The 57,005-nt window shown below is 61.4% G+C and carries 53 protein-coding genes, 1 tRNA gene and 2 pseudogenes (2 of these 56 cut by a window edge); 28 read left to right on the top strand and 28 right to left on the bottom strand.

The window, feature by feature from the left end:
• A protein-coding gene (atpD, locus tag EMQ25_RS11835; RefSeq protein ID WP_127188797.1) for a F0F1 ATP synthase subunit beta crosses the window boundary here: on the top strand, positions 1-1,132 show its 3' portion. The gene continues 335 nt to the left of window position 1, outside the view; the window shows 1,132 of its 1,467 coding nt (coding positions 336-1,467); the start codon falls outside the window, past its left edge; it ends in the stop codon at positions 1,130-1,132.
• Between the two features lie 9 nt (positions 1,133-1,141).
• Positions 1,142-1,567: a F0F1 ATP synthase subunit epsilon gene (locus tag EMQ25_RS11830; protein ID WP_127188796.1), complete on the top strand. Its 426-nt coding sequence runs from the start codon at positions 1,142-1,144 to the stop codon at positions 1,565-1,567.
• A 160-nt stretch (positions 1,568-1,727) separates the two neighbouring features.
• Here the strand turns inward: EMQ25_RS11830 and EMQ25_RS11825 are convergent, their stop codons facing one another.
• From EMQ25_RS11825 to EMQ25_RS11750, 16 genes are all read right to left on the bottom strand, one after another.
• Positions 1,728-2,414, bottom strand: coding sequence for an aspartate/glutamate racemase family protein (locus tag EMQ25_RS11825; RefSeq protein WP_127188795.1), 687 nt, complete (start codon positions 2,412-2,414; stop codon positions 1,728-1,730).
• A complete protein-coding gene (locus EMQ25_RS11820) occupies positions 2,411-2,950 on the bottom strand; it encodes an RNA pyrophosphohydrolase (RefSeq protein WP_127188794.1) in 540 nt (179 codons plus the stop codon). Before EMQ25_RS11820 ends, EMQ25_RS11825 begins: the two co-directional genes overlap by 4 nt.
• Positions 2,951-2,981: 31 nt before the next feature.
• Entirely contained in the window at positions 2,982-4,148 is a 1,167-nt protein-coding gene (locus EMQ25_RS11815) for a divergent polysaccharide deacetylase family protein (protein ID WP_158626071.1), read from the bottom strand.
• A gap of 128 nt (positions 4,149-4,276) precedes the next feature.
• Positions 4,277-5,662: a S41 family peptidase gene (locus EMQ25_RS11810; RefSeq protein ID WP_211199051.1), complete on the bottom strand. Its 1,386-nt coding sequence runs from the start codon at positions 5,660-5,662 to the stop codon at positions 4,277-4,279.
• 5 nt (positions 5,663-5,667) lie between these two features.
• Positions 5,668-7,164, bottom strand: a complete 1,497-nt coding sequence (locus EMQ25_RS11805; protein WP_127188792.1) for a murein hydrolase activator EnvC family protein — start codon at positions 7,162-7,164, stop codon at positions 5,668-5,670.
• Between the two features lie 91 nt (positions 7,165-7,255).
• Positions 7,256-7,738: a 23S rRNA (pseudouridine(1915)-N(3))-methyltransferase RlmH gene (gene rlmH / locus EMQ25_RS11800; RefSeq protein WP_127188791.1), complete on the bottom strand. Its 483-nt coding sequence runs from the start codon at positions 7,736-7,738 to the stop codon at positions 7,256-7,258.
• A gap of 2 nt (positions 7,739-7,740) precedes the next feature.
• Complete coding sequence (rsfS, locus tag EMQ25_RS11795) at positions 7,741-8,127, bottom strand: ribosome silencing factor (protein WP_127188790.1); 387 nt, start codon at positions 8,125-8,127, stop codon at positions 7,741-7,743.
• 188 nt (positions 8,128-8,315) lie between these two features.
• On the bottom strand, positions 8,316-8,966 hold the full coding sequence (locus EMQ25_RS11790) for a nicotinate-nucleotide adenylyltransferase (protein WP_127188789.1): 651 nt from the start codon (positions 8,964-8,966) through the stop codon (positions 8,316-8,318).
• Positions 8,966-10,252: a glutamate-5-semialdehyde dehydrogenase gene (locus EMQ25_RS11785; RefSeq protein WP_127188788.1), complete on the bottom strand. Its 1,287-nt coding sequence runs from the start codon at positions 10,250-10,252 to the stop codon at positions 8,966-8,968. Before EMQ25_RS11785 ends, EMQ25_RS11790 begins: the two co-directional genes overlap by 1 nt.
• A gap of 14 nt (positions 10,253-10,266) precedes the next feature.
• Positions 10,267-11,403 (bottom strand): glutamate 5-kinase, encoded by a 1,137-nt coding sequence (proB, locus tag EMQ25_RS11780; RefSeq protein ID WP_127188787.1) that lies wholly within the window; start codon positions 11,401-11,403, stop codon positions 10,267-10,269.
• Positions 11,403-12,446 (bottom strand): GTPase ObgE, encoded by a 1,044-nt coding sequence (gene obgE, locus EMQ25_RS11775; protein ID WP_127188786.1) that lies wholly within the window; start codon positions 12,444-12,446, stop codon positions 11,403-11,405. The genes proB and obgE overlap by 1 nt, the downstream gene beginning before the upstream one ends.
• A complete protein-coding gene (locus tag EMQ25_RS11770; protein ID WP_127188785.1) occupies positions 12,443-13,000 on the bottom strand; it encodes a GNAT family N-acetyltransferase in 558 nt (185 codons plus the stop codon). The genes obgE and EMQ25_RS11770 overlap by 4 nt, the downstream gene beginning before the upstream one ends.
• Entirely contained in the window at positions 12,997-13,533 is a 537-nt protein-coding gene (locus EMQ25_RS11765; protein ID WP_127188784.1) for a GNAT family N-acetyltransferase, read from the bottom strand. The genes EMQ25_RS11770 and EMQ25_RS11765 overlap by 4 nt, the downstream gene beginning before the upstream one ends.
• 116 nt (positions 13,534-13,649) lie before the next feature.
• Positions 13,650-13,916, bottom strand: a complete 267-nt coding sequence (gene rpmA / locus EMQ25_RS11760) for a 50S ribosomal protein L27 (protein WP_127188783.1) — start codon at positions 13,914-13,916, stop codon at positions 13,650-13,652.
• 12 nt (positions 13,917-13,928) lie between these two features.
• The gene (locus EMQ25_RS11755; RefSeq protein WP_127188782.1) at positions 13,929-14,624 is read right to left on the bottom strand and encodes a 50S ribosomal protein L21; all 696 of its coding nucleotides are present in this window, start codon (positions 14,622-14,624) and stop codon (positions 13,929-13,931) included.
• A gap of 229 nt (positions 14,625-14,853) precedes the next feature.
• Positions 14,854-15,738 carry an MBL fold metallo-hydrolase gene (locus tag EMQ25_RS11750; RefSeq protein WP_204570012.1) on the bottom strand — a complete coding sequence of 295 codons (885 nt, stop codon included), beginning with the start codon at positions 15,736-15,738 and terminating at the stop codon, positions 14,854-14,856.
• Positions 15,739-15,978: 240 nt separating this feature from the next.
• Between EMQ25_RS11750 and EMQ25_RS11745 the strand changes: the two genes are divergently transcribed.
• A tRNA-Ser gene (locus EMQ25_RS11745) sits at positions 15,979-16,068 on the top strand.
• Positions 16,069-16,153: 85 nt separating this feature from the next.
• Positions 16,154-17,662 carry a site-specific integrase gene (locus tag EMQ25_RS11740; RefSeq protein WP_127188781.1) on the top strand — a complete coding sequence of 503 codons (1,509 nt, stop codon included), beginning with the start codon at positions 16,154-16,156 and terminating at the stop codon, positions 17,660-17,662.
• Between the two features lie 172 nt (positions 17,663-17,834).
• Here EMQ25_RS11740 and EMQ25_RS11735 read toward each other — a convergent pair whose 3' ends face one another.
• Both EMQ25_RS11735 and EMQ25_RS11730 read right to left on the bottom strand, forming a co-directional pair.
• Entirely contained in the window at positions 17,835-18,596 is a 762-nt protein-coding gene (locus EMQ25_RS11735) for a hypothetical protein (RefSeq protein ID WP_127188780.1), read from the bottom strand.
• 306 nt (positions 18,597-18,902) lie between these two features.
• On the bottom strand, positions 18,903-19,394 hold the full coding sequence (locus EMQ25_RS11730; RefSeq protein WP_127188779.1) for a hypothetical protein: 492 nt from the start codon (positions 19,392-19,394) through the stop codon (positions 18,903-18,905).
• A gap of 5 nt (positions 19,395-19,399) precedes the next feature.
• Here EMQ25_RS11730 and EMQ25_RS11725 point away from each other — a divergent pair, with 5 nt between their 5' ends.
• Positions 19,400-19,741, top strand: a complete 342-nt coding sequence (locus EMQ25_RS11725; protein ID WP_425290234.1) for a helix-turn-helix domain-containing protein — start codon at positions 19,400-19,402, stop codon at positions 19,739-19,741.
• A gap of 595 nt (positions 19,742-20,336) precedes the next feature.
• On the opposite strand, the gene EMQ25_RS11720 is transcribed toward EMQ25_RS11725, so the two are convergent.
• The 4 genes from EMQ25_RS11720 to EMQ25_RS11705 all read right to left on the bottom strand — a co-directional run bounded on the left by EMQ25_RS11720 (position 20,337) and on the right by EMQ25_RS11705 (position 24,637).
• Positions 20,337-20,861, bottom strand: a complete 525-nt coding sequence (locus EMQ25_RS11720) for a hypothetical protein (protein WP_127188778.1) — start codon at positions 20,859-20,861, stop codon at positions 20,337-20,339.
• A 281-nt stretch (positions 20,862-21,142) separates the two neighbouring features.
• Positions 21,143-22,267 carry a PGN_0703 family putative restriction endonuclease gene (locus EMQ25_RS11715; protein ID WP_127188777.1) on the bottom strand — a complete coding sequence of 375 codons (1,125 nt, stop codon included), beginning with the start codon at positions 22,265-22,267 and terminating at the stop codon, positions 21,143-21,145.
• A 280-nt stretch (positions 22,268-22,547) separates the two neighbouring features.
• Positions 22,548-23,930, bottom strand: coding sequence for a tetratricopeptide repeat protein (locus EMQ25_RS11710; RefSeq protein ID WP_158626070.1), 1,383 nt, complete (start codon positions 23,928-23,930; stop codon positions 22,548-22,550).
• An 89-nt stretch (positions 23,931-24,019) separates the two neighbouring features.
• Positions 24,020-24,637 carry a TetR/AcrR family transcriptional regulator gene (locus EMQ25_RS11705; protein WP_127188775.1) on the bottom strand — a complete coding sequence of 206 codons (618 nt, stop codon included), beginning with the start codon at positions 24,635-24,637 and terminating at the stop codon, positions 24,020-24,022.
• A gap of 513 nt (positions 24,638-25,150) precedes the next feature.
• On the opposite strand from EMQ25_RS11705, the gene EMQ25_RS18095 reads away from it, so the two are divergent.
• The 4 genes from EMQ25_RS18095 to EMQ25_RS18090 are packed head-to-tail and all read left to right on the top strand — an operon-like array spanning position 25,151 to position 30,459.
• Complete coding sequence (locus tag EMQ25_RS18095; protein WP_158626069.1) at positions 25,151-25,315, top strand: hypothetical protein; 165 nt, start codon at positions 25,151-25,153, stop codon at positions 25,313-25,315.
• The gene (locus tag EMQ25_RS11695) at positions 25,315-29,655 is read left to right on the top strand and encodes an autotransporter outer membrane beta-barrel domain-containing protein (protein ID WP_127188773.1); all 4,341 of its coding nucleotides are present in this window, start codon (positions 25,315-25,317) and stop codon (positions 29,653-29,655) included. The genes EMQ25_RS18095 and EMQ25_RS11695 overlap by 1 nt, the downstream gene beginning before the upstream one ends.
• Before the next feature lie 25 nt (positions 29,656-29,680).
• The gene (locus EMQ25_RS11690) at positions 29,681-30,259 is read left to right on the top strand and encodes a hypothetical protein (protein WP_127188772.1); all 579 of its coding nucleotides are present in this window, start codon (positions 29,681-29,683) and stop codon (positions 30,257-30,259) included.
• Positions 30,260-30,285: 26 nt separating this feature from the next.
• Positions 30,286-30,459, top strand: coding sequence for a hypothetical protein (locus tag EMQ25_RS18090; RefSeq protein ID WP_158626068.1), 174 nt, complete (start codon positions 30,286-30,288; stop codon positions 30,457-30,459).
• On the opposite strand, the gene EMQ25_RS11685 is transcribed toward EMQ25_RS18090, so the two are convergent.
• Positions 30,460-30,753 (bottom strand): hypothetical protein, encoded by a 294-nt coding sequence (locus tag EMQ25_RS11685; RefSeq protein ID WP_127188771.1) that lies wholly within the window; start codon positions 30,751-30,753, stop codon positions 30,460-30,462. It abuts the gene before it with no gap.
• Positions 30,754-30,867: 114 nt separating this feature from the next.
• On the opposite strand from EMQ25_RS11685, the gene EMQ25_RS18500 reads away from it, so the two are divergent.
• Together EMQ25_RS18500 and EMQ25_RS18385 are read left to right on the top strand one after the other, a co-directional pair.
• The gene (locus EMQ25_RS18500) at positions 30,868-30,990 is read left to right on the top strand and encodes an invasion associated locus B family protein (RefSeq protein ID WP_280177637.1); all 123 of its coding nucleotides are present in this window, start codon (positions 30,868-30,870) and stop codon (positions 30,988-30,990) included.
• A gap of 3 nt (positions 30,991-30,993) precedes the next feature.
• Complete coding sequence (locus EMQ25_RS18385) at positions 30,994-31,320, top strand: invasion associated locus B family protein (protein ID WP_244606572.1); 327 nt, start codon at positions 30,994-30,996, stop codon at positions 31,318-31,320.
• Between the two features lie 547 nt (positions 31,321-31,867).
• On the opposite strand, the pseudogene EMQ25_RS11675 reads toward EMQ25_RS18385, so the two are convergent.
• The 5 genes and pseudogenes from EMQ25_RS11675 to EMQ25_RS11655 form a co-directional block, all read right to left on the bottom strand.
• A pseudogene (locus tag EMQ25_RS11675) lies at positions 31,868-32,609 on the bottom strand (IS5 family transposase).
• Between the two features lie 491 nt (positions 32,610-33,100).
• Positions 33,101-33,283: pseudogene (locus EMQ25_RS11670) on the bottom strand (integrase core domain-containing protein); the annotation flags it as partial.
• Between the two features lie 288 nt (positions 33,284-33,571).
• Positions 33,572-34,390, bottom strand: coding sequence for a hypothetical protein (locus EMQ25_RS11665; RefSeq protein WP_127188770.1), 819 nt, complete (start codon positions 34,388-34,390; stop codon positions 33,572-33,574).
• A gap of 487 nt (positions 34,391-34,877) precedes the next feature.
• Complete coding sequence (gene ligD / locus EMQ25_RS11660) at positions 34,878-35,795, bottom strand: non-homologous end-joining DNA ligase (protein ID WP_127188769.1); 918 nt, start codon at positions 35,793-35,795, stop codon at positions 34,878-34,880.
• A 284-nt stretch (positions 35,796-36,079) separates the two neighbouring features.
• Positions 36,080-36,436, bottom strand: a complete 357-nt coding sequence (locus EMQ25_RS11655) for an H-NS family nucleoid-associated regulatory protein (RefSeq protein WP_127188768.1) — start codon at positions 36,434-36,436, stop codon at positions 36,080-36,082.
• A gap of 72 nt (positions 36,437-36,508) precedes the next feature.
• Between EMQ25_RS11655 and EMQ25_RS11650 the strand changes: the two genes are divergently transcribed.
• The 17 genes from EMQ25_RS11650 to EMQ25_RS11565 form a co-directional block, all read left to right on the top strand.
• Positions 36,509-37,849, top strand: coding sequence for a hypothetical protein (locus EMQ25_RS11650; protein WP_127188767.1), 1,341 nt, complete (start codon positions 36,509-36,511; stop codon positions 37,847-37,849).
• On the top strand, positions 37,846-39,702 hold the full coding sequence (locus EMQ25_RS11645; protein ID WP_127188766.1) for a hypothetical protein: 1,857 nt from the start codon (positions 37,846-37,848) through the stop codon (positions 39,700-39,702). The genes EMQ25_RS11650 and EMQ25_RS11645 overlap by 4 nt, the downstream gene beginning before the upstream one ends.
• Before the next feature lies 1 nt (position 39,703).
• The gene (locus EMQ25_RS11640; RefSeq protein ID WP_127188765.1) at positions 39,704-41,056 is read left to right on the top strand and encodes a hypothetical protein; all 1,353 of its coding nucleotides are present in this window, start codon (positions 39,704-39,706) and stop codon (positions 41,054-41,056) included.
• A gap of 408 nt (positions 41,057-41,464) precedes the next feature.
• Entirely contained in the window at positions 41,465-42,028 is a 564-nt protein-coding gene (locus tag EMQ25_RS11635) for a hypothetical protein (protein ID WP_127188764.1), read from the top strand.
• 779 nt (positions 42,029-42,807) lie between these two features.
• Entirely contained in the window at positions 42,808-43,302 is a 495-nt protein-coding gene (locus tag EMQ25_RS11625) for a FecR family protein (protein ID WP_127188762.1), read from the top strand.
• Positions 43,303-43,404: 102 nt separating this feature from the next.
• Positions 43,405-44,214, top strand: coding sequence for a tyrosine-protein phosphatase (locus EMQ25_RS11620; RefSeq protein ID WP_192895662.1), 810 nt, complete (start codon positions 43,405-43,407; stop codon positions 44,212-44,214).
• An 8-nt stretch (positions 44,215-44,222) separates the two neighbouring features.
• Positions 44,223-44,954, top strand: a complete 732-nt coding sequence (locus tag EMQ25_RS11615; protein WP_127188761.1) for a polysaccharide biosynthesis/export family protein — start codon at positions 44,223-44,225, stop codon at positions 44,952-44,954.
• A gap of 24 nt (positions 44,955-44,978) precedes the next feature.
• Positions 44,979-47,336 carry a GumC family protein gene (locus EMQ25_RS11610; protein WP_127188760.1) on the top strand — a complete coding sequence of 786 codons (2,358 nt, stop codon included), beginning with the start codon at positions 44,979-44,981 and terminating at the stop codon, positions 47,334-47,336.
• A 4-nt stretch (positions 47,337-47,340) separates the two neighbouring features.
• On the top strand, positions 47,341-48,465 hold the full coding sequence (locus tag EMQ25_RS11605; RefSeq protein ID WP_127188759.1) for a tetratricopeptide repeat protein: 1,125 nt from the start codon (positions 47,341-47,343) through the stop codon (positions 48,463-48,465).
• 50 nt (positions 48,466-48,515) lie between these two features.
• The gene (locus EMQ25_RS11600) at positions 48,516-49,739 is read left to right on the top strand and encodes an O-antigen ligase family protein (protein ID WP_127188758.1); all 1,224 of its coding nucleotides are present in this window, start codon (positions 48,516-48,518) and stop codon (positions 49,737-49,739) included.
• A gap of 171 nt (positions 49,740-49,910) precedes the next feature.
• Positions 49,911-51,227, top strand: a complete 1,317-nt coding sequence (locus tag EMQ25_RS11595) for a sugar transferase (protein WP_244606571.1) — start codon at positions 49,911-49,913, stop codon at positions 51,225-51,227.
• Complete coding sequence (locus tag EMQ25_RS11590; RefSeq protein WP_127188757.1) at positions 51,228-51,611, top strand: VanZ family protein; 384 nt, start codon at positions 51,228-51,230, stop codon at positions 51,609-51,611.
• Entirely contained in the window at positions 51,608-52,192 is a 585-nt protein-coding gene (gene nusG, locus EMQ25_RS11585; RefSeq protein WP_127188756.1) for a transcription termination/antitermination protein NusG, read from the top strand. The genes EMQ25_RS11590 and nusG overlap by 4 nt, the downstream gene beginning before the upstream one ends.
• A gap of 532 nt (positions 52,193-52,724) precedes the next feature.
• Positions 52,725-54,026 (top strand): oligosaccharide flippase family protein, encoded by a 1,302-nt coding sequence (locus EMQ25_RS11580; protein ID WP_127188755.1) that lies wholly within the window; start codon positions 52,725-52,727, stop codon positions 54,024-54,026.
• A gap of 84 nt (positions 54,027-54,110) precedes the next feature.
• Positions 54,111-55,073 (top strand): glycosyltransferase, encoded by a 963-nt coding sequence (locus tag EMQ25_RS11575; protein WP_158626067.1) that lies wholly within the window; start codon positions 54,111-54,113, stop codon positions 55,071-55,073.
• A gap of 238 nt (positions 55,074-55,311) precedes the next feature.
• Positions 55,312-56,241, top strand: coding sequence for a glycosyltransferase family 2 protein (locus EMQ25_RS11570; RefSeq protein ID WP_127188753.1), 930 nt, complete (start codon positions 55,312-55,314; stop codon positions 56,239-56,241).
• A 107-nt stretch (positions 56,242-56,348) separates the two neighbouring features.
• Positions 56,349-57,005: the beginning of a hypothetical protein gene (locus tag EMQ25_RS11565; RefSeq protein ID WP_127188752.1), read on the top strand. The gene runs 1,095 nt beyond the window's last position; 657 of the gene's 1,752 nt are visible here — the first part of the coding sequence; it begins with the start codon at positions 56,349-56,351; its stop codon lies off the right edge, out of view.

The raw sequence follows: 57,005 nt of genomic DNA, 5'->3' as shown, positions 1-57,005 counted from the left end.
GATCACCGCCGAAGCGACCCGCGAAATCCACCAGGATGCGCCGACCTTCGTCGAGCAGAATCCGGAGAGCCAGGTTCTCGTCACCGGGATCAAGGTCGTCGATCTGATCGCGCCTTATGCCCGCGGCGGCAAGATCGGCCTCTTCGGCGGCGCCGGCGTCGGCAAGACCGTGCTGATCCAGGAGCTGATCAACAACATCGCAAAGGCCCATGGCGGGTATTCGGTGTTCGCCGGCGTCGGCGAGCGGACGCGCGAGGGCAACGATCTCTATCACGAGATGATCGAATCGGGCGTGAACAAGGACCCGCACGCTTCGGGTGGCTCGACGGCCGGCTCCAAGTGCTCGCTTGTCTTCGGCCAGATGAACGAGCCCCCGGGGGCGCGTGCCCGCGTGGCGCTGACCGGTCTGACCGTCGCCGAACATTTCCGCGACCAGGGCCAGGACGTGCTGTTCTTCGTGGACAACATCTTCCGCTTCACCCAGGCCGGTGCCGAGATGTCGGCACTGCTTGGCCGCATCCCCTCCGCCGTGGGCTATCAGCCGACGCTGGCGACCGACATGGGCGCCATGCAGGAGCGCATCACCTCGACGACCAAGGGTTCGATCACCTCGGTGCAGGCCGTTTACGTGCCGGCCGACGACATGACCGACCCCGCGCCGGCATCGACCTTCGCGCACCTTGATGCGACGACCGTGCTCGACCGCTCGATTTCCGAGAAGGGCATCTATCCGGCCGTGGATCCGCTGGGCTCCACCTCGCGCATCCTCGATCCGCAGGTCGTCGGTGAAGAGCACTATGCAGTCGCCCGTTCGGTGCAGGAAGTGCTGCAGCGCTACAAGGCTCTCCAGGACATCATCGCGATCCTGGGCATGGACGAGCTTTCCGAAGAGGACAAGCTCACCGTGGCCCGCGCCCGCAAGATCGAGCGCTTCATGAGCCAGCCCTTCGACGTGGCCGAAGTCTTCACCGGTGCACCCGGTATCTTCGTGCAGCTCGAAGACACCATCAAGGGCTTCAAGGGTCTGGTGGCCGGTGAGTACGATCACCTGCCCGAGGCGGCCTTCTACATGGTCGGCACCATCGAGGATGCGGTCAAGAAGGCCCAGAAGCTCGCTGCTCAGGCAGCGTAAGGAGCGGTTATGGCCGAAGGCATTAAACTCGAGATCGTATCGCCCGAGAAGCTCGTCCTCTCCGAGGACGTGCGCTCGGTGACGGTGCCGGGCGCAGAGGGCTATTTCACGGTGCTGGGCGACCATGCACCGATGATGAGCACGCTGCGGCCGGGCTTCGTCACCATTGTGGGCCTCGATGGGCGTAGCGATCATTTCTACGTGCGCTCCGGCTTTGCGGATGTCTCCAACGCGGGGATCACCATTCTGGCTGAAGCGGCCTCGAGCCTTGCCGATTTCGATCGTGCCGGCATCGTGGCCGAACTGGAGAAGGCGCGTGCGGACCTCGCGGGCATCGAAGATCACGAGCAGCGCAATTTCGTGCAGGACGTGATCAACGGTCTCTCGAACCTCATGGTCGAGGCGGAAAACCTCAATCAGAGCCACGTGCACTAGGCATCCGGCCGGTTTTGAGAATTCCGGGGCGCCCTTGGGGCGCCCCTTTTTGTTTTCCGGCAACTGATCTTCGGCGTCAGTGCGGAAGGAAGCTCGCGGGGAGCAGACCCGACAGCGCACCCTCGGGCCTCGGGCCTTGGCCCTGGGGGACGGGAAATCCTCACGCCAGAGCGGCGGCGACGAGAGCCTTGGCGTGGAGGTCTGTCGTATCGTAGACGGGGAGCGGGCTGGTCTCGTCGTCGATCAGCATCCCGATCTCGGTGCAGCCGAGGATCACCGCCTCGGCGCCCTCCGCCGCGAGCCGCGCAATGGCGTCCTGGTAGGTCCGGCGGGAGGCATCGATTACGATCCCACGGCATAGCTCTTCATAGATGATGGCGTTGAGATCGGTGATCCCGACCTCGGGAACGAGCACCTCAAGGCCCCCCGCACTCAGGCGGTCCCGGTAGAACGGCATCTCGAGCGTGAACCGCGTCCCGAGGAGGCCGACCCGTCGGAAGCCGTCCGCGAGCAGCGCCGCGCGTGTTGGATCGGCGATGTGCAGGAAAGGCAGGCGCGTCGAGCCAGATATCGCGTCGGCAACGATATGCATGGTGTTGGTGGCAAGGCCGAGAAGCTCCGCACCTGCCCGCTCCAGCCCCAAGGCTGCTTCGCCGAGGATCCGGCCGGCCCCATCCCAGTCCCCGGTGCGTTGCAGGGCTTCGATCGGCGCGAAATCCAGCGAATGAATGATGAGCGGAGCCGAGTGCAAGCCACCGCGCAGCCGTGCGGTCTCGCGGTTTATCGCGGGATAATAGTGGGCGGTGGATTCCCAGCTCATCCCGCCGATAAGGCCGATGGTCTTCACGGCGTGTCCGTCAGTTGCTGCGGGATATGCGCAAAGGCCTCGACGATCTGCAGATAGGCATCGCGCTTGAAGGGGACAATGAGGTCAGGCAGGGCCTCGAGGCGGTCCCACCGCCAGTCTTCGAACTCCGCCGGGTGCTCACCACCGCCAGGGCGGAGCACGTCGATCTCGGCGTCCGGTCCGGTCATAAGATAAGCGAACCAGCGCTGCCGCTGACCGCGATAGCGGCCTTTCCAAGCAATCCCGACGAGTTCGTCGGGCAGGTCGTAGTGGATCCAGTCCGGGGCTTCCATGATGAGGCTGACGCTGCGGACTGAGGTCTCCTCGTAAAGCTCGCGTAAGGCGGCCTCACGGGGCGTTTCGCCCGCGTCGATGCCGCCTTGCGGCATCTGCCAGGGCGCTCCCATTTCGGAGCTGTCCTCGGGATCGCCGTCGTGTTTGCGCCTGCCTATGAAGACCGCGCCCTTGGCATTGAAGAGGGCGACGCCGACGCAGTCGCGATAGGGTAGCGCTTCACGCGCGGAAGACGTCGTCATGAATAATCCGGGCAGCCGCCCGCTCCTGCTCTCATTGCATCACCGCGCTCACCGGCACGAGCAGAACGTCGCGCTCGGCGAGCCCACGGGCCCACTCGGCGATCGTACGCACCGAGACCGGCAGCGCCGTCGCCATGCCTACCGCATGACCGTCCTCGCGAGCGCGCCGCTCCAGCGCGCCCAGAGCGGCAAGGATAGGCTCGCGCGCAGGGTTGGCGTCGAGCATCTCCTGAACGCGTGCGAAGGGAACGGCATTGGAGCCTGCCAGTTGCTGGGCTAGCGACCGGTTCGAAGACCCGTCATCGACAAAACCTAGGCCACGGGTGGCAATTTCCTCCATGACCGGCGAAAAATCTCCGCCCGATGCGGTGAACCGGGCGCCCATATAGTTGATGACGCCGGCATAGCCGCCGAACTTGGCCATCAGGGCAAAGAGCCGGTCGATGTTGGCGCGTGCCGGCTCGCCTGTCAGCAAAGTTTCCGGACCGGGATCGTTTTGCGGATAGTCGAAAGGCTCGAGCGGCAGTTCGAGCAGCAACTCATGGCCTTCTGCTCGGGCCGCCGGCACCGTTTCCTCTAGCGTACGGCCATAGGGTGCAAACGCGAGTGTAACCGCATCGGGCAAGGCCGATATGGCTTCGAGCGTACCGGCATGGTTGATACCGAGACCGCTGACGATGATCGCGATCCGGGGGCGGCCAGCCGCAGCCTCAGCGCTGACCGAGGGGCGCGCGTAGGCCGCAAAGGGCGTGAGCCCGTCAGAGCCGCGCCGCGGGATCGGGCCATAGCTCGTAGGCTCGGAGAGCGCAGGGATGATGCCTCTATCGTCGGGCTCGAGCGCGAGCAGTTCCGGAGCCAGCCCGTCAAACGCTCCATCGCCAATGGTCTGGATCGACGGACCACCAGCATTGGCAGGAAACGCCTCGCCCTCTGCTGTGATCGTCGCGGGTGTGTCCTCACGGCTCACGGCGCCCGCTACGGCATTGCCCTGCGGTCCTCCGTTGAGGGCGAGATCGGCGGTAGGGCGGCCGCCCTCGGGGTCCTGGACGAAGGTCAGCTGGGCCCAGAGGCCCACGAGCACAAGCACGATCAGCAGAAAGGTGAGCCTCGCGATCGGCAGGTGCCTGCGGCGCCGGGCCTTGGCGGCCTCGCGCCGGGCTTTCCTGCCGCCGAGCGGTGCGCTCAGATCCTGGGCCACGCTGTGCCTCGAATGAGGGTTGGAAGACTCAATGCTCGGGGCGGGACGGCGAATCACGCCTTCCCGCCCCGACAAACGCTAGTGACTTCGGCGGACCGTGGGAATCCCGGGCCTGCCCAAGCGTGCAATTACCGCGTTGCGGCCTCGGCAACGAACTCGGCGCGCGGTGGGAAGGCCGGGTTGGTTTCATCGCCGTTGATCAGGCGTATCGCATACTGCAGCTGCGCGTCGTCCGCAGCCTCTGCCGGTACATAGACCGAAGACCCGACGGTTGCCTGCTCCTCGCTGCCGCCACCGATCTGGTTTGGCAGTGCAGCTTCGCCGATGATCTCGTCGCGACCGCGGAACTCCTCAGGCACCACCTGGGTCACCACGATATCGGGATGAATGCCGGCAGCCTGGATGGAGCGGTTGTTCGGCGTGTAGTAGCGGGCCGTCGTCAGCCGCATGGCGCCATTGCCGCCCAGCGAGATGATCGACTGCACCGAACCCTTGCCGAACGACCGCGTGCCGATGACGGTGGCGCGCTTGTGGTCCTGCAGGGCTCCAGCCACGATTTCGGAGGCCGAGGCCGAGCCGCCATTGATGAGGACGACGAGGGGCACGTCGGCAATGAGTTCGTCGAGCTCGTCAGGCCGTGCGTCATAGCGCGCGCTTTCCTGCGGGCCACGACCGCGGGTCAGTACCACTGCGCCCTGACGCAGGAAGGCGTCGGTGACATAGACCGACTGGTCAACGAGACCGCCGGGATTGTTGCGCAGGTCGAGGATGAGACCTGACGGAGCTGCCCCTTCGCGTTCCTCGAAGATTTCCTGGATAGCGGTCCGGAGGCCCGTATAGGCCTGTTCCGAGAAGCGCGACAGCCGCAGGATGCCGACGTCGCCATCCATGCTCCAGCGCACGGCGCGCATGGCGATGATGTCCCGGGCGAGCTCGAATTCGAGCGGATCGGTCATGCCCTCGCGCACCACGGTCAGGGTGATGCTGGAGCCCACCGGGCCGCGCATCAGCTTGACTGCGTCATCCAGCGTCATGCCCATGACCTGCTGACCGTCGAGCTCGACGATAAGATCGTTGGGCAGGATGCCGGCGCGGGCGGCGGGCGTGTCGTCGATTGGTGCCACGACCTTGACGACCCCATCCTCCATCATGACTTCGATGCCGAGACCGCCGAACTCGCCGGAGGTGTCTTCCTGAACGTCATCATAGCTCTGGGGGGTCAGATAACCCGAATGCGGGTCGAGCGAGCTCAGCATGCCCTGGATCGCAGCACGGATCAGTTCGCGCTCGTCGGGCGCTTCGACATATTCGGAGCGGATCCTGTCGAAGACCTCTCCGAAGAGATTGAGGTCGGCATAGATCTCATCGGGACTGCGCTGCACGATCTCCTCGATCGTGGTTTCCTCGGCCGACTGTTCCGTGGCCGGATCGTCCTGCGCAGTCAGTGCCGGCGCCCCGACAAGCATCAGGGCGAGCGCAAGCGCGGCGGCGGCGTGGAGGCGGGAGAAAGGCATCTAGGCTATCCACTCTGTGTCAGGTTTCGCGGGCTCGCCCACCAGCCCGTCGGATCGACCGGCTCGTTGTTTCGGCGCATTTCAATATAAAGGGTCGGGCGATCCGCGCCAGCGCTGGTGGTCACCGTCCGACCAATTGTCTGTGATCCCATGCTGCCCACCGGTTCGCCCATCAGTACGAACTGCCCGATGTCCACTGTGACCTCAGCGAGCCCGGCCAGCAGCATGGTGTAGTCCTGGCCTGTATTGAGGATGATGATTTGGCCGTAATTGAGGTAGGGGCCGCGATAAAGCACCCAGCCATCGGCCGGCGCCACCACCTGCGCTTCCGCAGGCGTCAAGATCGAAAGGCCGCGGGAGATGCCGCCAAAGCCATCGCCGGCGCCATAGTCGATCACATTCTGCCCGGTAGCCGGCATCACCAGATGCCCTCGCGCCGACGAGAAGGGCACGGCGGGCTCAACCCTTGCCGTATTGGCCAGCGCAAGGCGCACCGTGTCGCTGTCGAGGCTCGGTGTCGGAGCGCCGGCATTGGCGGCAGCCGTTGCGCTTGCAGCGGTCGCGACCGCGGTGATCCGCGCGGACAACCCCTCGATCAGCTCCTGCAGATCGGCGGCCGTTTCGGCGAGAGCGATCGCCTCGCGCTCGGTTTCCTCGAGTTCGGCCGTAGCGCGCGTCTCGCCCTGGCGTCGGGCCGCGATCAGTGTCGCAATGCGCAATTGCTCTTCTTCGAGGATGGCGAAATTGGCGCGCAGGAGTTGCTCTTCCTCGAGGGCGGCAGCCTTGATCTGCTGGAGCTCGGCCAGATCGGCCGAAACCGCGTCCGCCTGTGCGCGCAGCTGCGGCAGGATCGCTGAGATCAGCATGGCGCTGCGCGCCGAGCCAAGCGCATCGGAGGGATCGACGATGAGGGCTGGCGGCGGGTTGCGCGAGATCCGCTCGAGCGCTGCGAGCACGTTGGCAATGCTGCCATCGGCGCCATCAAGCCGTCCGCGCACCTCGAGCTCGGAGGCGATCAACTCGCCAAGGCGCTCTTCCATGTCCCCGATCTCGATCTCAGCGAGCTTCACCCGTTGTCCCGCAGCGATCAGTGCAGCGTTCTGCCGCGCGCGATCCCCTTGCAGATCCTCGATCTCGGCACGCAGTTCGGCCGCGCGCTCGGTGGTGAGGGTGATGGAATTCTCGATCTCCGACAGTCGGGCCCGGTTGGCTTCGATCGCGTCGAGATCTGGATTGATCGGCGGCATATCGGCGGCCGCTGGGGGCGCCTCTCCACTGCCTTCATCGGGCAGGGCGTCTATGCCCGGTCGCAGCGGCAGGGCCTCCGCGTCCGCGCCCGGCGCCTCGGGGGACTGATCGGCGTCTACAGGATCAGCGACACCGGATGGCGCGGGCGCTTCGGGCAGGGTTTCGGGTGTAATCTGGGCGAGCACGGGAAATGCGAGCCCGACAAGGAGCCCTGCCAGCGACAATCCTCCCACAAGGCGGGTGCGCTCGCTCATGGCGCGCAAATCTCCCAGATCATGATCCAACCGATATCAGCGACATGGTTAAGAGAGTGTTTTTGTGTCGAGCAGATGGCCAGTGCTCTTCCTATTCGCGATGATAGGGATGGCCCGAGAGGATTGTCGTCGTGCGATAGAGCTGCTCGGCAAGCAGGATGCGCACGATCTGGTGGGGCCAGGTGAGGGCCGAAAGCCCCAGTACGAGGTCGGCACGACCCACAAGGTCGGGGGAAAGGCCGTCCGCACCCCCGATGACGAAGCCGAGCATGCGCGCACCGTCATCGCGCCAGGTGCCGATCTTGTGCGCGAACGCTTCCGAACCGATGGAGCGTCCGCGCTCATCGAGGGCGACCACCACCGTCGCGTCCGACAGCGCATTGGCAAGAAGTCTCGCCTCATCGGCTTTGCGCGCCGGGGCGGTCGAAGCGCGGGATTCAGGGCTCTCGAGGACATCGAAGCCCGTGAGACCAAGCGCCCTGCCGCCGGCCGCCGCACGGTCGAGGTAGCGCGATACGAGTTCGCGCTCCGGCCCGGCCTTCATCCGGCCAATGGCCGCAATGGCGATCCGCAAGCCTAGTGTGCGTCGGCGGCGAAATCGGCCGCCCACATCTTCTCGATGTTGTAGAACTCGCGAACTTCGGGCCGGAAGATGTGTACGATCACGTCGCCGCCATCCACCAGCACCCAATCGCAATGGGGCAGGCCTTCGACGCGCGGCTTGTCGAAGCCGGCTTCCCTGAGGGCGCGTGCAAGCTGGTCGGCGACGGCGCCGACATGGCGGTGCGAACGGCCCGACGTCACGACCATATGGTCCGACAGGGCAGACTTTCCGGTGATGTCGATGGCGATCGTGTCTTCGGCCTTGGCATCGTCGAGGCTCTGCAGCACAACGTCGATCATCTGGGGCTGGCGCGCAGCTTGCGCCGGTGCGGGGTTGGTCTTGGTGGGCGATGGCGTCATCACGATACGCCTTCAGCCCCGGCTCTCAAGGCGCGGGTCATGCGTGTGGGTTCAGTCCTTGGCTGTTGGGTTTCAGGGCTCGCGCGTCGCAAAAGATGGCGGTCAATCCCGATCCTGTGACAAATGTCACGACCCCCATAATATGCGTGCGCACAATCATTGTGCAAGTCCTGCCGGTCAAATCGGCGTCAACGCGTCTTTCGGGTGCGCAATTGCGTCGAGGAAAGAGGGGATGTGATGCCGTTGAGATAGACCCAGGCGGGGGGATCATGATCGACGAGGGCCGGCGCATCGGCTTCGGGCAGGCGATACCGGGCGAGAGACACTGCGGCGGGCGCGCGCTCGGGGCTGTCCTCGGCACCCGGCCGGGCGTAGACGGCGATCGGGAGGAGGCGTGCGATCTCCTCCCAGCGTTCCCACCGGGTGAAGCTTGCGAGGTTGTCGGCGCCCATGATCCAGACGAAGCGCTGGTCGGGCCGCTCCGCAACGAGCCAGGCGAGCGTATCGTAGGTGTAGGCAAACCCATGCAGCGCCTCGAACCCGGTGACGGCGATGCCGGGTTCGGTGAAGGCATCGCGCGCCGCCCGCACGCGCTCGGCGAGCGGGGCCAGGTCGCTATGGTCTTTGAGCGGATTGCCCGGCGAAACGAGCAGCCAGACGGCATCGAGGCCGAGCCGCTCGAGGCACTGCAGCGCAACGAGCCGATGGCCCTCGTGGAAGGGGTTGAAGCTGCCCCCGAAAAGACCGATCCGTGCTCCCGCAGCCGCTTCGGGTAGGGCCGTGACGTCCGGTTCAAACGTGCCTTGCCGGCCGTCGGCCTTGGACGGGGGTTTCGTCATCAAGGGCGGGTCTGGCCGGTGCCGCGCACCAGATATTTGAAGCTCGTCAGTTGCTCGACGCCTACGGGCCCGCGCGCATGCATCTTGCCGGTCGCGATGCCGATCTCGCCGCCGAACCCGAACTCGCCGCCATCGGCGAATTGTGTCGAGGCATTGTGCATGAGGATGGCGCTGTCGACCTCATTGAAGAAGCGTGCGACGACCTCCGGGTCCTCGGAGATCACTGCCTCGGTATGGTGTGAGGAATAGGTGCGGATGTGCTCGATCGCCTCGCCGACATCGGCGACCGCCTTCACCGAAATGATGGCGTCTTCATATTCGGTGCGCCAGTCCTGTTCGCTGGCGGCCTTCGCCTCGGGGATCAGGGCGCCCGTCTCGGCATCGCACCGGATCTCGCAGCCACGCGCCACCAACGCGTCGATGATGGGCTTTAAATGCGTGTTGAGCACGTCCCGGTGGACGAGCAGCGTCTCTGCGGCTCCGCAGATGCCGGTGCGGCGCATTTTGGCGTTCTCGACGACGCGGACGGCAAGCTCAAGGTCCGCGGACTTGTCGATATAGACATGCACGAGGCCTTCCAGATGCGCAAAGACCGGCACGCGTGCCTCAGCCTGGACGCGGGCGACGAGCGTCTTGCCGCCGCGGGGCACGATCACGTCGATATTTCCGGACAGGCCTGCGAGCATCTCCCCGACGGCCGCGCGATCGGTGGTCGGCACGATCTGGATCGCGTGTTCGGGCAGCCCTGCAGCCTTCAGCCCCTTGACGAGGCAGGAATGAATGGCGCGCGAGGAATGGGTGCTGTCCGAGCCGCCGCGCAGGATCACCGCATTGCCTGCCTTGAGGCAGAGTGCGCCGGCATCAGCCGTGACGTTGGGCCGGCTCTCGAAGATTACGCCGATCACCCCGAGCGGGGTACGGATCCGCGAAATTTCGAGGCCGTTGGGCCGGGTCCAACTGGCGATTACCGTGCCGACCGGATCGGGCAGTTCCGCGATGGTGCGGAGCGCCTCCACGATGCCGTCGAGGCGCTTGTCGTCAAGCGCCAGCCGGTCGAGGAATGCCGCGGTCATGGAGCGGGCGCGGCCGGCCTCCATGTCCCGTGCATTGGCGGCCAGGATGGTCGCGCGCTCGGCGTCGACGGCGTCGGCCGCCGCGAGCAGCGCCTTGCGTTTCGGCTCGGCTCCGGTCATCGCGAGAATCGCGGCGGCACTCCGGGCCTGCCGGCCGATCTCGTCCATCTGGCGCTTCAGGGCGCTCTCCGGCCCTCCGGTCAATGCGTTCATCGACGCCTCCTCTTTTACGCCCGGGCCTCGGCGGCCGAGAGCAGAACGAGATTGTCGCGATGGACGATCTCGCCCCGTGTGCCGGGTCCGAGCAGTTCGGTGATCGTGCTGCTGCGCTTGCCGATGACGAGCGCGGCCTCTTCGCTGTCGAGCCCGACAAGACCGCGGGCGATCTCCCGCCCGTCGGGCCCTCGAATGGCCACCGCATCGCCCCGGTCGAAACTGCCCGTCACGCGGGTGACCCCGATGGGCAGGAGGCTCTTGCCGTTTTCGAGCGCGCCGACGGCGCCCGCATCGACATGCAATATCCCTGCAACAGCGAGCGTTCCCATGATCCAGCGCTTGCGGGCGGCCGCAGTCGAGTGCATCGGGGAAAAGAGCGTGTGGCGCGCGCCCCTTTGCAGGGCAGCCAGGGGGTGCGGTTCGGTCCCCTTCGCGATGATCATCGCGGTGCCGGCCTTGGTCGCGATCTTGCCGGCTTCGACCTTGGTGGTCATGCCGCCGCGCGAAAGATGGCTTGCCGCGCCCCCCGCCATGGCTTCGATCTCGGGCGTGATATCCGCAATTTGCGGCAGATGGCGCGCATCGGGATCGCGCGCCGGGGGCGCCGTATAGAGGCCGTCAACGTCCGAGAGCAGCACGAGGCAGTCCGCCTCGATCATCGTTGCGACACGGGCAGAAAGGCGGTCATTGTCGCCATAGCGGATTTCGGCCGTGGCAACGCTGTCGTTCTCGTTGATGATGGGGATCGCTCCCAGCCCGAGGAGCGTGCTGATCGTGGTGCGCGCGTTGAGGAAATAGCGCCGCTCTTCGGTGATGTTGGGCGTGATCAGAATCTGGCCGGTCGTGATGCCGTGCGCGCCCAGCGCGCCGGCCCAAGCCTGCGACAGGGCGATCTGGCCCACGGACGCTGCCGCCTGGCTCTGCTCGAGCGGGAGGCTTCTTGCCTCGAGCCCCAGAAGCCGGCGCCCCAGCGCAATGGCGCCGGAGGACACGATGACGAGCTCCCGGCCTTCCGCCTTCAGTGCGGCAAGGTCCGTCGCGAGGCTCGCAAGCCAGTCGCTGCGCAGCCGACCCGTCGCGCCATCGACGAGCAGGGCCGAGCCGATCTTTATGGTAATGCGCGAATAGGGCGCCAGCGCGTCCGTCATTACGGCACCCAATCGGGCTCGGCGCCCTTGCGCCCGGCCTCGGCACGCTCTGCGCGCTCCTCGTCGAGGATCGCCATGACGGCCCGCAGCACACTATCGACCCCGCGACCCGAGACGCCCGACACGACGAACACGTCACCCCCCGAGGCCTCCTCGAGCGCGGCGCGGCGCTCGGCAAGCGCCTCGTCGTCGAGCGCATCGACCTTGTTGAGGACGAGAAGCTCGGGCTTTTCGGCCAACCCGCCATCATAGGCCTCGAGCTCGGTGCGAATGGTGCGATAGGCACCAGCGACGTCCTCGGCCGTGCCGTCGACCAGATGGATCAGCACGCCGCACCGCTCGACATGGCCAAGGAACCGATCTCCAATGCCGGCGCCTTCATGTGCGCCTTCGATCAGGCCGGGAATGTCGGCCAGAACGAACTCGCGCTCATCGATCCGCACGACACCGAGATTGGGGTGGAGTGTCGTGAACGGATAGTCGGCGATCTTGGGCTTGGCGGCCGAAACGGCAGCCAGAAAGGTCGACTTGCCCGCATTGGGCAGGCCCACGAGGCCCGCGTCCGCAATGAGCTTGAGCCGCAGCCAGATCCATTTCTCGGTGCCGGGCAGGCCGGGATTGGCCCGCCGCGGCGCCTGGTTGGACGACGTCTTGAAATGCGCGTTGCCAAAACCGCCATTGCCCCCCGAGGCCAGCACCACTGTCTGGCCCACTTCGGTGAGGTCGGCGATCAGCGTCTCGTTGTCGTCCTCGAAGATCTGCGTGCCGACGGGAACGCGCAACACCGTGTCTGCCCCATCGGCTCCGGTGCGGTTGCGCCCCATGCCGTGCACGCCGGTCTTGGCCTTGAAATGCTGCTGGTAGCGAAAATCGATGAGCGTGTTGAGCCCGTCGACGCATTTCACGATCACGTCGCCGCCCCGGCCGCCATTGCCGCCATCGGGGCCGCCGAACTCGACGAACTTTTCGCGCAGGAAGGAGACACTTCCCGCGCCCCCATCGCCCGAGCGAATGTAGACCTTGGCTTGATCGAGGAATTTCATGATGCATGTCCCTGTGTCGCGCGCGCCCGCCAACTCGCGCGCGTCAGTTCGGTGTCGATATGGCGCACCTCCTCGTTGCGTGCAAGGCAAAGCATGAGGGAGCTGCCGGTTTGGGTGAAGCCGAGCTTGGCCTGGATGGCGAGCGAAGCACGGTTGAAGTGGAAGACGCCGGAGCGGATCCGCTCGTCCACCGCCGTCTCGAAGAACCAGGCAATCGTCGCCTCGGCAGCCTCGGTCATCAATCCCCGGTTCCAGTAAGGCTGGCCGAGCCAGTACCCGAGTACGGGCAGGCGATCGGGTCCGAGATGAAAACCGATCTGGCCGACGAGGCCCTGGCCCTCGAGCGTGATCGCGAAATTCGTCTCCTCAGGCGGGCGTCCCGGCCGCCAGAGCCTGAGCCACGCGATGGCGTCGGCCAGTCGATAGGGGTAGGGGACGCGGGCAAGATTGCCCGAGACGGCGAAATTGTCGAGCTGGCGTGCGATCGCGTCGGCATCATCCATCTGCGGCTGCCTCAGCACCAGCCGGCGCGTTTCGAGGATTGGACCGGTCATGGATGCCGCTCCCGCTCGAGTCTGACGATCATCCGGTCCTTATGGGGGCCGCAACTGCCGACGGCTCGTGAAATCACGACAAAGCCCAGGCCCTCGAGCAGCCGGAGGGAGGCCTCGTTCTCGGCAAGCACACGTGCCGCGATGCGCGCGATCGAGACGCTCTCCGCCGCGCCGAGCACTGCGCGAAGGGCCTCGCTCATATAGCCCTGCCGCCAGAAGGTTTCTCCCAGCCAATAGCCGAGCTCCGGCGGTCCTTCGGCGGAAAAGGAAAGGCTCGCCACCCCGATCAGCCTGTCGTCCAAGCGCCTTGCCAGGGCATAGACCTGCTCTCGCGGATCACGCGCGACGATCTCGACGAAGCCTATGGCGTCGGCGCGGGTATAGGGGCTCGGCAGGCGCGCGAGTACGGCAGCGAGCCGAGGGTTATCGGCGTGAGCGACGAGATCGGCAATGTCGCCGCGCACCGGCGGGCGCAGGACAAGCCGGGTGCAACCGATCGTTGTGGGCAGTGCGGCGGCGTGGGCGAGGCTCATAGCTCTATCCGAACGAAAAGGGGAGCCGGAAACCGGCTCCCCCCTAAATTCGGATCGCGCTGCGCGGTGCGCCTTGCCGGGGAGCAGGTCTCCGGCAGGGCAGGGTCCGCGCCGGGTTATTCAGCGGCTTCTGCCGGGGTGACCGACACGAAGACCTTGGAATTGGCGCGGGTGCGGAAGGTGACCTTGCCATCGACGAGTGCGAAGATGGTGTGGTCTACCCCGAGGCCCACCCCGGTGCCGGGGTGCCATTTGGTGCCGCGCTGGCGAACGATGATGTTGCCGGCCACGACAGCTTCCCCGCCGAACTTCTTGACGCCGAGTCGCCGACCGGCGGTATCGCGACCGTTGCGGGATGAACCGCCTGCTTTCTTATGTGCCATGGTGGGTAATCCTTACTTCTTGTCCTGGTCGGCCTTGGCGCGCGGGGGCTTCCCGGCGATCAGGTCCTTGGCCTGGGCGACCCATTCCTCGCGCTCGATGCGGCCCTTGAAGTTGAGCTCTGCGTCGACGCGGGCGATCTCATCGGCATCAAACTCGGCAATCTGCCGGAGCGAGGTGATGCCGAGGCCAGCCAGCTTCTTTTCGAGTGCGGGGCCGACGCCGCCGATGAGCTTGACGTCGTCCTTGAAGCCTTCCGCGGCGGGCGCATCGGCCTTGGCCTTCGTCTCGGTCTTCTTGGCGGGCTTTTCAGCGGGCGCTGCGGTCACAGTGTCCGTGGTCTCGGCCTTCGCCGCGGCCTTGCGGGCCGGCGCGGTCTTGGAAGGCTGAGCGCCGCCGGTCAGGATCTCGGTGATCCGGACGGTGGTGAGCAGCTGGCGATGACCATTGCGGCGGCGGTAATTGTGCCGGCGGTTTTTCTTGAAGATGATGACGGTGCGCTGCTTCTTGGTCTCGACGAGTTCGGCAGCGACGAGCGCGCCTTCGACGAGGGGAGCGCCCACGGTCACGTCGGCTCCCGTGCCGACCATCAGCACCTGGTCGAAGGTGACGATGTCGCCGGCCTCGGCCTCGAGCTTTTCGATCTTGAGGACGTCGTTCGCAGCAACCTTGTACTGCTTGCCGCCGGTCTTGATGACAGCGAAGTTCATGCGCTTAGCGGAGGTGCCTTCGCCCCCCGTCCCTATCTGTCGCGCTCTGCGGCGCCGCGGACAATGCCAGTCCCGCGGGCTTTCGATCGGGTTGGGCCCAGATGGACCGGCAGCCTCGAGCAGCGGTTTCAATCAACAAAAGCGCGCCGGACGGACCGGCACGCAATCGCTGCGCCTTATCGATGGAAAGGGACGCGGAGTCAAGCCGCGTCCCGCAAGGAAGGTAGAGCTACTGAGCGTCTTCGCTGTCGGCTTCGTCGCCTGCGTCCTGAGCCGTCTCCTCGCGCGGCGCCGGCGGCTCGGCGTCGGCATTGCCTGGCCCATACCAGTCGGCGATCCGGACTTCGGCAGTCGTGCCCACAAGTTCAGCGAACCGTTCGGGGTCGCTGCCCGAGAAGTGGTAGGGGTAGACGATACGCGGGCCGAATGCCGCCACGGCGTCCGCAGCCTGTTCCTCGGTCATGGTGTAGGGCAGGTTCATGGGGAGGAACGCGACGTCGATATCGGTCAGCGCGCGCATCTCGGGCGTATCCTCGGTGTCACCGGCAATATAGATGCGCTGGTCGGCAAGGTTTAGCACATAGCCGTTGCCGACGCCCTCGGGGTGGAACTGAAGCCGATCGGAGCTCGTGTTGTAGGCGGGGATGACGTTGATGTTGATCCCGCTCAGCGTGGCGGCCTCGCCGTTGACTCCGACCGACGCCCTCGCCTGCATGTCCGCGGGCAGCTGGTCGTAGACCTCCTGGTTGACGAGCAGAGGCACGTTGGTCGCCCCGATTGCCTCGAGCGTCGGCATATCGAAATGGTCGCCATGGCCGTGGGTGATCAGGATACCGGTGGGGGCCGGCATGCCCTCGAACGCCTCGCCACCACCGACCGGATCGACGTAGATCGTGTGGCCTCCCCAGGTCAGCACCATCGTCGAGTGCGCAATGGGGTGGATGACGAGGTTGCCTTCGCCGGTCGGGATCGTGTCGCCGCCCGGCGCGGTGGTCGCGCTCCCTGCCTCCTGCGCGCGCACCCCCGGGGCGACGGCAAGTGCGGCTGCGGTGATGGGCAGGGCTGCGAGCGCCAGCAGCATGTTGCGGCGGGGCAGGCTCAGGGCGCGATTCATCGATCTGTCTCCTCGTTGGACAAACGGCAATATGGGATGGGCGCCACCCTATTGCGAGCAGCGCCGACCATATCGAAACGCAGGGTGCGTCCGGCGGTTCACCTGCTACGCAATCGTGACCGGCTACCGAGGAACCCTTCGGGCAGCTTTGATGGTGAAGGGTGTTGCAGGCTTTTGAGCTCTATGCCATAAGCCGCGCCATCGACCGACCGCACGCCCGTGCGGGCTCACGACCCTCGCGGAGAGGTGGCAGAGCGGTTGAATGCACCGCACTCGAAATGCGGCATAGGGGCAACTCTATCGGGGGTTCGAATCCCTCCCTCTCCGCCAGAACCTCAGCAAACCCGCAGCTTTCCTTAGGGTTTTGATTTTCAGAGACTTTTGACGCTCCGAGTGGTACACAAAGGTGGTACACATGAGCCTCAAGATGTCCTCTCCCTGGAAGCACCCGAAGACCGGCATGTTTTGGGTCAGGCGGCGCGTGCCCGCGCACCTGGTGTCGCGCGTCGGGCGCAGGGAAGAAAAGTTCTCACTCAAGACCAAGGATCCAGTCGAGGCGAAGCGCCTGTTCGTCCAGGCGGTAGCCGAAATGGAGCGACGGTGGGAAAACCTCGGTATAGCTGATCGGGAACTGACCCCTGCCGAGGCCAGCCAGTTGGCACGCCCCTTCTATGATGGGATGCTCGAGGAGTTCCGGCACCAGCCCCGGCTCCAGACCCGCTGGGATCCGGATGTTGGTGCCGACTGCTTTTCCCCTCGTCCCGAGGGCAGCACCTTCACTTTGCAGCCTAGTGAGCGAGATCTTCGGCGCATCACGATGGAGGGCTGGTGTACTGCATTTGCGCAGGAGCGCCTGGCGCATGTCGGGATGGCCCAGACTGAGCCCAATGTTGGGATGCTGGCTCGCTCGATCGCCGCTGCCCTGCAGGCTGCTGCGCTTGAACTTCTGCGCCTTTCGAAGATCTCCGTTTTTGCTGCTTCCGACGCTGCAGGATCATCAGCGCAGGTCCGCGTGGGCCCGGAGGCAGAGAAGGCACCTGTTGAGGCCAAGACGATCTTTGAGGGTTGGGCGGGTGAGCGCAAGCCAGCGCAAAAGACGCTCTACACCTACGAGAAGGTTCTTGCGGCCTTCATGGATTTCGTGGGCACGGATGACGTGACGAAGATCACCCAGAAGCATGTCATCGACTGGAAGGCCGACATGCTTGCCAAGGGCCTGACGACCAAAACGATCGGGGCCAGCAAGCTGGGGGCACTGCGCGCCATCTTTCAGTGGGCAACGGACAATAGCATCACCGCAGCCAATCCTTTTGCCAAGGTGACGATCAGTCTCAAGAAGAAGCCCGGCGAGCGGCGCAGGGGCTATAGCGATGAAGAGGCTGGCAAGGTTCTGCGGGCAGCCGAAAAGGAAACCAGCGCCTACCGCCGCTGGGTGCCGCTGCTCTGCGCATACACCGGCGCACGCATCTCCGAGATCTCGCAATTGCGCAAGGAGGATTTGGTGGAGGTGCAGGGGATTACCTGCCTGCAATTCGTGCCGGAAGCCGGCAGTCTGAAGAACGCCTCATCTGAACGCATCATCCCGTTGCATCCCAAGGTGATCGAAGCGGGCTTTCTGGAGTTCGTAAAAGAGCGCAAGGCCGGAGCCATCTTTGCGGAAGTGCCTCCGGATCGATTTGGGGCGCGGGGTGGCAACATGACGAAATTGATCGCCCGTTGGGTGCGCGAAGAGGTGGGGATCGTTGATCCCCGGGTCGCGCCGAGCCATGCCTGGCGGCATCGGTTCAAGACCCTGTGCCGGCGGCATGGCATTTCGGCCGATATCGGTGACGCCCTATCCGGTCACAGTGCGCGAACCGTAGCGGACAGCTATGGCTCCTTCGAGACCAGCGCACTTTACCGCGAACTGTGCAAGCTGCCTTAGGGGCTACGACTGGCATGAATGAATGATCATTGGACCACGCCACGGGCATGACAGGGTAGGGGGCTCTCCAAGTGTCGGTGAGGGTAGACCGGAGGACGCGACCATGGGGAGGTCGCGTCCAGAGGCGCTTCACCTATAGGTCCTCAGTTTCGTGTTGGAACGCCGTACCCATTCAGTTCGCAGGGCCTTGGACCGGATGCTTTGCCCCGGCCGCACGAATGGCGAGGTCGAAAAAGGGCAGGAGTTCGTGGTCCGGACCACCCTGGAGCGCCAGATCGCGCCGGTGAATGAGGCGATCGAGACGAGTGCTGCGCTTCTTCTTGGGCAGAGGATGCTTAAGCTTGTTGCGGTACCATTGGTTCGTCAGTGGATCGAGCGTGGCATGAAGGGCGCCGATGGCCTTGAAGACGTTGACGTGGTCTGCCGAGACGATGAACGCATGGATGTCGATGCAATTGCCGAACAGCATGGTGGGATGCAGATCTGGATCGGCCTGAAGAAACCACGCCGCGGTGTCGATGATTGCCCCCTCCCAGATCCAGATATGATTGATCAGACCAGGGTGTGGCAGCATTTGCGCAAAGATGCGGAAAAGGTCCAGCAAGGGTTTGGCGTAGAGGCGCGCTAGCTCCCAATGATTATACTTGTCGTCCAGAAGGCGATAGGGCGTTCCGACAGCCTCGCCTAGCTCGGTAAGGGCCGCATCCAGCGCAGAGTGCTGCTCTTTTGTAAGCGCGTGGCGGTTGCTGCCGATATAGTTCAGCCCCAGCCCTAAAAGGACGTAAGCGGGCATGGCGACATATTCGCTGTCGTACTTATTTGAAACGAGGGTGAGAGTACCCTCAATTTCAACATTGACGCGCTCCAGCAGTTTGTCCTGGCTGAAGTCATTTTCCCGCAGGAAATGTTGAAAGCGGGCGATGGCATGGCTCATGTTAGTGCTCCATAGCTCTTCGGTGTGAAGGCTTAACGAAGCCATATGGAGGCCTGGCCACTGAGCGCGCATCGGGACGAAGGCGGGATGGCATACCGTTTTGCGGAGGCGTGCGGAGCGGTTTGCGAGGAAGACTTCCGCGCTGCTTGGCCAACACGTGCAGGCCTGCCGCCCCCACTGGCTCACTCGGGCCACAACCGCTGATCTAGGCCGCCTGCCACTAGGTTCTTTTGCGCGCGGCGGGAGAGGAGACGCTTTAGCGGGAGGGTGGGGCAGACGAAGGGGCAGAGGAATCGAAGGGCGACGCTAACGTCGGAGCGTGCGCTCCGATCGCACGGTTCCGGCAATTTGGGTGAGCACGAAGCCGATTTCGGCGGGCGTCCAGGCATAGCCATCTTCCACCCATTCGACGGCTTGGAAGCCTGGGCCGTCTATGCCAGCCCGACTTGCGTTCGCATGAAACCGGAAGCGGCCCGCTCCGGTCGAGGTGCGCCCCTGAAGCTCAAGGGGCATAGAATAGTGCAAGATCCAAGAGCGTTCGTCCCGAGAGCGCTCCCACCGGACATGGCCTCCGGCCCGTTCAAACCGCCGTACCAGCTGCCTTGCGGTGATGTTCATCGAGCCTGTCATCTGCGGAGACACGATCGGCGCATCAAGAACGGTATCGGTGGGTTGTACCTGCCGACCGAACGGCACCTCGAATGGCAGACGAGGCAGGTCGATGAAGTGGCCTGTGGTCCCCGAGTAAAGGAAGAGGCCGATGATGGCTGCCAGCGTGGCAAAGTAGAATTTCGTCATGAACCATGCTCTTGGACGGTGCGGCCTATTTAATAGGATGTCTATATCCCGTGGATTTGTGGCGCGTCAAATGCTCGCTACGCGTTATGAATGTCCGCCTCAAACTCGCTATAAATCTGCGCCGGCTCCGCGTTGAGCGGGGCTTGAGTCAGGAGCGACTCGCGGCCGATGCTGGGGTCGATCGGACCTTCGTGGGCGGCATCGAGCGCCAGAGCGAGAACCCGAGCATTGATGTACTGGACCGGCTTGCCGCTGCCCTGAGCGTTGAGGTGGATACGCTCCTCCAGACGCCGGCGGGCGACGAAATACCGGCCAATCTGAAGGTTGGGCGCAAGCCCAGGAACTGAGGCCTAGGCGCAAACCCATGGTGCCAATGCTTGCAGTCCACTCGAGGAAGCCGTGCACCGAGCCTGCATCCTTTCGCTTGCCCCAACGCCTCTGGGCATTTTGTGCATCTCCGGGTGAGTTTCGGCCAGCGAGCGCATAAGTTTACAGCTCCTCGGTACTGGCGATCAAAGGTCTGCTGTTGCATCACTGGAGATCAGGGAAGAGAGATCATTTAGTAAGAGTAGGAAGAGAGATCAGTTAGGAAGAGTGGGAAGAGAGAGAAGGAAAGAGTAAATTAGAGAGAGTAAGGTAAAGTAATGTAGAGTAAGGTAGAGTAAGGTAGAGTAAGGTAGAGTAAGGTAGAGTAAGGTAGAGTAAGGTAGAGTAAGGTAGAGTAAGGTAGAGTAAGGTAGAGAGAGTAAGTTGTGTCGGGGAGAGGAAGGAGAGTAGGGGAGTCGGCCCTCTCGGGCGATATTAGGATAAAGTGCAAAGGCCCTGGTTTTTGCAGGGCTCTGGGCCTCTTCGGCGCCCCCTGAACGGCATCTCCCATAGCGTTTTGGCATAGGCAGCTACTGGTCTGCCCCTCGGGCCAATGCCATGTCGCAGCACGCCCCGCTAAGCGTCGAAAAAACCGCGGAGGAGATCGGCGGCTATCGCCATTGACCGATCCGCAATCTCGCCAGGCTCCATCATGGCGATGAGGATGATCAACCGGGCTGGGATCGCTGAGGGAAGGGTGCTGGATCGCATCAGCAGAGCATGAAGGCTCTTGTCCTGCAGCCTGATCAAATGGCCCTCGCGATGCCGGAGCTGGGGAAGTCCGGCTGCCCGGGTTGCCTCGTTCCAGCTCCGTAGCCTCTGGCGCAGCTCCTCGTTGATCGACGCACCGGTTTCAGCAGAGAGCCTGCCTTCCTCAACCAGGCGCAGGGTCATGGCAGGCGTCGAAACTGTGACCAGGTCGTACTCGAAATCGATGGTCAAGCGCGGCCAACCGACAGTCTCGCCGATGTGGGTCTCGATCCGGTCGATTTGCGCCGTCAGGTGATCGATCCGCGCTTGCCGCCTGAGGATGGTGCGAAGCTTCGTTGCTGGATCGGCGAGGGCCAGCAGCTGGGTTCGGGTGATGCCGAGATGGCGCAAGACCAACTCCAGGCGCGATAGCGATAAGATCGCCATCAGCTTGCGGCCCTGTGGGGAGGGGTTCCCCCGATTGCGATCGAGGCCAGCAATGAATGTCCAGCGCTGCCGCTGAACGTAGGGATGCCGTTGCCGACAAGAGCGATGCATCCGGCACGACCTGGCGCAGACAGGCATTGCCGACAGAGCCTCTTCGGGCCTCTGAGCACCATGATGAACTCCAAGATTGAGAGAAGAGGAATACGCGCGCCTCGAGGGCGCGCGCATCAGATGGGGCGTAGGGGTCACCTGGCTTCGAGCGATTCCGGTTCTGGATGTGCCCGCCTCGGTGCCTTCTGCGGCATTGGCCTTCGTCCCTCAGCTGCGAGGTGAAGTTCGAGCTCACCATCGATCTGCCAGAAGTCCAGATACCGACGATGGAGGGCCTGGGCATGCTCGATCATGCCGATATTGGCTAAGGCTTCGACCAGACGCTCAAGGGTGATGCTGAGGAAGCGGACTTTCCCGGGCTCGGGTGGCACCAGTCGGGCGGCAAAGGCCTGGCCCATCTCCTGGCAGAGGTGATTGAGCCGGGGTGCCGACAAGACGAAATAGGCTTCATCGACATCGCCATGGTCGAGCATTGCCTGAGCGAGATTGGCCTCTCGGGTCAATTGCTGCAGCCCAAGCCCGAACAGTGCCGGATCTTCGGGCTCGGCATAGATCCCAGTGTTTGCCGTCAGGTCCAGCTGTCGATCGCTGATGCGCACAGGCGAAGGTTCGGCCCCAGATTCCGAGTACTTGATCTCAAAGGCGATCATCACCCGTCGGCCTTCTGGGGACACCCCGTAAAGGGCGACATCGAATGCGGAATAGTCGCCGGTATAGATCGCGCTGCCCCGGCGCGGCGCATGCTCGAAGCGAATGGCGACCATCTCTTTGATCAGATTGGGGAAGAGATCAGCCGCAAAACGAGAAGCCTGCTTGAGGTCGAACTTTAGCGGCGCGAAGAGATTGAAGGTCAGCGGCATTGAGCTCAGCAGATTGGTCCTCAACCGGTCGACCTCGATAAGCGCCCCGAGCTCACGATAGATAACCTCGCGTCGAACGAGCAGGGCGATATCGGGGGAGAGAAAATTACCGCCTGAGCGTCCAGCGGCTTCGGTGATGCGACTGCCGAGCCGCACCCGCTTCTCATCGGCGGTCAGGAAGCTGCCGATCGGCAGATCGCGGTCCTCTCGCCAGAGACTTTGCAGCAGCCGTGCTGCGGAGCGAAAGCGCGTGTCGGTCTCCACCAGCGCCTTGTGCTTGCCGAGAACGTCTGCGGGCACAAGCGGCACCACGTTCATGGGGCCAAGACCGGTGGGATCAAGCGGATCGGCGGATCGGCCGTGAGGCTCGGACGCCAGCATCGAATTTGTGTTGGGCATGTATGCTCCTCATCAATGCCGTCGGAATGACGGCAGGGGAGGATTCATCGGGCACGCCGAGAAGTTGGCAGGGTGGCGAAAAGCTCAAGAGGGTCGAGCCCGAGCAGAGCCAATATGGACGCTGATCGGCAGTATTGCGGCAGTATTGCGTGGTTGAGCGGACCGAGAATCGATGGCAGCAAAGCGCCCCATTTTTGCCGCTCAGGTATCCGACAATAGCACCTGAAAGCCCCCGTAGGCACGTGCGGTGATCGGCGGCAGATAGAATCAGCTGCCGCGGTCACGCGTCAGCGGGAAACCCGATCTCAGCGAGCAGTTCGGTATAGCCGGGATGTGCCCGGATCGGCCAGAAGGCGGGATCGGCCTTGATACCGATCAGGCGTTCCTCGCGGCGATTGAGACTGATGCGAAGCCAGCGCAGGGCTTCATCACCGTCGCTGGTCAGCGCATGATGGCGGGCTAGGTCCCATGCCAAGGCTTCGCCGCGCTCATAGAACTCCTGCTCCACGGAAAACATGGCCATTGCCATCGCCTCGGGGGCAGAATCGGCTAGCGCATTCATGCCGGCTTCGGCTGCGGCGCGGTAGCGCGGCACGGCGATCAGCTCACCAAGTCGGGCATAATCGGCCAGATAACCCTCGAAGTCATCTTGCGAGAGATAGATGAGCGAGCGGGTATAGTAAGCCCAGGCAAATCCCGGGTCCTGCGCGATCATGTCCGCGAGAAGGTCCCACGCCGCCTCGGTATCGCCGCTATAGAACAGCGCCTGTGCCCTGATATTGAGGACTGCGCTGTTGTGAGGGTCGAGTTGTCGCGCTCGATTGGCAATGGGCAGTGCCTCCTGCGGTCTGCCGGCTAGCAGGAGCGCACTCGCGTACCACATGTGATTGTTGGCCGAGTTCGGGTTGAGGCGGATGGCCTTCGCGAACCGGTTCAGCCCGGCCTCCACCCGCCAGTGCCAGTGGAATTCGACAAAAGCGAGCGCGCCTTGTGCAAGGTCGAGCGTCGGATCGAGTTCGACGGCCCGCCGCGCCGCCGTTTCCGCCTTCGGATAGGCCTCCCAGCCCGACATGCCGCTATATTGTCGCGCCAGGTTGTAGGTCATCGCCAGACCAGCATGCGCTTCGGCATAGTCGGGATAGATTTCGACTGCGCGGGTCAGGGCGTCGATGGCCCCTGCGATGCCCTCCGGTGTGCGGCGGTTCCAAAGATAGGTGCCGCGCAGGTAGAGTTCGCGCGCTTCCTCGGGCACCGCGTCCGCGGCATGCGCGGGGGGAGGCGCGTCCCGCTCCTGCAACGTCCAGATCGCCGCGCCACCACCGGCAAGCAACGCCAAAGCCGCAACCGAGGCACTCCACGCGACCACGTGGCGGCGGGATGGGGCGGCGGCGGGCGGCAGCGCTTCCTCCGCCAGACCATCCGTCGTGGTTCCTGTCTCGCCCGCATCATATTCGGCGCGGCGGCGCGTCAGCCAAGTATCAAGTTCATCAACATAGGCATAAACTGCTACACCTTTGTCGCCGGCGCCGCGATGGACAGGCAGTTCCGCATTAGCGGCCCAGCGGCGCACCGTGCTCTGATTGCGCCCGAAATGGGTTGCGATGGCTTGCCAGCCCGTCAGCAATCCCGATTTGTTGCCGTCCCCATTGTGTCCCGCGCGCACCCCGCATCCCCTATACGGTCCCGATCCCGAAATACTGTCACGACTACCGCATATTTTCATAATGAAAGCAATAATGCTTCAAATGCCGCTCATCTCGCGTCCGGATCGTCGTAATTTGCCAGATAGGAAGCGATGAGCCTGTCCATCGCCTGACGGGCGGTGCGATTGTGCTCGCTCGGCATGCCGAGCGAGGCCACCATCTTCCAATGACCGTACATGAGGCTGATAAACAGATGGCCAACCTCGCGGCAGGCCCGTTGCGGCAGTTGGGGGTGGGTGATCTGCACTTCGTGGGCGACAATGTGATGCAGCAGCGAATACTGTTCGCGCAGGTTTGTCCTGATCTCCACGGACCCGGCCGCCAGCGCGAACATGGCGTCATAGACAGCATCGTCCGCTGGCTTAGGCAGTCCCTTGCCCTCGAGAAACCCGAAATAGAAGTCGAGAAACAGCGGCAGACGTTCGTGAGACTGCGCAGCGACAATGCCCTTCGCCAGCAAGGTGCGGTAGGACGCGGCCAGCCGGTCGCATAGCATCAGCATCATCTCCTGGGGCTCGGGAAAATAGTGCCGGATGAGCTGGCGCGAGATCCCGGCCTCCTGCGCGATGAGGTCATAGGACGGCATGGGCAGGCCGTGTCTCGCGATGGCGCGGAACGCCGCTTCCACGATTTCGGGCTTGCGGATGTCGGCGATGGCTTTGGGCATGCGCGGCTCGCTTCGGGACGGAAGACACTGACAACCTCAGGTCCGGAAACCTGCACCGGCAATGCGGACAATGGCAAGCAGGAGCCGGCCTGGAGACCGCGATTCCCGGACAAGGCGATTCGACAGGGAAACGGGCGCCATCAGACACTTAGGGGCAAAATGAGCGCAGATGAGCACTCATGAGCGCACATGCAATGTTCCGGTGAATTAGCGGCCCCTTTACCATTGCGGCGATCCTGAAAGGTCCGTCCCGCGCCCCGGAAACGGGTCTGGTGCGGCGGCGCCTTTTCGGGCGCTTGGGACTGGTCGAGCGGGCACGCGGGGGACGGATGACAACCATCAGATTGACGGGAACGGCGCTCGACGCGCGGCAGCTTGAGGACGGCGTGCGCGCGGCATGGGCCGAGGCGCTAGCCGATCCACGGGCCAGGGCGCTTCTGGAAAGCGAGGGCGTCAAGGACGCCGACGCGATCGCCAGAGCGGTGATCGCGGTCGACATGGGCGGCGGAGACTATGCTGCCGACTGGGTTGGGCGATGCGCTCGTCAAGATCAGGGTCGCTATCGCGAGCGATGCGCTGCTCGAGCTTTTCTTTGAATTCGTGATGCCGAAGGTCAAGGAGCGATTTGGCGACAAGGCGGTCGGTCAAGGATCGGCGGAAAATGGGGACAATGTATAATGTTCTGTGCCGTCAGGAATGTGTCGTTTCGCTCGGGGTTCTCTGGCAGACTGCCGTCAAAGGGGTTGCTCGCCACCGGTGTCTCTATCGTTGCGCTCGTGCTCGGGGCCGGCTCTGCACTGGCCCAAAGCACGACAGAATGGACTGGGGCCATTTCTGGCAACTGGTTTGTGGACGGTAACTGGAATCCGGCAACCATACCTAGCGGGAATCCCGTTACGATCGATACGGGAATCCCGAACGGCGCCGTCATCGCGAGCGGTGATGCTTCCATAGAGAGTGTGATCATCGGCTCGGATAACGGCGGTGCCCTGAGCATTACAAACGGACGACGGCTGGATAGCACCCGGGCGAGCTATATCGGCGCTGAGGCGGGTACAGAGGGGCATGTAACCATCAGCGGACCTGGCTCCACATGGTGGAGCGAATCCTTTAGCGGGGCGGCTTTCTTTATCGGCGATCGTGGCCTCGGAAGAGTGACCATCGAGAACGGCGGCATGGCCTTCTCGACGCACGCTTTTCTTGGAAGGGAAGTCGATAGCGAAGGCCATGTCACGGTTACCGGCGAGTATTCCAAATGGGAGATTGGCAACAGTCCACTTGAGATCGGCGGGGATGGCAGTGGCTGGCTGACCGTGTCCGCCGGAGGAACCGTCGAGGTTCCAGGCGAACTAAGGGTCAACGGCGGCTCCTCGGTCGGCAATGGCACCGGTACCGGGCATGTTGAGATCACTGGACCGGCATCAAGTATTTCTTCTGGATTTGTCACAGTCGGCACGAGCCCGACGGGGGGGGCAGGACGGATAGAAATTCGGGACGGCGGCACCCTCGAAAGCGGAATAACATTCCCAGACGGACCGCGCCGGGTGGATATCGGGGGCAGCGGGGGGTTTCATGGTGAGGGCAGCGTGCTTGTCACGGGCAACGGCTCGTTACTGGAAACGAGTTCATTGCGCGTTGGCGCTGGCAATATCGCGGGCAATGGGACGCTAACCATCGCCGATAACGGGACGGTGAAAGCGACCAACCCTGTAATCATCGGAAATGGCGCCCGGGGCACAGTTAACATCGGCGGCGCGTTTGGCGAAGCCGCCGAGGCACCGGGGGCTCTCGAAAGCGCGACGGTGACGTTCTGGACATCCGGGGATCAACTGAACTTCAATCATAGGGCCTCGGACTATACCTTCGACTCGGCACTTAGGTCGCAGAGTGCTGCCGCCGGGAGGGTCAACGTACGCGCAGGCACGACGACCTATACGGGCGATGGCTCGGCCTTTACAGGCACGACCAATATTACGGGCGGCACGTTCAACGTCACCGACAGCCTTGGCGGCATCATCGAGGTTGGTATTGGCGGTGTGCTGGGCGGGACCGGAACGCTGGACGACGTAACCGTCGACAATGGCGGTATTCTTGCGCCGGGGGGCGCGGACGAGATTGGTGCCTTGACCATCGGCCTGTTGTCATTGGATCCGGGCGCGCAAATCCACTACCGCGTTGGCGAGCCGGGCACGGTGGACTCGCCAGGGACGAGCGACATGATCGAGGTCCTATCCGCTGTGTCGGTGTCAGGTTCGGAAGGCGATGTCGAAGTTCACCTGTTCGACGAAGGCGACGCCGGGATCGGGCACTACCGGCTGATGACTTACCTGACGTGGAACGGTGCCCTACCCGGTATCGCTACCCCCGGTATCGACGGGTACCTGGAGCGCAGGGCGGCTGGCGATGGGATACACGGGGCTCTGGATCTGGTGATTTCGAGCGGCACACCCGGCCCCGGTACTGATCCTGTCATAGGCGATCCGATGCTTCAGTATTGGCAGGATGCCGGGTCGACATGGACGAGTGCTGGAACCGACTGGCGCAATGACGGTGGCAATATTGATGTCGCCTGGGCCGGCAATCACGGCGTTTTCAATGGTTCCGGCGGGATGATCTCGGTCGAGGGTGCCCAGAGCTTCAGGGGGCTCCAGTTCGCCGACGATGGCTATACGCTGGGCGGCACGGGAACGCTGCAGACGGTGACGGGAGGTAGCGAACTGCGCGTGTTGGCTGGTGAGACTGCGACCATCGGCACAGTCATCTCCGGCCCCGGCGGGATCAACAAGACACAAACCGGCACGCTGATCCTGACCGGCTCAAATACCTATAAGGGCCCGACCACTATTGGTGCAGGTACGCTGGCATTGCAAGGCGCGGGCGATATCGCCGAAAGTGAGGCGTTGCGGTTCACAAGTGTGGGCGTACTCGACATATCCGGTGTTGGCGCGGGCGCTACTGAAATTGGAAATCTGTCGGGTGTTGCGGGATCCCGCATCGTTCTGGGCAATACTGATCTTGTTGTCAGGTCCGATGCAAGCGACGACATAAACTATGCCGGTGTCATCGAAGGTGCAGGAGCGCTCACAAAGGTGGGCAGCGGATGGCTAATTCTAACCGGCGAGAACACCTTTTCCGGATTGACGACGGTTTTGGGCGGTCGGCTCGTTCTCGGCGAAGGCGGTGCGGGCGGCTCGATCAGCGGGAACATGCTTGTTGAGAGCAATAGTCTTCTCACCTTTAACCGCTCGGACGACTGGACCTATGGTGGGGTTATTAGCGGCACCAACGGATTTCTAACCCATACTGGATCTGGCACCACTACCCTTACTGCCGACAGCGGAACTTTTGGAGGGTCGGTCGGTCTTCAGGTCGGAACCCTGCGTATCGCCGCCAGCGGCATTCTGAGCGGCAGCAGCATGACTGTGCAACCAGGTGCCACCGTCGGTGGCGGTGGCGAATTTGTCGGCAACGTCAATTTGTTCGGCCGCATCGCTCCTGGTGACGATACGCTTGGGACGCTCACTGTCACCGGCGATGTGAACTTCGGTGCGGATTCTGTCTTTGCGGCGCGTATCGCCTCGAACGGCGACAATGATGCGCTGGCGGTTACCGGCGAAGCAAACCTGGCGGGCAGTGTCAAGGTCACCGCCATCGACTCCCATGTCTCCTATGAGGATGGCCAGACCTACACCATCCTGACCGCCACAGATCCTCTGGTAGGCGAGTTTGCCGGTGCGACCATGCTCAACCAGTCGGCATTTTTGACGCCGACGCTGACGCATAATGCCGACAGCGTCGTGCTCACCATCGGCGTGACGGCGGACTTCGCCACGGTGGCGCAGACCTATAACCAGTTGCAGACCTCCTCGGCGCTGAACGGTCTCGAACAGGCCGGCGATGCTCTGACGGTCTTCAACGAAATCGCGATGCTCGATCCCGATCAGGCCCGCAGGGCATTCCATCTGACCTCGGGCGAGGTCCACGCTTCGGGCCAGCATGTGATCGAGAACACCTTCGCCCTGTTCAACCGCACGCTGCGCCAGCAGGGCACGGCCGGAATCGGTGGTCTCGGTGGCACTGGTGTCATCACTGCGCTGCTCAGCTATGCTGCACCCTCGCGGGCCGCTGTCGGTGTCGGCGCCTTTGACGACGCGACTTCCGCCTATGCGGACGGCCGCGTGGCCAATGCCTGGCTCGGCCCGCTGGGCGGGCGCGGCACCATAGATGGCGATGGCAATGCGACCTCACTCGACTGGTGGAACGCCGGGATCGCCGGCGGTTATGAAGGCCAGATCGATCTTGGCGCGGGCACTGGCTTTGCCGGTTTGGGCTTGGGCTATATCCGCAGCCACGGTTCGGTCGATGCGCGGCTTTCGAGCTTCGATGCCGATGGCTTCCATATCGGCGCCTATGGCGCATGGGAGGATGGGGCGTGGCGGCTTGCCGGCTCGCTGGCCTATGCAGCCAACCGCATCTCGACCGAGCGCAACGTTGTGTTCGGCGGGCTGAATCGCACGGCCGAGGCCGACTACTGGACCCATTCGCTCGGCTTTTCGGGCGAAGCCGCCTATGGCATCGACATGGGCAGCGGCACGACGCTCCTGCCGCTGTTTACCCTCGATGCGGGCTGGTCGGGTCATGGCGGGTTCACCGAGACCGGCGCTGGCGCGCTGAACCTCATCGCAGGTTCGGAAAGCTGGACGCGTCTCGACACCGGCGTCGGGATTGGCATCAGCCATGTCGTTCCCACCGAGACCGGGCGCGTAGTTCTCGAAGGCCGGGCCGTGTGGGAGCACGCCTTTGCCGATGTGGTGCCCAGCCAGTCGATGAACTTCGCGGGCAGTCCGACAGGCTTCGATGTCCGCGGCCCGGCCGCCAGCCGCGACCGGCTGCGCGTCGGCGCCGGTCTTGCCTGGGACGTCGCGCCCGACATGACCATTCGCGCCAACTATGACGGGCTGTTCTCCGGCGCGCAGTCCAGCCACACCGGCTCCATCGGCCTCAATGTCAGGTTCTGACCATTCCTTTGAAGGGGGATACGCAATGAAAAAAGTCTTGAAACATGGGCGGGCAATGCTCGCTGCAACGCTCTGCACCGCGCTTGCGGCCTGCCAGACCACCACCGGAACGCAGACGGCCATGAATGGTAGCAGCGGGGACCGCGCCTTTTGCGAGGAACGGCCTGTCGTCTGCGCCCTGATCGGCGCGGTGGTGATCGGTGGTGTCGTGGCCATTGCCGCCAACAGCAGCCGCGGTGGGGGCGGCGGCGCCTCCACGGGCGGTGGCACCGGAGGAACTGGGGGCACGGGCGGTCCGCCCTTATGCACACCTCCATCATGCTTCACCGCTTCCGACATCCGCCTCAAAAGCGATGTGCGTTTCGTCGAACAGCTCGAGAACGGCATCAATCTCTATGCCTTCCGTTACACCGGCGACGCGCGCGTGTTTGTGGGCGTGAACGCGGCGGAAATCCAAGCCGATGCGCGTTACGCGCATGCAATCATCGATCTGGGGAACGATCTTCTCGGCGTGGATTATCAGGCGCTCGGCCTCAGGATGATCAACGAGACGGAAATGCGCGCCGCCAGCGATGCGGCGATTGCGAGAGCCTTGGCCTCATAGGCCAGCGTGATCTTGCGGGAGGGGACATGGTGCGTATTCCGTCATTGGCCGCTATCGTGGTGCTTGCCTTGTTGCCAGCGCCGGCCTTTCCCCAGATGCAGGAGCTTTCTGGCCAGTGGAGCTGCCAGTATGGCTATGCCGAGTATACCGCGCAGGGCTATCTGCGCGGGCATTCGCATGAAGTCAACGCAGCCCTTTAATCAAATGGCGGCTTCGAGGCTTCGGAATACACTTCGAGCGGCACGGGCGTCGAAGGTTTTCAAGCCAAGGGCGAGTGGCTCTACCATCCTCAAAGCAACAAGATCGAGGCGCAGGGCTCGGGCATTCAGCAATCCGGGATGCACATGCCGTTTGCCTTCGGCGGTGTCGTCGCACCAGGCGGGCGAGGGTTTCAGACGAATGTCGAAATGCCCGACAGCACGGGGCGGTATGTGGCGCAGCGCCTGACCGTCCTTTGTCAGCGATAGGACCGGGCCGCTCTGGCCAATCATCAAGCCGCGGTCGAATAAAACACTGCAGGGAGGACCATATTTGATATCGTATCACAAACTGATCGGGGGAGCGGTTCTTCTCGGCATCCTCCTTCCGCTTCTGCGTTGGCGCAGGGATTGCCTGGCGGTGATAGCACGCTCAACGAAACCCATGGCGACTGGACCGTCGCCTGCTCGGCCGCCGCAGGACCCCCGCGCTGCGTCACGAGCCAGACCCAGGTCGGCGGCGAGAGCCGGTAGCGTGTGCTGACGGTCGAGTTGCGCGCAACCGAAGGAGATGCCGTCGGCGGTGTGCTTGTTCTGCCTTTCGGTCTTAATCTGGACGATGGCGTGAGCCTAGCCATAGACGACGCTGCCCCGTTCGGGAGTTTGCGTTTCTCCACATGCCTCCCGGTCGGCTGCCTTCTTCCGTTCGACTTCGATGCCAATGCCGTTGCCGCCATGCGCGCAGGAAACGCAATTGCGGTGCATGCGGCCGCTAGCGAAACCGGCCAGGAAGTTGCCTTGTCAATTTCGTTGGTCGGCTTTCCCTCTGCCCTTGCGAGGGTTGTGGCATTCGACGGGTCTTGATCACTCGATGGCTAGCTCAAGTCGTTATAGAGGTGCGAACGTGCGCTCAACTCTGCCTGAGTCACGCTGGAACACCCATTTGCATTCTTAGCGTACCCGCTGAACAAGGCCGGTCGACGAGGCGCACATCCAAGGCTCCACACTCGTCCTCGAGGATTTATGTCCTAGTTGGTGTCGCCAATACAAAGCAGTTCGTTTTGGCTGCAATGTACAGCTCTCATTCCGGCGGAAGATTCGATGTCTCGAATTAGACCGCCCCGCTTTGCTCGATAAAGAGCCACGTCAGCGGCTTTTATGGCCTCGCTACCCTGGTACTTTGGACCAAGGATGCAGACGTCCAATACAGCTCGCAGTGGCCGCTATAAAGGAACTTTGCGCGTACCAAAGACCGAGTGTCTGGGTGCCCGGCGGAGCATCTCGGTGATTACGATTGCTCCCGTCGCGTCGACATCAGGAGCCAGGACCGAAAATTCCTCTCACCCACACGCGCAGCCATGAATGGAAGTTGCTCATTGGCGCAACGCAGCAAAATAATTAAGTTCTCGGACTAGGCGTAGACACATAACTTCTGATCTACGGGCGTGCTGAGAAGCTTGAGCGCGGCGACAAAGTTGTCGGAGCGCTTGTCGTGCCGGGTCGCTAAACCTCTGACATTCTTGATTTTTCCGAAGAAGCGCTCGACGAGATTGCTATCTCGGTACAGGGACGCACTGAACGGGAACGCCTGTTCTCGGTTGATCTTGGCGGGGATGTTGGCAACGGCAATAGCTGATTGGATGCGTGCCCGGATGCCGTCTGTGTCATAGCCTTTGTCGGCAAGCAGGATCGTGTCCTGGCTCAGCAAGTCCAAAAAAGCTTCAGCGTTGACGCAGTCGCTGCTCTGACCTCTCTTAGAGGTGAAGTCGGACAGGTCTGCCTTCGGCGTCAACCAGCGCGTGGATTTTGGTCGTCAAACCACCCCGGGAACGTCCCATGCAGCGATTCGGGTCCCCCTTCCTGGGGTCGCACCATGGTGATGCACCCTAACACACGAACTATCGATCATCTGAAGATCGCCCTCGAAAGCCGCAGACACCGTTTAGTTAGTCGATCCCCAACCCCAGCCTTCGCCAGCGTACAGATCGATTGTAGCAGGTCGTGTAAGGGCCGTAGCGTTCAGGAATATCGGCCCGGGGAGAGCCCGTGTGAAAGCGCCACAAGATGCCGTTGATCACGCGACGATCGTCAGCGCGGCGAACACCACGGCTCTCCACTACTGGATGAAAGTAGGTAGAGAGTAGGTAATAGATTTAGTACAGAATAGGCAAGATAGGGCGGCGTATAGAGAGTAGTGAATGTAGAATAATTTATAGAGAGTAAAGAAAAGAGAAAGGAATAGAGAGTAAGGTAGAGAGAGTAAGTTGTGTCGGAGAGAGGAAGGGGGGTAGGAGAGTCGGCCCTCTCGGGCGATATTAGGATAAAGTGCAAAGGCCGTGGTTCTTGCAGCGCTTCGGGCCTCTTCGGCGCCCCATGAACGGCATCTCCCATAGCGTTTTGGCAGAGGCAGCTATTGGTCTACCCCTCGGGCCAAATCCAGGTCGCAGCACCCTCCGCTATGCGTCGAGGAGACAGCGGAGGAGATCGGCGGTTATCGCCATTGACCGATCCGCGATCTCTCCAGGCTCCATCATGGCGATTGACCTGAGACCCCAATCTCTTCCGGTTTGAGGGAGAGTCCTAGGTTTCGTTGACGTGAGACCCGATTTTGGACCGCCCGGCTGGAGCATTTTCGGGCTGAAGCTCACGGCGTATAGGATGCGCCGGAGCCATTCATGAGCGATATCCGCGGCTTGTTGCCGATGGCCCTGTGAGGACGAACCTCGTTGTAGCCTCGAGGCCAATGCTCCATCTTCCGGCGGGCGTCGTCAAGCGTCAGGAACCAGTGGGTGTTCAGGCATTCCGCCCGGAACTTGCCATTGAAGGCTCACCATCGATCTGCCAGAAGTCCAGATACCGACGATGAAGGGTCTGGCATGCTCGATCATGCCGGTATTTGCCAAGGTCTCGCAAGATGCTCAAGGGTGATGCTGAGGAAGCGGGGGCTGAACGCCGGCAAAGCGCCCAAGCATCGTTATCTATACAATTGCCGGAGCGGCGTGCGCTCGACGTTGGCCCCCTATAACGTCGAGCTTAGGGGTGGGGAATCGGCAGTTAGCCGCTCCTGACACCTTCGAAGCCGGCAGGGCTAGAAGCCAAGAGCAGCTCAAAGGGCTCAGGGAGTGGATCCACCGAACTCAAGGCGCAAATCTTCGACCCGCTTCTGAAACTCCAAAGCTTCCTCAATCACCATCTGAAGTCGTTCGACCGAGGCCGCCGGGGCCTTTTCAGCAAGCAAAGCATCCCGACGCGCAAGGAGACGCTGAATGCGTTCGCTCTCGTCCGGCAGCGACGGCATGGCAGGATCCGCCATCCTGACGACTATCTCTATCTGAGGATCAGCAAGGCGGTCTGCAATAGCGGCATGATCAATCTGGTATTGCTCGTGGTCAAGCGGTGCAGGGACAGAAGTGATCTCGCTGACGATCGCTTGAACGGCCGCTGCTATGGCGGCGGTGTCGCCATCATCGATGAGGTGGTAGAGGTTCCAGAACATACCCGTCAACAGATTGGGATTAACGTCTGGATCGTTGGCGAAATAGGGCTCGGAGTGTACCTCAAAAAGCTGAGACATGACGTTCACTGTGCTGCGTGGATAGCGCAGCCGCAAGTTGACTTTGGCGAAGTCGATAAATGGCATCATGGTACAGCCGACACCGCACGCGAAGACGTTAGGAGGGCGTTGAGGACCCTCGTGCAGACGCAATTCCATCTGCTCAACGGCGAAGTAGGCATAGTCGACGACGGTGTCGTGGTCTCGGAGGCTCAGCAGCTGGGCCCCGGCGGTAACTAGGCGATAACACTCAGCGACTGCCTCGCTCAACGCAAACGTCGTCCCGCTGGTGATCCGATTATAACGCGACAGAGCGTCGCGCGCTGACCAAGTAATTTCTCGGACTAGAGATTTATTTCGGATGGTTGATATTTTGTTCATCAGAATTTCTCCTATTAAATATTGCGGATTCAGACTAATGGAGAACTAAATCTAGGCAACACTGCAACTCACGTGATGGTCACGATGATAAGGCAGACTCAAGGCAGAAAAGTTGGGTAGGACACGGAGAGAGGGCGAGTGTAATAGTAAGTGACTTGGTTGGTGGGGTTGCGTGATTGCTGGGCGTCTTGAAGAGATATAGGCGCAAGTCCGCATCTGCTCTTGTTAGCAGTTGGCCTACACCTACAGCGTTCGGGTGTTGCCGCAGACTTTGCGTCACCTGCTCGGCACCGAAGAATGCCGAGCCGAATCTGGCGACACGTTCCAAGGCTGCGTGTGCAAAGCGAGAGAGCTCGCCGATGCCTGTTCGGGCGAGCGGGCGCGCCGGTCTAGTGCGGCAGCTCGTGCTGGCACGGAGTACTGGGCTTTAAAGCGACGATGAGGTGTGAGTACGAAGCGCTGCGGTGCGGACAAGCACCCTAGCCAGTCAGTGCCGTGGAACCTCGCAGCAGATTTCCGCGATAGGCTTGTCTGAGCGGAGACCGAGGAAGGTCGGCTGGCGCACAATGCCGTGGTTAGAGAATTCCTGAAACTGGATCTCGGCAACGAGGTGCGGCGAGACAGGCAGGAAGGGCGGCGTTCGTCCCCCGTCCTGAAGCGCCTCCCCAAGACCCAGTGCCCTGAGCTCATCAGCGAGTTCGAGCCGTTGGGCCTTCGTAAAGCCGGTGCCGACACTGCCGCGGCAAGTGAGCCGACCCGCATCCAGGGTGCCGATAACAAGGGACCGGAGCTCACCAGTTCGCATGTCGGGGCGCCAGCCAAGGACAATGAACTCCTGCCGTACCAGGCACTTGATCTTGCGCCAGGTGGGCAGGCGTTGACCGGCGCCATAGGTGCTGTCGACCCGTTTGGCCACAACCCCCTCCCAAGCGTTCGCGCGGGCAAAATCAAGCAGCGCCGTGCCATCATTGCTTTGCGGGACCAGCCGAAGCACCGGCGGCGCATCATGACAGACTTCCTCGAGTATCGTTCGCCGGTCGTTCAAGGACAGGTGCAGCGTGGATTGCCCATGCACGGCCAGTACATCGAAGGCCATGAAGTGCAGGTCGCCATTGCCGTCGAGGCGGCTGCACAAGGTGGTGTAATTGGGCCGGTTCTCCTCATCGAACGCGACGATTTCACCATCGAGACAGAGTCCCGAGAACGCCCATCCCTCCAGTGCGGTCGCAAGCTTGGCAAACCGGGCGGTCCAGTCCAACCCCGTGCGGGTGAAGATTCTGGCGCCATGGCCATTGAGATGCAGCTGACCCCTGTAGCCGTCATATTTGAGCTCATAGCGCCAGTCATCGCCATGGGGGAGATGTCGCGATGGCGTGAGGAGTTGGGGGCAGATGAAGTCTCGCATGAAGCACCTCCGTTTGAAGGTGCTTCTGGTCGAGCGCTGCGAAATTGCTAGTGCGTGAAGAGCCGGCAAGGTCCAATTACCCCGAGCCCCTCCTTTGAAGGGGGAGTCTCGCGGGCGGCAGCTATTCCCAGGATGGCCGCGTATTCACTGCTTCTCGGTGATCTCAATCTACAGCAAGCGCTATCAGCACGCGATGACCATTTTTATTATTTAAAATCAATCATTTAGCATTCAGCAGGGAAGCAGGCTTCTTGGTTCTGTTTCAATCCAGGATGAATGTGGTTTCAAGTTGCAGTCTGATCGGGCCCGCTATTAGTGCGTCGGATCAGGAAGTCCTCAAGCCGCAAACCCGTCTCTCGCATCTCCTCGTCGAGCCAACGCGCCAGCTTGCCGCGCCCCGACCAAGTCAAATGTGGATGCTTTCGACTTTGGTATTTGGGAGCAGGCGGCCTGCGTTTTTTCGGGGCTTCGAGAGTGCCCGGATCGGGCACCTTCACGCCCAGGGTCTGGAGCTCGGCCATAAGCTCGGCCGCCCGTCGCAGATCCTTGTCCAGGTCATGTTGCAGCAACGAGAGGAGCTCGGTTTTCGCCGGCAGCGGAAGCGTGCCGAATAGCTTCCGGATCTCACGGTAATTATTCATCGCTGCACCCCTTGACGCATTTTAGCGATACACCATATCCAGATTGGATGAATTTTAAGGAATTGCGTTAATATGGAAGAGCAGCTGGAGCTCATTATTACGAACGGTGACCTCCTGCGGCCAACGCGTCCTTCTGAGGTTATTCGTCGGGGCCAGGAATTCGCGCCGACGCCAGCTGAAGCGGCCCCCGCTAATGCCGCACCTCCCAAGGCTATCCTACCCCAGGCCGGGCTTCCAGAATACGAATTCACGTTTGGTGGTCCCGCACTGCACCAGTACTGGAGAGCGATGAAGGTCCTCTCCAAGTATGACCCTGTTGTCATCATGCAGGTGTATCCCCTCAGTGCGCTTATAACTCTGTATGCCCAAGACCAATCGGCACATACGTGGGAGTATAAAGCCACTTGTAATAATGTTCCAGCGGAAGGTTTAGCCATCGCGTTCTCCTGGAATATGCTCGCGAGCATAGCTTCGCTAGAAACGCTTTTCACGATGACGGTGAATTTTACGCACAAGACGCTGAAAGCCGAGCAAGGGGGGCGGCGTCGCGCGTGCCGGCTTCTGGACATACCAAAGTCTCCGCTCCTCAGCCTGCAGGGCCTAAAGGTCATCGATGAGTCGACGGCCGAGAGCGGCTGCCGAGCAACGCTGGTCCAAGCGCTGAAGTGGCTGCCATGCGATGGCTCCGAGCGCGACATCGCGATCATTGGGAACGGCGCTGTCCATGCTCGCTCCCAGACCGGACGTATCGTTGCCAAAAATCCAGGGCTTTCCGACAAGCTGCATCAGATTGCCGGCAGCAGCTTGCCGAGCGTAATCGCCGCATTACCGTTTTTCCCGGCCCCGGCAATGCTGGTTGCTGCCGATGGCGCTTATCTTTTGGCCGCAGACGGGCACATGATGGCCTGGAACGCGCCAGATAAGGCAGCTGATGTTGCCCTCTATCTTCAGCGCATCTCCTCACCGATGATCGTTCGGGCGGATCGAGAGGAAATTCGTCGGACGCTGGAGATTTTCAGTGTTGGCTATCGCACGGGCGCGGAGGAACAAATCGGCTTTCGCCTCTCGAGCGACACTGAGGGTCCGGTCCTCGATCTTGAGGTCAACCATCGGCCGGATGTGGTTTGCGAACACCGACTGCGCGTGGACATTCCGGAGGCGCCGCACCCCCTGCCGGGCATCTTCTTTGTAAGCTTCGATCATCTTCAGCTGATGCTGCAGGGCGTTGAAGAGCCGACCCTCGCCTTGGAGCTCAAGCTGACCCGGGGTGTCGTCACGCTTGTGGGATTGGCCGGTGCCAACGTGGACTACTTAACCGAAGCGACCAACGGGCAGGCTTCCTCGAAGAAGCCGCGGTCGCGGTCGCGGTCACGTCCTTCGTCGCAGAGACGCGATGCAGGAGCAACGACATGACGCCGGGGCCCCGGACATTCGACGATATCGTCGGCCAGCAGGCAGCCGTTCTACGCCTCAAATCGGTGTTGACGGAGCAAAGTCGTCCCGCCCTGCTGGTCATAAGCGGCCCTCCCGGTACAGGGAAGACCAGCCTCGCTCAACTTGCCGCCAAGAGCTGGCTATGTGACGAGCGCCGCGTCGACCTATCGCCGTGTGGATCCTGTAAAAATTGTCACGGTGTGGACCAGAGGACGCTAGGCAGTTTCCTCTTTATCAACGCTGCGGATGACGGCAGGGTCGAGACGATTGGTGATGCGGTGAGCCTGCTGAAGCGCGAGCGCCATGGTGTGGTGGTTATCGATGATGCAGCAGGGATGCAGGTGCAGCCCATCAAGATGATCGAGGGTGCGGCCGATGCGTTGGGACCCGCCGGCATGATTATATTGACCTGCAACAGCTTCGGCGATCTTACCCACCGCCACTTAGGGTTGCTTTGGCGATTTACCAACATCGTGCTGCGAAGCGTCGGTGACGCAGAGCTCGCACCGTGGCTAAGGCAGCGCGCCTCAGAAGCGCGCATGCACCTGGCTGACCAGCATGTCGGCTTGATCCTTGAGGCCGCCTCGGGAGCGGCTGGGCATGCGCTGCGCCTGCTTTATGAGCTTCGTGCGATTGCGGGGTATGAGGAAATGTCGCTTGAGGCGTTGCGCAGCGCACTCGACCTGCCGCAAGGGCAAGTTGCGCTGCAAGCCCTGATCGAGGGGCGAGCCTCGAAGGAGGTCCTTAATCTCTTGATAGGCCGATCGTCTCCGGAAGAGGTGCGCCGCGAAGTAGAGGATCTGTTCGGCCGTGCGCTCCGTGCGCTCCTGTCAGAGCAACCGCATGATCCTCATGCGGCGATGCTATCCGATGCGATCGTGCGTTCGGCAAAACATCGCCGCAGAAACGCCGTGCAAACCGGCCAGGATCTTGTGCGCATCTGGAGGCAACAAAGAGTCCCGATGTCGCCTGCCCAGCTCACTGCGGCGGTCAGCGAGACTAGCGACCGCATAGGCAGCGCGATGCTGCTGCCAGGCCCCTTCATCCGTACCAGCCCGACAATTCGGTTAGAGAAACAGCCAGGGCAACCGGGTGGGGGTGAGCGCTATCTCGGCTACAAGAAGCAGTTTCGCCCGCTCGTCAGGTACATGACGGCCGGCGTTCAGGTGGCGGGCGTGCCCGTCTCGTTTGCGCTTGAGATCGACCACGGCCGCAACCCGGAAGGGGCCAGCCAACGCCTTTCGGAGCTCACACATGGTCTCGCCATGTTCCTGCGGAAGCGTCGGCGCCAAGTGCCTGGATGGGTTTACCTTCATCGCTATCGCCAGGGTACGCCTCAAACGCTCCTCGGGGTCATGATCACCCCGAGGGATCACGAACTGGTCGCCAGTTGGCTTGACCGAAAACTTGGCGCGAGGGATATGCTAAGCGCCTGTCACGAGCCGAGCGACAAGCGGCGCATGGCCTTTCAGGCCAAGATCATCCGTGACTTTGCCACTTCGCTCGATCCACGCATGAAAGTCGAAACAGGTTTCGGCCCGCCTTGCGCCATCACCGAGCTGCTCGGGGTGCGAAAAGGCGCAATGGAGCCGCTAGGTCCCCAGTTCAGTCGGCGCGCTATCGGCATGGGTGGAGGGTTTGACCGCCATGTCCAGCTGCTCGCCGACCAGCGGGGGCAAGGGGTGATCGACTGGCTCCGTGAAGGACGCTGGTCCACGCTCGAGGACCCGTGGGAGCTAGCAACCTGGCGAGATTGGGAGAACGCGACCATCATCGGGCATAAGCCCTTCAACCGTGCCGCTCCACCGGCACCTCGGTTTACTGGGAGTTGACATGAGCACGAACGGACCAATCGGCCCCAAGCCTGATCTCAACCATGACGCTCAGGAGCTCGAAGATGACGAAGACCTGGATTTCAATCAGCTTGTTGAGCATCCCGGGTCCGAATTTTCAGATGATTTCGGGGTGCTTCAGTTTCCCCACGATGATGCGCTGCAAACGGAGCCCGAGGTGTCGCCGCCGGGTGAGCAGGAGCACGTCTTTCTGGTTGACGCCAACAAGCTCCGCAAGGCGCTCGCGCTCGCCACGATTGTCGCGGGTAGAAAAAACCAGCCGCATACTGTCACCCTGATCAAGGCAGACCGCGCCGACCAAAAGCAGGACGGTCTATTGATCGAGTCGCGAAGTCTGGCGGGCATGTGTCGACTGCACGTCCCGACAAGCACGTCCGGGATCCGAACCCAAGGCCCTTTCCGGGACGCTCGGTTTAGAGTCGACGCTCAATTGCTTGACAGCCTCCTGGGGGTAGCAAAGACAGCACGGGTCCATTTCCGCCTTCGTATGGACCGCCAGCGGCTCACCCTGGTGATTGATGAGCGCGTTCGGCCTGTGGCCATAATGAAAGATGATGCACCGCGTATCGCCAAGGGAGAGACGGCGCCAGATCCTGTGCCGTTCGATCTGGAGCTTTTCCAGGAGATCGCGACCTATTTGTCTCTGTTTGTGCCTATGGACGAGGCTTCCCAGTTCGGATTGCGAGCGACCTTTTCGGCGGCCCGGTGCATAGCGGGAACGAATTCGGCTATTGGGTTTGCACTGGATGTCCCTTGGCATTCGGGCGATTGGAGCATCTCGTCCGCGTCGCTGCTCTTGGTCTCGCGAGCGGCACTAAAGCTCGAGCGGGAGGTGCGCCTGTTTCAGGTCGGGACGATGCGCGTTCTTGAGGATAGTGCCGGGCAAATTTCGGTCCCCTGCGTCGCCGACCACTCCCCGTCACGCGAAGAACTATTGGCGAAAGCACAAGCAGGGTTTCAATTCCTGGTTGTCCGCTCGCACGTCCGCAGGGCTCTCGAGGCGCTTCGCCTGGCCAGCGACAACCCGGTCATGGTCAAACTTGTGCTCCCTCCCGACACGCCAGGTCATAAAGACATCGTGCTCTCGGTGCAGACGCCTGATGGGCATGAATGGGTCGAAACGGTGGACGGGAAGTATATCGATGTCTCGGATCACGCGGCGTTGGCGACTGGATGGTCGGGCAGTATCGAACTCCTGACCTTGCTCAAGGTGATCACTCACTTTGGCTCAGCCAATGTCGCTATATCATGGCGAGAGAACGTCCTTCTCATCACGGACGAACTAATGGTGGCCTCGGGGATCACCGTGCGGAGTGCCTTTGCGACACAATAGGCGTTCAGCTGGCCGAGGCGCCGCGACCGAAAACTATGGACAGAACGGGTTGGAGGGGAGCGTGCGGTGGAGCAGTCCTGATGGCATCGACATTGCCAACATCCATGTCGCCTGGACGTGGCAATGGCGTGTCCAGCTTGTCGCGCGACTAAGACGTCAAGGCTAAAGGTTGACACAGACGCGATCGAGCGTCGCGCACCACCTTTTCCGCTTCCGCGTCCACGGCAACCTTGCAATGTGCAGCAATCGTGGAAATCCGATCTGCAAGGTCAATGAGGCGCCGCGTCCGCAACGAAACCCTTTTGCTGTAGTGGGAATGCTTGCGCTGCGTTAGATGCTTGCATTTCGCAAGGTGCTCGCGTTTTTCAATAGGGCGGTCACGTTCGTCTTTGGGGGAGGATCAAGCCAGTGGAGTTCGCAATCCTGCTCCTTGCCATCATCGTGGTAGGGGTCCTGGCCATCGTCATGCAGACGCGTAGCCGGAGGTCCGGGGCAGGCGAAGTTCGTGCCACCCCGACACTCCAGCCGGCACGCCAAGCCAAGGTCGAGAAGGACGAAAAGCTTGCGCCCTATGCCGCCCGTCTTGGCCCTCGCGGCAGTGTTGACCTTGACGCCGACGCGGTGAGCGCCCTCTTTGATCCCGTCCGAGCAGACCTTGCTCTGCACACCCATGCGGCTGCGGCGGCTCAGACTGTGGCTGCCGAGTATCGAGAAACCGGTCAGCTGTCCGCTAATGCAAAGGCTGGTCTCGAGCGTGCAGTTGCCGATGCGGATGGCAGCCGCTGCCGGGCTGAGGCCCTGCTTGGGACGATCACATTCACGCAAGATACCGGGCGCTTCCGATATGTTAAGCTGATCGAGCAGATTGCCCGTGCGGAGCACGACATACGGGAGGCTTTGGCTGGCCTTGAGACGGCTCAGATGGAGCGCGAGCGTCGTAAAGCCGACCGCGAGCGGAAACACAGCAGATAGCGCAGACCCGGCCCGGCATTGATGTGGCGACCGACTGCTCGCCCCAAAAACGCGTGCGCCAAGAAATGCCGCCGGCACAGGATGGCAAATTTGGCGCGGGACACCCTTGCGGGCGTGCAGGCGACCGGGTGTCCTTGCAGAGATGTACCCATTCCATGGTGTCGTGGTTGCATGATCCATTCGCTGGTCGGAACGCTTGGTGCTCGTGCCAACCCGATCCCCTTCAGACAGCATCCAAGACAGAGTGTCCGCCAAGCCCATAACCCCTGTCATCATGAGGGTCGATCGAAGTCTATTGTAGATGGTCCTCTTAAGCAGTAATATTCAGTGCGCACATGTTCGCGGAGATTGCTGTGAGCTATGTCAAAATCAGGTTGCCGCGCGGCATTTTGAAAGTGAAGCGGAGCCATCAACTGCGTCGGCGGGAGCGTGATCGGCAGGTTCCCGTCTGGCGGGTGGGCAGCGTCTATATTGTCTGGTCTCCCAATGCGGAGACGTCGCGAAGAGACGCAGAATAGGGCCTGCCCTGAGACCGCATCGGTCATGGCGTCCGTTGCGCGCGTCCGGCCGTTAAGAGTGCCTGCCGCGCACGCTTGTGATGGATATTTGAGCAACGTGCCCACGATCTGGTGAGCTGACCCTGCCGGAGGCCGCTATTTGGGCAACAGTCGCCAGACTATCTTCCCGTGGGAGCGCATCGCGACTTGATCGAGAGGTCTCCATCCCCTATCGTCAGTTCAATATTTGCAGTGAGCCGGTAACGGGGCGAGAGTATTAAGATGTTCCTAAAGAACCTGGTCGCGTGGCCGAGTCTGGCCATCATTTTGGTTGCGCCTCTAGGTGTCGCCGTGCCGTCAGTTGCAATGGCTCAAGGCGATTGCGCCTGTATCCTTTCGCCGTCGGCTTCCGGTGCACTTGGCGCGATTTCCGAGGCGAACGGAGAGATTTTTGTCACCGGAGCCTCTGGGCTTGTGGCCGGCGGGGTCGGCAGCTCAATCAGCGCTGGGGACGTGATCTCGACCGGAGCCACCTCGCGCGCCTCGCTTTCATTCAGTGGTGGCTGCGCCATCGCGATGGGCCCCTCGTCGACAGTGACAATTTCGCCGGCAGGCGAGAATCTTTGCGTGCGGGTCATTGAAGATACCCTCACCGTCGGAGATCAAGGTGCGGGCGGGGGCGGCGACATGACGCCCGCTCTGCTGGCCGCAGGCGGCGCTGCCGGTGCGGCGCTCGTTGTTGTGGGCCTCGGACAGAGCGATTCTGTCAGTCGATAGGTTTCACGCGGAAGCGCATTCGGAGACGTGATCTGGGGGGTGACCAGCGAAGGAGCCCTGCGCTGAGTGTAAGGCAGGTGATTTTGATGGTTCAGCAGGCCGATGATTGACCTGCACTGCCACTTGCTGCCGGGCATTGATGACGGATCCCCAGACCTCGAGACGTCGCTCGAGATGGCCCGGATGGCGGTTGCCGATGGCATCACCCATATCGCCTGCACGCCTCATGTCATGCCGGGCGTTTACGACAATACGGCCGCAGACATCGCCAGGCTGACGGAAGATTTAGCGCTGCTCCTCGAGGAGCAGAACGTGCCCCTCACGATCTGCATTGGCGCCGATGTGCACATGGCGCCGGACCTGCCGCAGAAACTGGCGGACGGGCAGGTGCCGGCGCTGAACGGCTCACGCTATTTCTTGCTGGAGCCGCCGCATCATGTCGCGCCGCCTGGGTTGCGCGCCTTGGTCAAGACCTTGGTGGGACGTGGACAGGTGCCGATTGTTACCCATCCTGAGCGGCTGGGCTGGATTGAATCCCATTACGGCTTGATGGCTGGCCTGGTTACCGATGGGGCGCTGATTCAGTTAACGGCAGGCTCGATTACGGGTGGATTTGGCCGGCGTGCCAGACGACTAGCCGAACGGATGCTTGAAGATGGTCTGGTTGATATCGTCGCGAGCGACGCACACAATGTTTCGGGGCGCCCACCGATATTGTCATGGGCGCGCGACGTGCTCATAGATCGGCTGGGAGAAGAGGCGGCCATGGACATGGTCCTGCATCGCCCGGCAGCGATCTTGCAGGATCAGCCTTTTGAGCGAGCGTCCAGGCCAAAATTGTTGCAAAGTAACAGCACAACGGCCCGACCTCTCGCCGGGCTTAAGGACTGGATCGGAAACTTTCGGAAGTGAACGGCAGGATGAAACGCTCTCGACTCAGCATCTGGACAATTGCCGCACTGCTTGCCCTCGCAGGTTGCTCTTCGGCCAATATCCGCAGCGCCGGATATGCTGCATCGACCGCGGGCGACTTGAACGAGGGGGCTGGTTCGCTCCAGGTCGTCGATGCTTTGCCGCAACCGCTCGGGCAGGGCGGCGACGCCGGCCAAGTGGTACGGGTGGGCGATCTGATCAAGGTCGATGTGTTTGGCGTTGATGAGCTCGACACCGAGGTCCAGGTCAGCGCCAATGGCGACATCTCGCTCCCGCTCATCGGCTCCGTGATGGCTGCTGGCAAGACGGGCGCAGCTCTCTCGAACGAGATTGAACAGCGGTATGGCGCAAGTTATCTGCAGAATCCGGAAGTGGCCCTCACACTGCAGCAGACGGTGACGCTTGACGGTGAATTCAACAGGGCAGGGTCTTATCCGGTGAGCGGCAGCACGACGCTGGTGCGAGCGATTGCCTCGGCTGGAAATTTCACCGCTATTGGCGATCCGGCCACTGTCTTTGTCTATCGTTCAGTTAATGGACAGGACTATGTGGCCCAGTACAACGTCGAAAGTATTCGCGCTGGCCGGCAGCCGGACATGCGGGTCTATGGCGGCGATGTCGTCGTGGCCTTCCCTTCGGGGATGAAGGTTTTGGGGAGTACCCTGCGGGAAAGCCTGGGCCTGGCCCGCAGTGCGACGGGTTTGACTGGACTGCTTTAGGGTGCTTGGAGACTGGGCCTCAGAATGCTTGACCGCAACGAACAGAATTTGCCATGGCGCGGTGGTAGCACGGGTGCAGTAGCACCCCGTTATGATACGCCAGCCTGGGAAGGGTATGGCGGGCGCTTCACCGAGGAGAGCGAGGAGGCCTTCGATCCGGTCAAGCTCTTCTGGCTGGCCTTGCGTTACCGTTGGTTGATTGCAGTACTTGTCGGTCTTGGCCTGGTCCTGGGGCTGGCGATGACCCTCATGCAGTCCCCGAAATATGCGGCCACTGCGCGTATCGAGATCATGGTGCCCACAGCCCGTGTCCTCGAGGACATGGACATCGTTGCCCAGTCCAGTGATCTGCGCACGTTCGAGACCGCCAGGGAAAAGCTGAGGAGCCGCGATCTGGCGCGCCGGGTCGCGCTGGAACTCAATCTTGCCAATGATGCCAGGTTTCTCTTCCCGCGCCCCGATTTTTCGGTGGGCAATATCTTTGCGCGCATCTTCGGGACTTCGAGTGAACCCTCCCTCGATGCCTATACCGCCGAAGAGCGCGAGCAGCTTGCGATCAGCCAAATTCTGCGAGATCTGTCGGCGAACCTGATCCGTGGCACGAGCCTGCTCGAGGTGCGCTTTGCGAGCCATGATCCAGAGCGCGCCCGCCAGATCGCCAATCAGGTGGTCCAGAGCTACATGGACCAGCAGGTGGATCGCACCATTGCGACGTCTGATCTTGCACGGCAGTTCATCGACGAGCAGGTCGCGGAGGCCAAGAACAGTCTCGAGGCCTCGGAGGCAGCGCTGGTCGCCTATTCGAAGGATCAGCAGCTGGGCGCCGCGGGCGAAGATGGTTCGCTCATCACCGCCAGCATCACGGCGATCAATGACGCCCTGGCTCAGGCCATCCAGAGGCGGCTCGAGAACGAGCGGCTGGTCGCCCAGATTGACGCCGGTGATGCCGCGGGGCTTACCCGGGTGCTCGAAAGCCAGGCCATCCAGAACTTGCGGGGGGACATTGCGACCTTGCGCAGCGAGTACCAGCAGAAGCTGGGGATCTTCAAGCCTGCCTTTCCGGAAATGCAGCGCCTCTCAGCGCAGATCAGCGAGTTGGAACGGCAGCTGCAGCAGGGGGTGAACGCGATTGCGGGTGCCATCCGGCTGAGCTATGAGGCCTCGCTGCAGGAAGAACGGGATCTGCGCCAGAAACTCGCTGAGCTCGAAGTCGAGCAGGTCGCGTTCCGTGACAAGAACATCCAGTACACGATCCTCAATCGTGAGGTCGCCTCGAGCCGGGCGCAGTACCAGAGCTTGATCGACAAGCGCAACGAGCTGGGCGTGGTCTCGGATCTGCGTCGCGACAATATCGACGTGGTTGATTATGCCATCACACCCACCGCCCCGTTCCAGCCAAGCCTATTCCGCAATCTGCTGCTGTTCCTGGGTGGGGCAGTCGCGCTTTCGGCAGCGGCAATTTATATTCTGGAGCTCTTGAACAACAAGTTCAGCACGCCCGACCAGGTCGAAAGCGAGCTGAAGCTGCCCGTGCTCGGGATCATTCCAAAGGCCGAGGGCGACAAGCTCAGTGAGGGCCTTCTGGATCCACGCTCGGCCCTTTCGGAGGCCTACCGATCCTTACGCACCTCGCTGCAGTTCTCAGGCGCCGATGGGGCACCGCGGACGCTGCTGGTAACCAGTGCCGAGCCCGGCGAGTCCAAGTCCACGTCCGCCTATAAGCTTGCCGAAGAGTTTGCCGCTCTGGGCGAGAAGGTTCTGATCGTCGACTGCGACCTGCGCCGGCCGAGCCTGCACCGTGTTTTCAAGACCGACAATACGATGGGCCTTACCAACCTTCTGACGAATACGGTGGCTCCCGAGGACGTCCAGCAGCTCTTTCATCATTCCCCGGCCCATCCGAAGCTCGATTTCCTCTCCACGGGACCCATGGTTCCCAACCCAGCGGATTTGCTGTCATCGAGCCGCATGGGCGGCGTCATCCGCGCCTGCACCAAGGCGTATTCGCTCGTGATCCTTGACGGCCCTCCCGTGATCGGGCTCTCGGACGCGCTGATCCTGTCGCGGCATTCTGAGGCGACGCTGCTGGTTGTGGCTGCGCATCAGACAGCGCGCAAATCGGCCGGTGCAGCGTTGAAGCGGCTTCATTCGGCCGGCGGCAACATCGTTGGCGCCATGCTTGGCAAGCTCGACATCGAGAAGATCGATTACAGCTATGCCTACCGCTACATGTATGAGGGCTATTATTCCTATGGTTCAGAGGAGACGCCCAGGATCGAGGAGCAGAACGACGTCAAGCCAGCACGAGCGTTCGGTGGCTGGAGCGGTGGCGTGGTTCATCTGTATCGCAGGCATCTTCGTCCTTTGCTGCACAGGGCTTAGTCGGATGCTCGAGGCGGACAATCCGCCTCTTGCCCTTGCCCTCAATCCGTTCAATGCCGAGGCGCGCGTCAACGTCGTGCTAGCGGGCCTTAATGGGAATGGCTCGGATTTGAATGCGGCGCGTGAGCATGCCAAAGCACTGCTGCGCACCGCACCGGGAGACGCGCGCGGCTATAGCCTGGTGGGTGCCATAGCTGAGCGCGATGGCCATGAAGAGCAGGCCGCGGCGCTTTACCAGATCGCGCTCGATCACTCCAAGACTGAAATACACGCCCTGCTGCGGCTGACCGACAAGAGCCTTGCAGAGGCCGATATCGGCGCAGCACTCGGCTATATCGATCTCATCCTCCGACGCTGGCCTCTCTATTGGGACCAAATCATCCCGGTGCTGGAAGCGGCTGTGAGGACGGAGGACGGACGGGCCCTATTGGCCTCAACGCTGCACACCGATCCGCCCTGGCGGCGGCGCGCCCTCATTGCGCTCAGCGCTACGACGCCAGGCCTCGTTTTTGCCCGTGATCTGCTGCAGTCCGAAGGGCCTGCAACCACATCGGCAGCAAAGGGTGATGTCGCAGCGACGGTCGCGGCGCTAGCGCGACACGGTGCCTTTGGCGATGCCCACACGCTCTTTCTCGCCAGCCTTCCGAGTCCAGAGCGGGAACTGGCAGGCTATGTCTTTGACCCGGAGTTCACGGGCATTGCAGCCGGGGGGTATTTTGCCTGGCAGGCAAGGTCGGATGGTTCAGCTGATATAAAAATGCCTTCGCAGGCGGGCGGGTTAACGGTTCGCTTCATGGATAGTCCCGCCAAGCTTGGCACAGTTGGGCAGACCTTGCGTCTGCCAATGGGGCGATATCGGTTCGAAGTGGCGCTTGAGGCCGTCCAGCTTGCAGCGCCCCGTCGGCTTTACTGGCACCTGGAGTGCCTGGGCGGTGCGGGCTCACTGACTGAAGTCGATGTGCCGGAAGGCTCTTATGGGATGAGCCTGTTGGACGCTGATTTGGAGGTGCCGCAATCGGGCTGCCCTGCCCAGCGTCTATCGCTGAGGACGGACATTCGCACGGACAGCTGGCGCGACCGCTATCGGGGAGAGGTCAGATTTTCGGCACTGCGCATCACTCGGCATTGAGAGCGGAGGCGGCACCGTCCTCCCCGGCACGCATCTGGGCCCTCGGCGTCTTGCTGCTGGCCTCACTTCTCATCGGCGGGAGTTCGGTGGGGGGCCTTCCCACCACCTTCATTCTGCAATTGGCGGGCTTGTGCTTCTTGGTCTTGCTCATCCCAGCCAAGCATCGGGTGCGCTATCGTCGAGATGTGTTGATCCTGTTGGGGCTCGTCGGTCTTACCTTCCTGCTCCAGCTTTTGCCGCTGGGATGGCTGCTAGCGCCGGAAGTCGGCAATGCAGGGGTAGAAATGCCTCGCCCCCTCGCCCTCACTGTCGACTGGAACCGAACGCTCGAGGCGTTCCTCTTCGTCCTGCCGGTCATCGTGTTCTTTCTGGTTCTGCTTCGTTTGGGCATGGACGAGCTTAACCGCCTGCTGCCGTTTTTCCTGCTTGGGCTGTTGCTCAACATGGCCTTTGCACTTGTTCAATTTTCGGCCAGTTCGCCGATCATTGTCGGCTTCCTCCCTTACCCGACGGGTGCCGGCTTCTTCGCCAACCAGAATCATTTTGCCGCCCTGCTTTTTGTCGGCATCCCCTTTGTCATCTATCAGTTCGTGATCATCAAACGGCCGCTGCTCTCGCTCTTTGCGATCGTGCTGATGGTCTTGGTGGGCTTTGCGACCCGCTCGGTTGCTGGCGCCTTCCTCTCCCTCTTTTGCGCTGCAGTGTCCTTTGCGCTCATCGCGAACATGCCGAGCCGTCTACGGTGGCTGCTGATCGGCCTCGCAACTGCTGGAGCCATCTTTCTTTCGAGCAACCCAGGCAATGTCCTCGAAATCAATCCCGACAACCCCCTCGATCGCACCACCATCCGCGCGAACACCATCGAAGGCATTGGCGCCAATATGCCCTTCGGCACTGGCTTTGGGACGTTCGAGATCGTCTATCCACGCTTTGAGGCCGAGACCGATATCCGCTCGGTCTATATCAACCACGCCCACAACGAGTATCTGGAGCTGTTGCTCGAGGGGGGCTTGCCTGCCCTGGCGCTCATCGCGCTCTACCTGCTGATGCTGGCGCGGGCAGCGCTGCGGCAGCCCCATACCGCAATGCGCACCGCCGCCCTGTGCGGGATTGTCTTCCTGCTCATCCACTCATTCGTGGATTATCCACTGCGGACGATGGGCATGGCATTGGTTTTTGCGTTTCTGAACGCGATCGTCTTTTCGACCGCACTTCCGGCTGCCAGAAGTCAATCGAACCGCTCTGCCTCAGCTGTGGCGCCTGGGCAATTGTGAGACGACAGCGCTCGTCTTGGAGCCGCTCCCGAATGCGCTCATGAAATAACACGTTGCAATGATGACTTGCTCCGCTAGAATGAAAATTCACTTTTGCGGATTTGTCCGTATGTGACTGCTGCTTTTTTAGGCAAAGACATTTGCTTCGGAATCCATTGAGGGTGCGGGCGCTTGACGAGATGTGTAGATGACGGCGCGCTGAGCCCGGGCAGTGCCTTGCAGGAGCGACTTCAAAAATGGCCTGGCCAGCTTGGCCGGCTGCGGTACCAGCTACTCGGCGCGCTTATCCTCGGCGTCTTAATGCCGGTGTTTTTTAGATGGGGATTCGACCTCGAAGGATGGCTGCTGCCACTACAGGTCAATACGATCCTTGCCTCGAGTGTCGCTATCGTTCTGGCTCTGTTGGCGCAGCGCCAATTTACCGCGCTCCCCGGCGTTCAGGAGCACGTCTTCCTGATGCCGACCCTGCTCATGAGCTTTCTCGTCATCTTTGCGATGATGTTCTTCCTGCGCATTGAGTATAATCGCTATCTGTTTCCGTCGAGCTTTGCGATTGCGCTTGCATGGGTGCTCTTCGCCCAGACGGTGGCGCGGCGCTACCGTCCCATGCGCTTTGCTGTCGTCCCCGGAGGTGATGTCAGCGGTCTCGCTTCCGCTCGCGGGGTCGAGTGGCACAAACTCACTGAACCGCGGCTGCCGAGGGTCAGTCTCAGTGGCATCGTTGTTGATTTGCGCGAGGATCTGGCTCCCGAGTGGGAGCGTTTCATTGCCAATTGCGCGCTGGCCGGCACGCGGGTCTTTCACATCAAACAGCTCCAGGAATCCGTCGCCGGTCGGGTCGAAATTGAGCACCTCTCCGAGAACACCCTCGGGTCCATCAATCCTGACGCCGTCTACCTCAGCCTCAAGCAGGCGGGCGATTTTCTTCTCGCCCTCCTTGTGCTCATTATAACTCTACCGGTGCTCGTACTGATCGGGCTTGCTATTCGCATTGAAAGCCCTGGACCTGCACTTTTTGTGCAATCCCGGGTCGGTTTCCGCGGTCAGACATTCTCGATGATCAAGTTCCGTACGATGCGGGTGGCGAAGGTTCCAGCATCGGATCCACGGGAGGCCGCGATGACGCGCCCCGATGATGATCGCATCACGCGGCTTGGCCGTTTTCTGCGCCGGACTCGTTTGGATGAACTCCCGCAAATCTTCAACATCCTGCGCGGGGAGATGAGCTGGATCGGGCCGCGCCCGGAGGCCATTGCCTTGTCTCAATGGTATGAGAGAGAGATCCCGTTCTACCGCTATCGCCACATTGTTCGCCCCGGGATTTCGGGGTGGGCCCAGGTCAACCAAGGCCACGTTACCGCTGTCGATCAGATCCTCGAGAAGCTCCATTTCGACTTCTACTACATCAAGAACTTCTCTCTATGGCTCGACCTCCTCATCGTGTTGCGTACCCTGCGCATTATCGTGACCGGGTTCGGGGCTCGTTGAATGAGCAATCTATCGATGGCTCGGTCGCCCAGCGAACCTTATCGCTTCGTCATTCTGGCGCTGCTCGCCTGCGAAGCGCTGATCGTAGCGATCTTCGCCTTCGGCAGTGGCCAGAGTGAGATTACGGAGCTGACAGGTCTTAATAGCATTGCTCTCCACCTACTAGCGTTTGGTACTGCCGCTGCGCTGGCCAGCACCATTTGGCCACCACTGCCCGTTGCCTTGGGCGTGCTCTCATCGGCTGTCTTTGTTGAGGGGGGTCAGATCTTCCTTCCCGAACGGGACGCAAGTGCCATTGATGTAGCAATCGGCGCTGTGGGGATCGCAATTGGTCTGGCGCTTACTTGGACGCTCGGCTTGCTGCTGGGAAGGAGCCTGAGATGAGTACGAGCCTTGGTCAGGGTCTGAGCGGATCCAACTCGGCGGCATCCCGAGCGCTGGCGTCCAGTGCCGCACGGGCGGAGGACGCCACCGCGGCCGCGCGGTGGTATGTAGTCCAGACCAATGCGAACAAGGAACGGCTGGCAGTGTGGCACTTGGAAGACCAAGGCTTCGTGGTATTCGCCCCGCGGCTCCAAAAGACCATTCGTCACGCCCGCCAGTTCCGCTCCGTGAGCGTGCCGCTTTTTCCGGGCTATATCTTCGTGCAGATTGAACTCTCCACCCATCGGTGGCGGTCAATCAATGGCACCTTCGGCGTGCGCTCGCTGGTGATGAGCGGGGATCGCCCGCTGCCGGTATCCGAACTGGCCATGGCCGAGTTGCAGCAGGTCTTTGGCAATAGTAAAACGCGTTTGGAACTCTCATCCGGTCAGCAGGTAAAGGTGATAGCGGGGCCGCTCAGCGGGTTTTCTGGCGCGCTGGACCGCTTGGATGGACCGGAGCGTGTGCGGGTGCTGATGGGATTCATCGGGCGGAGTGTTCCGGTCACGCTGTCCCGCAACGACGTTGCTAGTGCGAACTGAGTCGCATTGCGCCCGCAGGAACCAGTTGGTAGGCGCCGGCGTCCAGATTCAAAGACTCCGCGGGAGAGCGCTCACCCCGGAGTGCGGCAGCATTGGAGACCCTATGCAATACAAACGCTAGAGCCGGCCGCGAGCGGTTCTCAAGACTAAACCAGGCGGAACAGCTTGACGGGCACCACAGGCAAACCAATGGTATTTTCTACAATATCTAATTTCTAGGCTTCTCGCAGAAAATGGCTCAGCCGTCCGCCTCGCTTCTGCGCTCACCTAAGGGCAATTGAGACTAACCCTGTTGCATATTTCAGAAGTTCCGATGCTTCCCACGTCCGGTTCCGCCGTTACAACGAGATTTCGATCGAGCCGCGGCCTATCTCCCAACCTGCACATTCCAGACGTGCCGCTATCACCCATCCTGTGCAATCGAGTAGCGCGCAACCGCTGACAATATTGCTCGCTCCAACCGGCGCTCTTGACGTTGCGCGGCCCACTAACGGCAATCCTATTTCAGCACAACTTAGGCCATGCGCGTATTATGCTGACACAATTGTCTCGCCGATCAATCTTGCGGAGTTTTGCGGGCGTATCAGGCCTGTATCTGCTAGGTATTCCGCTGCTCCTGGTAGCGAACATCGTGCTGGCGCGAACCCTGAGCGTGGCCGATTTCGGAATTTTCGGCTTCGCCTTGTCTATGGCTACTGTCCTGGCGATTCCGGTCTCGGGCGGGTTGCCGATGCTGCTGATTCGAGAGGTCGCCGGCTACGCGCAGAGTAAAAATTGGCCAGCTTATCGCGGCGTAGTGATAGAGGCCTATAGGTGGGTGGTTCTGGTCAGCTTCGCCATTTGCCTAGTTTTTCTGGTTTGGAATGCAGTCTCTCGGGACATGCTCGCCCAGCACCTTCTGATTGCATTTATTATTGTCCCCTTCTTTGGATTGAACGCAATCCGTAACGGCATCCTCAAGGGGTTGGGTCGCTCCTTTCTGGCCGAATGGCCAAACCAGGTGTTGCAGCCCACGCTGCTGATCCTCGGGTACCTCGGACTGGCGAAGCTGGGACTGACATCTGCCGCAAACGCGCTTTGGTGGTATTTCGCGGTGACAGTGCTGGTATTCGGACTGGCCTCGATCATGTTGTGGCGGGTCCAACCTCCAGTGGTGGGAGAGGCCAGCTCCGACGAGACCGACCAGCCTCGTTGGCGACGGGCCCTGCTTCCTTTCATGATAATGAGTGCGACAGCCCTACTCAGTACTCAAGTCGCAGTTTTGATCTCAGGCTTCATGGGACAGGAAGAAGTTGTGGCCTATCTCAGAGTGGCAGAACGTGGGGCGATGTTCGTCATCATCCCCTTCCACGTTTTGTCCACGATCATTGGCCCCCACATGGTGGCGGCCATACGATCAGGCGATATCGGACAGCAAAGGGATATTGTGCGCCAGTCCTCCCAATTGATGTTCTTAACGTCCCTTCCCCTAGCAATTTCTATTCTTTTAGTTGGGCCACAGATCCTCGGCCTGTTGTTCGGCTCGCCGTACGACGAGAACTCCTACCTGCCAATGGTGATCGTCTCGGTGCCCCAGGTGATTTCAATGGCATTCGGCCATGCCGGCATGCTCTTAACTATGGGAGGGCGCGAAAGGATAGTTTTGGCCTCACAGGCTTTGGCTTTATGCGTCAATATCACGCTCTGCATCCTGCTAATCGGTCCGTTCGGCGCCGTGGGCGCATCGATCGGAGTTGCAGCAGGCGTTATGACATCCACCGCGATGAACGTGTTTTTGGTCAAACGTCACCTAGGCTTTATTCCGGGCATACTGTTGCGCCCGTCCAACCGGTGAATTTGTCCAGGTCCTCTTTCAAAGTTTGGCTGTGATATGTCGACAGGTTCACCCTATACGCAAAAGTCCGGGATCTCCATCGCAATGGCGACTTTCGAAGGGCGGGTGTTCCTCGAGGAGCAGTTTGAAAGCCTGATGAAACAGACCCGCCAGCCCGACGAGCTTATCATATATGATGACGCCTCTTCGGATGACACCGTATCCCTCCTAAAGAAGTTAAAAACCCGCGCGCCATTCCGTGTCGAGATTATCGAGGGCACTGCGAACGCCGGGGTCAATCACGCTTTCGGCAAAGCCTTGGCCGCATGCCGAGGCACTTACGTCTTTTTTTGCGATCAGGATGATGTTTGGGAGCCAAAGAAAATCGAGAGGTTCGTGGCCGCCTTCGAACGCGATCCTGCCATCGGTCTAGTATTCTGTGATGCCTCTCAAATTGACGCCCGAGGCCGGTCATTACCCAAGTCGCTTTGGCAACAGATTCGGTTCAACTCGCAGCGTCGCCGACGTTTTCAGCACGATCCAGTTGGTGAGTTACTACGGGGCGGAAACTTCGTTTACGGAATGGCCGCTGCTTTTCGAGAACAGAGCATTAGTCCTTTCTGCCCCATCAACGCGGATCCACGCGGCATGACCCATGACACGTGGTTGGCCCTTCATGTCATAGCAACCGGATGGCAAGCGGTGGCCCTCGACGAAAAACTTGTGCGGTATCGGCGCCACGGACGTCAGACCACGAAGAAAGATAGTCTGAGTAAGGCTGTTGGCGCGCAGGCTCGTACGGCAGCCAGGAGGGGGCAGTCCCTGGCCCTCATCGAAGCGCTGACACGGCTTGGACACAATATTTCGGCCGCCCCAACGTTTCGAGCGAAACGCCACAAGGCCGAAGCTTTGCGTCAGATCTCATCGAAGATCTCCCATCTGTCGCTCCGTGAACGCCTGCGCGATAGTCGCAACCCGTTTCTGGCGCTCCGAGCATCGATCTCTGCGGGATATTGGAGATACGCCAAGGGCCCAGCAAGCGTATTGCGCGATCTTTGGGGGATATGATCCTGTTCGACAAAAGGGCAGCCGGCCTTCCAGGCCTGACGGCGAATCCGGCGGGTGCACGTCTCTGGCATGACCGAACGCAGATTGCTGCATACATGCAGCACATGTCGGCTTGTCCGGAAGGCCTGCAGCCTGGGCCACAAGAAAGAGTGACAACTTTTGAGACGCTCCCTGCGGAAAATCCAAGGCAGGTGGAAAAGACGGACCCGCGCGCCGAAACAGGTCCGTTGGGGGCGACATGACCGGCAATCCGTCACGCATCGGCGCGATCGTTTTGACCCACAACAGCACATCTGACCTGTCCGAGTGCCTCACGGGGCTCATCGCCCAATCCTACGTAGATCTCAAATTGATTGTGGTGGACAATGCCTCACGTCCAGAGGAACGCGCACGGATGGAGGCGGATTTCCTTGCCGCGCTGCCTGAGGGCCGGGTGCTTGCCGTCGCAGATGCCAACCCGGCGGTGGTGGCCGCATTGCCAGCGGTCTTCTTGCGCAGCGAGTCTAACGGCGGATATTCCGCTGGCAACAATATTGGCGCCCGGCTAGCGGTGGCCGCAGGCTGCGAGGCTGTGCTTGTCGCAAACCCCGATGTGCGGATCACAGACTCCGACTATCTGTCGGGCCTCTGGGCCGAGATGCAAAGCGTGCCTGATTGTGTCGTGGGCGCTTCCCGCCTTGTCAATCTGTTCGGCCAGGATGAGCATCCGCTGCGCGAGACGGGCTTCTGGGAAGAACTGCTCTGGATACGTCAATTAGGCCCACGGATGCTGCGTCCCGCCCCCAAGGTGCTCCCACCGACAGGCTCTTCACCGGTGGAGGCGGAAAAATTGCATGGCTCCTGCCTCCTTATCCGCTCACAGTTCCTCCAGGACACCGACTTCTTTGACGAAAGTGTCTTTCTTTACAGTGAAGAGCCTATCCTTGCAGCCCGCGTACGAGGCACAGGTGGTCGAATGATGGTTTTTCCCAAGTTTCGAGCGGTTCATGCCCACGTAGCCTCGGCCAAAGGAAATTCAAGTCGCCGGATGCTTCAATTCATCACTAGCAGGCTCTACTATCTAGACAATTACACGAACTATAGCCCGGTCAAGCGAGGCGCACTGCGGATATCGTACAGCATGCTCGCGGGGCTTCACATGATCAGGGCTGGACTCCGCCATGACTGAGTGTCAAGCAGACGGAGACTGTCTGACACACGCTAGTGCGCCGGATAATCCATCGGGTTCACCGCGCTCCAGACTGAGTCTCGCGGACTGATCAAAGCCGAGGGCATATGCCGAGCATTTTCAGAATCAGCAGGTCCAGCGCGTTCGTTGCCGCCTTAGCGATGTCCTACTTGTTCCTCGCGTACATTCCATTCGCTGCTATTACGACCGCCTTGGTCCTGTATTCTGCTATGAAACGCCGCCCCAGCAAGGCAATGCTCCAAGCGGCGGGCATTTGGGCCTTGGTGGCCATCTTTCTTATTGCGACACTTTCAACGCTAGTGATTTCTCCCTACCAGTTCTCTGCTTGGAATACGAGCAAGGACATCTACTTCTTCATGGCTCCGGTATTTTTGCTATTTGCTGGCCTGACCTTTTTGAAACCGGGAGCCGATTTTACACGTATTTTGAAGACATTAATCTACGTTCTGACTGCATCTAGCCTGTTGATATTCTCTGACTTCCTTTTCGGAGCCGGAATCATCGGTGTATCGCTCGAGAATCGTTACAGCTACGGGCTCGACAGCAGGGCATCGACCTACGCAGTGCTGTTGCTCCTAGCGATTTACCCGTCACCTCTCTTGCTAAAAAATAACTGGAGATGCGGTTGTATTCTGCTGGTAAATCTGTCGCTCATCTTCATTTCGCTTTCGCGTGTCGACATCGCGATCGCGTTAATTTCATTGGTTCTGGTCTACTTCAACCGCAGGTGGATCCGTTTCGCG

Origin of the sequence: Arsenicitalea aurantiaca (assembly GCF_003994485.1) — a bacterium.
Taxonomy (GTDB): domain Bacteria; phylum Pseudomonadota; class Alphaproteobacteria; order Rhizobiales; family Devosiaceae; genus Arsenicitalea; species Arsenicitalea aurantiaca.
This window is presented reverse-complemented; position numbering and strand designations above follow the sequence as displayed.

Bases quoted from the DNA above. Each gene is read 5' to 3' on its own strand.
- EMQ25_RS11830 (WP_127188796.1), top strand. From the start codon at position 1,142: ATGGCCGAAGGCATTAAACTCGAGATCGTATCGCCCGAGAAGCTCGTC.
- EMQ25_RS11820 (WP_127188794.1), bottom strand. From the start codon at position 2,950: ATGACGACGTCTTCCGCGCGTGAAGCGCTACCCTATCGCGACTGCGTC.
- EMQ25_RS11810 (WP_211199051.1), bottom strand. From the start codon at position 5,662: ATGCCTTTCTCCCGCCTCCACGCCGCCGCCGCGCTTGCGCTCGCCCTG.
- EMQ25_RS11805 (WP_127188792.1), bottom strand. From the start codon at position 7,164: ATGAGCGAGCGCACCCGCCTTGTGGGAGGATTGTCGCTGGCAGGGCTC.
- rsfS (WP_127188790.1), bottom strand. From the start codon at position 8,127: ATGACGCCATCGCCCACCAAGACCAACCCCGCACCGGCGCAAGCTGCG.
- EMQ25_RS11790 (WP_127188789.1), bottom strand. From the start codon at position 8,966: ATGACGAAACCCCCGTCCAAGGCCGACGGCCGGCAAGGCACGTTTGAA.
- EMQ25_RS11785 (WP_127188788.1), bottom strand. From the start codon at position 10,252: ATGAACGCATTGACCGGAGGGCCGGAGAGCGCCCTGAAGCGCCAGATG.
- proB (WP_127188787.1), bottom strand. From the start codon at position 11,403: ATGACGGACGCGCTGGCGCCCTATTCGCGCATTACCATAAAGATCGGC.
- obgE (WP_127188786.1), bottom strand. From the start codon at position 12,446: ATGAAATTCCTCGATCAAGCCAAGGTCTACATTCGCTCGGGCGATGGG.
- EMQ25_RS11770 (WP_127188785.1), bottom strand. From the start codon at position 13,000: ATGACCGGTCCAATCCTCGAAACGCGCCGGCTGGTGCTGAGGCAGCCG.
- EMQ25_RS11765 (WP_127188784.1), bottom strand. From the start codon at position 13,533: ATGAGCCTCGCCCACGCCGCCGCACTGCCCACAACGATCGGTTGCACC.
- rpmA (WP_127188783.1), bottom strand. From the start codon at position 13,916: ATGGCACATAAGAAAGCAGGCGGTTCATCCCGCAACGGTCGCGATACC.
- EMQ25_RS11755 (WP_127188782.1), bottom strand. From the start codon at position 14,624: ATGAACTTCGCTGTCATCAAGACCGGCGGCAAGCAGTACAAGGTTGCT.
- EMQ25_RS11750 (WP_204570012.1), bottom strand. From the start codon at position 15,738: ATGAATCGCGCCCTGAGCCTGCCCCGCCGCAACATGCTGCTGGCGCTC.
- EMQ25_RS11740 (WP_127188781.1), top strand. From the start codon at position 16,154: ATGAGCCTCAAGATGTCCTCTCCCTGGAAGCACCCGAAGACCGGCATG.
- EMQ25_RS11735 (WP_127188780.1), bottom strand. From the start codon at position 18,596: ATGAGCCATGCCATCGCCCGCTTTCAACATTTCCTGCGGGAAAATGAC.
- EMQ25_RS11730 (WP_127188779.1), bottom strand. From the start codon at position 19,394: ATGACGAAATTCTACTTTGCCACGCTGGCAGCCATCATCGGCCTCTTC.
- EMQ25_RS11725 (WP_425290234.1), top strand. From the start codon at position 19,400: ATGCTCTTGGACGGTGCGGCCTATTTAATAGGATGTCTATATCCCGTG.
- EMQ25_RS11715 (WP_127188777.1), bottom strand. From the start codon at position 22,267: ATGCCCAACACAAATTCGATGCTGGCGTCCGAGCCTCACGGCCGATCC.
- EMQ25_RS11705 (WP_127188775.1), bottom strand. From the start codon at position 24,637: ATGCCCAAAGCCATCGCCGACATCCGCAAGCCCGAAATCGTGGAAGCG.
- EMQ25_RS18095 (WP_158626069.1), top strand. From the start codon at position 25,151: ATGCTGCCGACTGGGTTGGGCGATGCGCTCGTCAAGATCAGGGTCGCT.
- EMQ25_RS11695 (WP_127188773.1), top strand. From the start codon at position 25,315: ATGTTCTGTGCCGTCAGGAATGTGTCGTTTCGCTCGGGGTTCTCTGGC.
- EMQ25_RS11690 (WP_127188772.1), top strand. From the start codon at position 29,681: ATGAAAAAAGTCTTGAAACATGGGCGGGCAATGCTCGCTGCAACGCTC.
- EMQ25_RS18090 (WP_158626068.1), top strand. From the start codon at position 30,286: ATGGTGCGTATTCCGTCATTGGCCGCTATCGTGGTGCTTGCCTTGTTG.
- EMQ25_RS11665 (WP_127188770.1), bottom strand. From the start codon at position 34,390: ATGAACAAAATATCAACCATCCGAAATAAATCTCTAGTCCGAGAAATT.
- ligD (WP_127188769.1), bottom strand. From the start codon at position 35,795: ATGCGAGACTTCATCTGCCCCCAACTCCTCACGCCATCGCGACATCTC.
- EMQ25_RS11655 (WP_127188768.1), bottom strand. From the start codon at position 36,436: ATGAATAATTACCGTGAGATCCGGAAGCTATTCGGCACGCTTCCGCTG.
- EMQ25_RS11650 (WP_127188767.1), top strand. From the start codon at position 36,509: ATGGAAGAGCAGCTGGAGCTCATTATTACGAACGGTGACCTCCTGCGG.
- EMQ25_RS11645 (WP_127188766.1), top strand. From the start codon at position 37,846: ATGACGCCGGGGCCCCGGACATTCGACGATATCGTCGGCCAGCAGGCA.
- EMQ25_RS11640 (WP_127188765.1), top strand. From the start codon at position 39,704: ATGAGCACGAACGGACCAATCGGCCCCAAGCCTGATCTCAACCATGAC.
- EMQ25_RS11625 (WP_127188762.1), top strand. From the start codon at position 42,808: ATGTTCCTAAAGAACCTGGTCGCGTGGCCGAGTCTGGCCATCATTTTG.
- EMQ25_RS11620 (WP_192895662.1), top strand. From the start codon at position 43,405: ATGATTGACCTGCACTGCCACTTGCTGCCGGGCATTGATGACGGATCC.
- EMQ25_RS11615 (WP_127188761.1), top strand. From the start codon at position 44,223: ATGAAACGCTCTCGACTCAGCATCTGGACAATTGCCGCACTGCTTGCC.
- EMQ25_RS11610 (WP_127188760.1), top strand. From the start codon at position 44,979: ATGCTTGACCGCAACGAACAGAATTTGCCATGGCGCGGTGGTAGCACG.
- EMQ25_RS11605 (WP_127188759.1), top strand. From the start codon at position 47,341: ATGCTCGAGGCGGACAATCCGCCTCTTGCCCTTGCCCTCAATCCGTTC.
- EMQ25_RS11590 (WP_127188757.1), top strand. From the start codon at position 51,228: ATGAGCAATCTATCGATGGCTCGGTCGCCCAGCGAACCTTATCGCTTC.
- nusG (WP_127188756.1), top strand. From the start codon at position 51,608: ATGAGTACGAGCCTTGGTCAGGGTCTGAGCGGATCCAACTCGGCGGCA.
- EMQ25_RS11580 (WP_127188755.1), top strand. From the start codon at position 52,725: ATGCTGACACAATTGTCTCGCCGATCAATCTTGCGGAGTTTTGCGGGC.
- EMQ25_RS11575 (WP_158626067.1), top strand. From the start codon at position 54,111: ATGGCGACTTTCGAAGGGCGGGTGTTCCTCGAGGAGCAGTTTGAAAGC.
- EMQ25_RS11570 (WP_127188753.1), top strand. From the start codon at position 55,312: ATGACCGGCAATCCGTCACGCATCGGCGCGATCGTTTTGACCCACAAC.